A 57671-nucleotide genomic window follows, 5' to 3' on the forward strand; every position below is an offset into this window, starting at 1 on the left:
CGGACACGGCGTGGCCGAACATGACGGGATCCGAGATCTTCATCATGGTGGCCTTGAGGTGCAGGGACAGCAGCAGGCCGTCCTTCTTGGCCGCCTCGATCTGCTCGGCGTAGAAGGCCTGCAGGGCTTTCACGTTCATCACGGAGGAATCGATCACTTCGCCGTCCGTCAGGGCGGTCTTCTCCTTGAGGACCTTCACGCCGCCGTCCTCGCCCACGAACTCGATGCGGACGGTGGTGGCCTTGGCCACGGTGGTGGAGGTCTCGCTGCCGTAGAAGTCGCCGCCGCTCATGTGGGCCACGCGGGCCTTGGAGTCGGGGGCCCAGGCGCCCATCTTGTGGGGGTGCTGCTTGGCGAAGTTTTTCACGGACAGCGGCGCCCGGCGGTCGGAGTTGCCCTCGCGGAGCACGGGATTCACGGCGCTGCCCAGCACTTTGGCGTAGCGCGCCTGGATGGCCTTCTCGGCTTCGTCCTTGGGCTGCTCGGGGTAGTCCGGGAGCTTGAAGCCCTGGGACTGCAGTTCCTTGATGGCCGCGATGAGCTGGGGGATCGAGGCGCTGATGTTCGGCAGCTTGATGATGTTGGCTTCGGGCTTCTGGGCCAGCTCGCCCAGGGCGCCCAGGTTGTCGGGGATCTTCTGATCCGCCGTCAGGTTGTCGGGGAAGTTCGCCAGGATGCGGCCCGCCAGGGAGATGTCCGAGGTCTCGACCTCGATGCCGGTGCCATGGGTGAAGGCCTGGATGACCGGCAGCAGGGAATAGGTGGCCAGCGCGGGGGCTTCGTCGATCTCGGTCCAGATGATCTTCTGGGTCGTCATGGGGTCTCCTTGGGTGTCGGGCTCCCCCCCGGGTCGGCCGACCGGGGGCTCACGCGGGTTCGAAAGAACGGGTAACAAGGCAGGCTCCCACGGGGATAGCCCTGCTTCAAGCGGCTTTCCCTGTCTGGACGGCGGTTTGGGACTTAGGTCACGCTTGGGATTATCCCGCCACCGGCATGGCAGCTCCCGAGGCTGCGCGGACTGTGCCGCGGGTGACCGCGAAGTCCATGCGGCCCAGGTTCACGCCCCCGAAGCCCACCTGGAAGATGAGGGTCTCGCCCTGGGCCTGGGACACCCTGGTCGGGGCCTCAAGGAAGGTGTGGCTGTGGCCGCCGATGATGGCATCGATGCCCGCCACCTCGCCGGGCATCCGCAGGTCGTCCGGGGCGCTGCCGTTCAGGTTGTAGCCCAGGTGGGACAGCACCACCACCAAGTCCACCTTCTCCACCTCGCGCAGGCGCTTTACCACGGGTTTCAGGCTCGCATAGGGATCCTTCCACTCGATCCCCTCGTGGTTCTTGGGTGCCACCAGGCCCGCGAAGGCCACGCCCACGCCCGTGAGGCCCACCTTGATACCCGGGAACTCCCGGACCAGGTAGGGGCGGACCCGCCCGCCCAGGGCCGGGGCGCCCTTGCAGTCGAAGTTGCAGTTCAGAAAGGCGAAGGGCGGGTTCGCATGCTTGAGCTGCTCCATGGACTCCATGGCCTCCACCAGCATGCCCACGCCATTGTCGAAGTCATGGTTGCCCAGGGTGCCCGCATCGTAGCCCACCATGCGCATGAGCTGGTAGTCCAGGCGGCCCTTGTAGCGGTTGAAGTAGGGCGTGCCCTGGAAGGTATCGCCCGCGTCCAGCAGCAGCACCGGGCCCAGCTGCTGGCGCAGCTGCTTCACCAGGGTCGCGCGGCGGGCCATGCCGCCCAGGCCGCTGATGGCCCCGTTGCCGGGACCGAAAGGCTCGATGCGGGAGTGGGTGTCGTTGGTGTGCAGGAGGGTGATGCGGCCCGAGGCGGGCCCCTCATCCCCGGCCTTCAGCGAGACCCGGCTGGCGAGGGTGGCGGCGCCGAGGGAGGCGAGAAAGTCGCGGCGTTTCATCGTCACACCCCTACAGCTTCAGCTTCTTGTCGCGGATGGCTTCCTGGATCGGCACCGGGATGGTGAGTCGGCCCGGCGGGGGCGGGAGCAGCTCCTTTTTTGCTTTCGCGAGGAAGGAACATTCATCCAGCAGCATCTGGCGCAGGGTCAGGCCGGTGGTGAAGGGCTTGCGGCCCTTCTTCAGGGTGGGGATGGAATCCCCGCCGCCGTAGAGGTAGTCCGAGGTGGCCACCTTCACCGTGGCCGCGGGGTCGATGGGGGAACCATCCTCCCAGGTGATGGTGTAGGTCACGGCCTCTGGGGTGCCCCCCACCACGGCCTTCACGCCGGAGGAGGGTTCGCCGCCGCGGCGCACGATGCCCTCCTTCACGACCTGGATGATTTCGGCCCCAGTCAGCTCGATCACCACCAGCTCGTTCTCGAAGGGCATCACCTCGAAGATGTCGGCCACCTTCAGCTGGCCCGGCCGCAGGTTGCCCCGCAGGCCGCCGGCATTGGTGATGGCGAAGCGCACCGGACTGCCCACCACGCCCTGGGCGGCCTTGCGCATCACGTCCGACACCCAGTAGCCCAGCAGGTTCTCCTCACCGCGGCGGCCCCGGAAGACCCCCAGCGGCGCCGGCACCAGGGGCAGGTCGAAGGTGGCCTTGATCTCGGCCGCCAGGGGCGCGATGACCTTCTGGATGGCCTCGTCCTCGGGGATGGTGGCGGCCACCGGGATGACCTCGGCCTTGCGGACCGGCGTCTGGGCCGCCAGACCCAGTGCAAAAAAGGAGCAGAGCAGGGCGCTACAGGGCTTCGGCATCACGGAGCGATTCCTTCAGAGTCATGCGGACGTCCTGCACCAGGACGTCGTGGTTCCAGAACCGGGCCGCGGCACGGAGCAGCCAGCCCATCACCCAGCCGTTGACCGCCGTGACCAGGAGCTGGAGCAGGAGGAACAGCCACACGCGGAAGGTGGTGCCGCCGCCCATGCGCCACGCCAGCAGCAGCACCAGGAAGGGTGGGAGGGCCCGCAGCGCGGCGCCGCCGATCGAGAGCAGCCCCCACTGGATGGGATGGGACCAGAGTCGCATGAAGCTGACCCCGAGGTGTGTGCGGTAGCCATGCGCCAGCCCAGCGGAGCGGCCCAGGCGGCAGAGCCACCACTGGACGTTCAGGGCCGCGACCAGGGACATCCACACCAGCGGGCGGCCGAAGAAGGCGGTCCAGCCCAGGGCGTCCAGACCGGCATTCCCGACCTTGGCGAGACCCAGATCCACCAGCCAGGCCACGAGCCCGAGCGGCACCACGCCGATCAGCAAGGTGTCCAGGGCGCCCAGCAGCCAGGCACCCAACCGGGCCTTCTGGCCCGCGACTTCAGCCTGCATGCGCCAGCCGCACCAGAGCACGACGACCAGGCCGAGGCCGAAGAGGTGCACCGTGGGGGAGTTCGTCAGGCGGTACTGCAGGCCCCCGTTCTGCCAGAGTTCCCAGATGTCGCGGGCGCTGAGGCTCTCGCCCCAGTGGCTGGGCAGGGCGCTCCAGCCTGCGGCGCGGCGCAGGTGGCCGGCCCAGCCCAGGGCCGGGCCCAGCAGCACGAGCATCCACCCGGCCATGATTCCCCAGCCCCAGCGGGTGAAGCCTCCGGGCAGGGCCCCGCGCAGGAAGGGCCAGGGGCCCCGGGGAGCCAGCTCCTCCTCGGTGTGAATGGTGGTGGGGCGCTCAGGTTCCATGTCCGTCCACAGGCAATCCCCCATCAAACCACACTTGACAGGGCCTGGACCGATGGGGTTTCATCGCTTCCATGCTGCTGTCCTTCCCCATCCCCTGCCAGGGTCTCTCCTCTGAGGCTTGGTGGTGGCGTACGGGCTCGGACGGCTCCCTGTGCGAGGCCTAGCGGCCGACGCCATTCCGGACCCTCCGAGCCCGACCCCACGGTCGGGCTTTTTCGTTATGGAATGAACCCATGTCTGAGCAAACCAAGTCCCAGCCACCCATGAACCTCATCCGGCACCCTCTTCCCGCGGACCTGCTGACGCCCCTCGCGGCCTACCTCGCGCTGCGGTCCTCGGGGGCGAGCCTCCTGTTGGAATCCTGCGACCAGGGCGAGCGCGTCGGCCGCCACAGTTTCGTGCTCATCGAGGGGGCCAGTGAATGCCGCCTGCCCGCGCCGGCCAACGGCTGGGCCGAGGCCATCCGGACCCTGGCGGGCGCGACGCCCACCGAGACCCTCCACGATCCGGCCGCCACGCTGCCCGTGCTGCGGGAGGTGCTCCCGGTGGGCGTGGGCTGTGCGGGCTATCTCGGCTTCGAGGCCATGGGGGCCATGGAGCCCAGCCTCCAGCTCCCCGCCAAGAACAGCCTCGGTCTGCCGGGTCTATGGGTGCGCCGCTTCGACACGGCCCTGGTCTTCGACCACCTGCACCAGGTGGCGGAATTGCAGACCCTGGCCGCGGTTCCCGAAGCCGGCTTCAAGCGCCTGGCGGCCCTGAAGGCTCGCCTCCTGGAGGGGGCCCAGGATCCCGGCCCCGGTGGCGCGGAGCCCAGCGCCCAGGCCCAGATGACGCGCGAAGCCTACGAGGGCGCCGTGGCTGCGGCCCAGGAGCTGATCCTCGACGGCGACATCTACCAGCTGGTGCCCAGCCAGCGCTTCCGCATCGAGGACCCGCCCCTGCCGCTGGAGGCCTACCGCCGCCTGCGCCGCCTCAACCCGAGCCCCTACGGCTACCTGCTCGAGTGGGGGGACTTCGCCCTGGTGGGCGCCTCGCCGGAGATGCTGGTGCGGGTCCAGGATGGCGAGGCGGAGACCCTGCCCATCGCCGGCACCGTGCCCCGGGGCGCCAGTGCCGAGGAGGACGCCCGGCGCTTCGAGGCCTTGAAGCGTGATCCCAAGGAGCTGGCCGAGCACCAGATGCTGGTGGACCTGGCCCGCAACGACCTGGGTCGGGTGGCGGTGCCCGGCGGCGTGCGCGTGGAGCTGCCCCTGGCTCTCCAGCGCACCAGCCACGTGCTGCACCTGACCACCACGGTGCGGGCAAAGCTGAAGGCGGGCGTGGATGCCCTGGACGTGCTGGCGGCCGCCTTTCCGGCGGGAACCGTCAGCGGCGCACCCAAGCTCCGGGCCTGCCAGCGCATCGCCGAGCTGGAGAGGGAGCAGCGCGGTCCCTACGGCGGCGTGCTGCTGCGGCTGGGTGCCGATGGCGTGCTCGACACGGCGCTCATCCTGCGCACGGCGGTCTATGCGGGCGGCGCCGCCCACATCCAGGCCGGAGCCGGCGTGGTGCGGGCCTCAAGGCCCGAGGCGGAGTATTTTGAGACCCTGCACAAGCTCGGCGCCATCGCCCAGGCCCTGGGCGTGAAGCTGGAAGGGGGTGCCCGGTGATATTGCTCATCGATGCCCTCGATTCCTTCACCTACAACCTCGTCCAGGCCTTCGAGACCCTGGGCGCCGAGGTGCGCGTGATCCGCCACGATGTCATCTCCCTGGAGGAGGCGCAGGCGCTGCGGCCCGAGGCCGTGGTGCTGTCGCCGGGGCCCGGCCACCCCACGGAAAGCCCCGCCCACATGGCCCTGGCCGCTTCGGACTGGGGGGTGCCCCTGCTGGGCGTCTGCCTCGGGCACCAGGCCCTGGCCGCCGCCACCGGGGGCCGGGTCATCCGCGCCATCGAGCCTCTGCATGGCGAGGCCACGGCCCTGGAGCACGACGGCACGGGCCTGTTCAAGGATCTGCCTGCGGGCCTGCCCGTGGGCCGCTACCACAGCCTCATCGCCGAGCCTTCCACGCTGCCCGCCTGCTGGCGCGTCACCGGGCGCAGCCCCGGGGGCGAGATCATGGCCATGGCCCATCGGCAGCTGCCCCGCTGGGGCGTGCAGTTCCATCCCGAAAGCATCCTCACGCCGGACGGTCCGGCCATGCTCGCGAACTTCCTCCGCCTGGCCAAGGAATCCCGATGACGCTCCTCACGACCCACAATCCCATCCGTCCCCTGCCCGAGGCCACGGCCTCGGAGCTCATGCGCATCTTCATCGACCAGGACACGGACGCCCTCCTGGTGGGCGCCTGCCTGGCCCTGCTGGCCCAGCGCGTGCCCGAGGCCCACGAGCTGGCCGCCTTCGCCGATGCGCTCTCGGCGGTGGCCGTGCCCTTCCCGACCGTGCCCGATGGCGCCATCGATGTGGTCGGGACGGGTGGCGATGGCGCCTCCACCGCCAACCTCAGCACCCTGTCGGCCCTGCTGCTGCCCCGTTTCGGCGTGCCCGTGGTTAAGCACGGCAACCGCGCCGCCACCGGCGTCTGCGGCAGCGCCGACCTCATGGAGGCGCTGGGCTACGACCTCTCCCGGCCCATCTCCGACCTTGAGAAGGATTTGGCCACCCGCCACTTCGCCTTCCTCTTCGCCCCGGCCTATCATCCGCTGCTGGGTCGTCTGCGGGAGATCCGCAAGCGCCTGGGCATCCCCACCATCTTCAACCTGCTGGGTCCCCTCCTGAACCCCGGCCAGCCCCCGCTGCAGCTGCTGGGCGTGGCCCGGGAGGAGCTGCTGGCGCCCATGGCCGGCGCCCTGGAGCGCCGCACGAGCCTGCGCCGGGCCTTCGTCATCCACGGCAAGGACGCGGAAGGGAAGGGGTTGGACGAGGCCTCCATCGAGGGACCCACCTTGATCCTGGCGGTGGTCGAGGGGCGCGTGGGAGCGTCCCAGGTGCTGGTGCCACGGGAGCTTGGCCTCGCAGCACCACCACGGAATGCCCTGCGGGTGGTGGATCGGGCGGAGGCGCTCGCCGTGGCCAGGGGCCTCTTCGCGGGCGCCGCCCACGCGGACTTCCGCCCCGCCGTGGCCGATGCGGTGGCCCTCCAGGCCGCTCTGGGCCTCCACCTGCACCGGCAGGCGGGGCTGGAAGGACTGGCCGACACGCTCAGAGAGACCCGGGCCCAGATCGACCGGGGCTTCCCGCCGCCCTTCGCCGCCCCGGAGGTGCAGCCATGAGCGGGCTGCCGGATCCGGCCAGCCTCGTCCATGGGACCGGCCTGGGGTCGCGCTCCCACCTGCAGCGGGTGCTGGTCTCGGAGCTGGCCCGACTGGCCACGCTGGGTGATCCCGCCGCGCCGAGGCGCGCCCGACTGGTCGAGCCCGGCCCCTTCGAGGCAGCGCTGCGGCGCGAGGCCCGGGAGCGCGGCGGCGCGGTCATCGCCGAGTTCAAGCAGGCCTCGCCCTCGCTGGGGCCCTTCGCCATGGGCACGCCCCTGCTGGCGCAGCTCCGGGCCTACCGCGAAGGGGGCGCCGCTGCCTTCTCGATCCTGGCGGAGCCGGCCTATTTCAAGGGCTCGGTGGACCACCTCAAGGCCGCCTCGGAGCTGAAGCAGCCCCGGCTCTACAAGGGCTTCGTGATCGCCGAGGCCCAGCTGGCCGAAGCGGAAACCAGTGGCGCCGAGGCGGTGCTGCTCATCGCCCGGGTGCTGAAGGAACACACCGCGGCTTTCGCCGGGGCGGCGCGGGCGCGGGGCCTCGAACCCCTCGTGGAACTGCACGACATGACCGAGGTGGGCTTTGCCCAGGCCGCCGAGGCCCGCCTGGTGGGCATCAACGCGCGGGACCTCTCCACCTTCAACCTCGGCGTGCCCACCGCGGAGCCGCTGCGGCGGGTCTTTCCCGAGGCGGTGCTGATCCGGGAATCCGGCCTGGCCACGCCCGAGGATGCCCGGGCGGCCCTGCGGGCGGGCTTCGATGCCGTCCTCATCGGCGAAGCCCTCATGCGCAGTCCCGATCCCCGCGACTTCCTCAGCCGCATCCTGGCGGGCCTGCGATGAGCGCCCTCGCCAAGGTCTGCGGTCTGGTGCGCCCCGAGGATGCGGCCTTCGCCGCGGGGCAGGGGGCCGACCTGCTGGGCTTCGTGTTCCATGAGCCCAGCCCCCGTAACTGCGCCGATCTGACCGTGGCCGCGCCCCATCTGGACCGCGCGGTGCTGGTGATGGTGGCGCAGCATGCTGAAGCGATCCTCGCCACGGCCCGGCGTCACGGCTTTCAGAAGGTCCAGCCCTACCTTCCCGCGGTCGCCCGGGAAGCCGGCGTCCGCCTGCTGCGTGAGGCGGGCCTCCAGGTCCTGCTGCCCTGGCCCGATGAACTGGACCAGGCCCCCGTGTCGGCGGATCTCTACCTCTGGGAGTCCAGCCCCCAGGTCACCGGCGTGGCCGGCGGCTCCGGGATGGGCCATGCCATGGCCCATCCCCCGCCGGGGCCCTTCCTGCTGGCCGGTGGACTCGACGCCACGAACCTGCGGGAGCGGGTGCAGGGCCTGCCGGCGCCGGTGCGCAAACGCTTCCTCGGCGTGGACGCTGCCAGCCGCCTCGAGGCTTCGCCGGGCGAGAAGGACCCCTCGAAAGTCTCCGCCTTCATCCTTGCCGCTCACGCCCTGGAGCACCCATGACCGAAACCTTCAGCCTGGTCTCCCGCTTCGGCACCCAGGGACTCGGCGGCTGCTACGCGCCCGAGACCCTCATGCAGCCGCTCCTCGACCTGGAGTCCGCCTTCCGTTCGGCCCTGGCCGACCCGGCTTTCCAGGTGGAACTCAAAGGCGAGCTGCGCCACTTCGTGGGCCGGCCCACGCCACTGACGCCCGCGCCGCGACTGGCCGCGAAGCTGGGCCTGCGGGCCCTCTTCCTCAAGCGCGAGGACCTCACCCACACCGGCGCCCACAAGATCAACAACGCCCTGGCCCAGGCCATCCTGGCCCGGCGCATGAGCAAGACCGAAATCATCGCCGAGACCGGCGCGGGCCAGCATGGCGTGGCCACGGCAGCGGCTTGCGCGCGGCTGGGCCTGAGCTGCACGGTCTACATGGGCGTCACCGACATGGCCCGCCAGGCACCGAACGTGGCCCGCATGCGGCTCTTCGGCACGAAGGTGGTGCCCGTGGAAGCGGGACAGGGCACCCTCAAGGAGGCCGTGAACGAGGCCCTGCGCGCCTGGGCCGGCCGCTGCGACCAGGCCCACTACATTCTCGGCTCCGCTTTGGGACCCCATCCCTTCCCCACGCTGGTGCGCAGCTTCCAGACCGTCATCGGCGAGGAGGCCCGGGCCCAGGTGCTGGAGCAGTCCGGAGCGCTTCCTGAAGTGGTCCTGGCCTGCGCGGGCGGAGGCAGCAATGGCCTCGGCCTGCTGGTGCCCTTCCTCGGCGATGCCCTGCGCCGCGTGGCGGTGGAGGCTGGCGGTCACGGCCAGGCCCTCGGCGAACACGCGGCGCGGCTCGATGGCGGCCGCATGGGCGTCCTTCATGGGTGCAAAACCCTGCTGCTGCAGGACGACCACGGCCACACGGCGGAGACTGCCAGCATCAGCGCCGGCCTGGACTACCCGGCCCTGGGGCCCGAGCTGGCGGCCCTGGCCCTCGACGGGAAAGTCGAAGTACGCCGGGCCTCGGATGACGAGGCCCTCGTGGGCGCCCGGCAGCTCTGCGAAGCCGAAGGCATCCTGCCCGCCCTGGAGAGCAGCCACGCCCTGGCCCTGCTGCCCGCGCTCGCCGCGGAGGGCGTCGCCACCGTGCTGCTGGGACTCAGCGGCCGCGGCGACAAGGACCTGTCCACCTATCAGTCGCGTCTGGGGATCTGACATGAGCCTGAATCCACTGCTGCCCTTCCTCATGGCCGGCGACCCCTCGATGGAGGCCTTGCCCCACCTTCTCTCGGAAGCCAAGGCCCTCGGTCTCGAAGCCCTCGAACTGGGCCTGCCCCACTCCGATCCCATCGCCGATGGCCCCGTGCTGCAGGCGGCGGCCCAGCGTGCCATCGGCCGCGGTGCGACGCCGCTGCGGGTGCTGGAGGCCCTGGCGGGGATCACGGACAGTCCCGACGTGATCCTCTTCACCTACCTCAATCCCCTGCTGCAGATCGGTGCCGGGCGGCTGCGGGCCCTGCTGGCGCCGACGCCCGTGAAGGCGCTGCTCGTGGTGGACCTGCCCTTCGGGGAGGAACCCATCTTCGAGGCGGACCTGCGCGCCGCGGGCTATCCCATGGTGCCCCTGCTGGCCCCGACCACCACCCTGGAGCGGGCCCGGCAGATCCTGGTGGAGCGCCCTGATCCCGGGCCGGACGCCGCCTTCGCCCAGCGCTTCGCCTACGTGGTGGCCCGGCTTGGCGTCACCGGTACCGGGCAGGCCATGGACATGGGACCCGTGTCGGCGCGCGTCCAGCAGCTTCGGACTTTTTCGGACCGTCCACTGGCCGTGGGCTTCGGCCTGTCGGACCCGCAGAGCCTGGCGCGGGTGCGCTTCCTGGGTGCCACGCCGGTCATCGGCTCCGCCCTGGTGCAGGAACTGGCCGAGGGCCAAAGCCTCCGCGCCGCCCTGTCGCCGCGCATGGTTGGTGATGCCTAGATCGTGAATGAACCGCCGGATCCTGGTACCGAGAGAGGTTGCAGGACCGGGGCGATTTGGTATCGTGGTCCATCTTCATCCCTACGGAATCGGCTGGTGACAGCCACTCACCCCGGGACACCGGGTCAGGAGCTATGCCCCTATGAGTCATCGTTCGCGTCTCACCCTCACCGCCCTGACCCTGGTCGCGGCCGGGGCCTTCGCACCCCAGGCCAAGGCCAGCGGCTTCCAGCTCCGCGAGCAGAGCCCGCTTTCCCAGGGCAACGCCTTCGCTGGCGTCAGCGCGGGCGGCGGCGACATCAGCTCCCTCTTCTTCAACCCGGCGGTGATGACCCAGTACGACGGCTGGCAGTTCTCCATGGGCGGCACCTATGTGGGCCTGAGCGCCAAGTTTGAGAACGGCTCGGCCACCCGCACGCCGACTCTGCTCGGGCTCGGCTTCCAGAGCGCCCCCAACACCGGCACCAACCTGAATACCATCTCCGGCCCCGCGGACCACGGCAATGCCGCCATCTCGGCCGTGCTGCCCGAGTTCAACATCATGTACAGCGTGAACCGGGACCTCAAGATCGGCCTCTCGCTGAACGTGCCCTTCGGCCTCACCACGGAGTACGACGCCAACTGGATCGGCCGCTACCACGCCCTGAAGTCCGACCTGAAGACCATCGACATCGCCCCCAGCATCGCCTACCGCGTGAGCAATACCGTCACGATCGGCGCGGCGTTCATCGCCCGCAAGGCCGATGCGGAGCTCACCAACGCCGTGGACTACGGCACCGCGCTCGCCCTGAAGGTGGGAGCTGGCCTGGCTGGCGCAGGGTTGTCCACCGTCTCCCCGGGTCCCGGTCAGAACAGCCCCGTCGCCGCTGTTGCCATGGGCCTGCCCAACGCCACCTTCGGCACGCCCGGTTATGCCATTCCCGGCGCCTGGGACGGCAAGGCCGGCCTGAAGGGCAATGGCTGGGGCTACGGCTGGAAGGCCGGCATCATCTTCGAGCCCTCCAAGGACCTGCGGATCGGCCTGGCCTACCAGGCCGCCATGACCATGACCTTGAAGGGTGATGCAACCTTCGAATACCCCACGGCCATGCCCGCCACCGACTACGCCGCCCTGACCGGCGCCGGTCTCAGGAACGGCAGGGGCCAGGCGGACCTGGATCTTCCCTCCACGGCCTCGCTGGGCTTCGACTGGAAGGTGTCCCCAACCTTTTCGCTGCAGGGCGAAGTGGCCCGGACCACCTGGTCCTCCTTCAAGACCCTGGTCGTGAAGTTCCCGGATAACACCGCCCCCGGCCAGACCACGGAGTCCGTCACGGACGAGAACTGGAACGACACCACCTTCGTGTCCCTGGGCGGCACTTGGAAGGTGAACCAGGCCTGGACCTTCCGCGCCGGTCTCGCCTTCGACAAGAGCGCCGTGGATGATGCCCACCGCACCCCCCGCATCCCCGACAATGATCGCAAGTGGGTGTCCTTCGGGGCCAGCTACGCACTCTCGAAGCAGACGACCTTCGATTTCGGCTACAGCCGCCTCTTCATCAGCGATGGCAAGGTCATGCTCTCTGCCGGAACCACTCCTACGGACAACAACGCCACTCGGGGTAGCCTGAACGGCACCATCAAGGCCAGCATCAACATCCTGGGCGCCGCCCTGCGGTACAGCTTCTAGTCCCGGATTCACGCAGAAATGAGGCCCGGCGTGCCGGGCCTCATTTCTGTTAGGCGGCTACGCCGCCGCGCTACACGCGTTCCACGGCCATGGCGATGGCGTTGCCGCCACCGAGGCACAACGCGGCGATGCCGCGCTGCTTTCCCTGGCGCTCCAGCGCATGGAGCAACGTGGCCATCACCCGGGCGCCGGACGCCCCGATGGGATGGCCCAGGGCCACGGCGCCACCGTGGACGTTGATGCGGTCGGCGGGCAGGTTCAGCTCCTGCATGGTGGCCACCAGCTGCACGGCGAAGGCTTCGTTGATCTCCCAGAGGTCCACGTCGTCCACGCCCCAGCCCACCTTCGACAGGAGCTTGCGGATGGCCTCCACGGGAGCCATGAGCACCCACTCGGGATCCAGACCGGCGGTGGCGGTGCCCAGGATGCGCGCCTGGATGGGCAGGCCGTGGGCCTTGGCGTAGTCCTCGGTCGTGACCAGGGCAGCGGCGGCGCCGTCGTTCACGCTGGGGGCGTTGCCGGCGGTGACGGTGCCATCCTTCTTGAAGGCCGGGCGCAGCCTGGCCAGGGATTCTGTCGTGCAGTCGGCGCGGGGGCCCTCATCCTCAGTGACGATCAGGTCGCCCTTCCTGCCGGGCACGGCGATGGGCACGATCTCGGCCTGGAAGGCGCCGGCCTGCATGGCCGCCAGGGCCTTGCGGTGGCTCTCGGCGGCCCACGCATCCTGGGCCTCGCGGCCCACGCCGTACTTGTCGGCCACCAGCTCGCCCGTGTGGCCCATGTGCTGATCCGTCATCGCGCACCAGAGGCCGTCGAGAATCATCGCGTCCTTGGCCTCGGTGTGGCCCATGCGGGCGCCGGTGCGCAGCTTGGGCATGAGGTAGGGCGCGTTGGACATGGACTCCATGCCGCCCGCCAGAACCACCTCGTGGTCACCCAGGCGCACGGCGTTGGCCGCCAGCTGGATGGCCTTGAGCCCGCTGCCGCAGACCTTGTTGATGGTCAGCGCCGACACGCTGGCGGGCAGGCCGCCGCGCAGGGCCGCCTGGCGGGCCGGGGCCTGGCCCACGCCCGCGCCCACCACGTTGCCGAAGATGGCCTCCGAGGGCAGGGCGCCCGGCACCGCGGCCAGCAGCGCCTTCACCACCTGGGCCGCCAGATCCGGCGCCGCCAGGGGCGCCAGCGCCCCCTGGAACTTGCCGATGGGGCTGCGGAGGGATTTGAGGATGACGGCGTGGGACATGGGGACTCCGGTGGTGCGCGGGGCAATCAGGTCAGGTTCGACCGCTTCTGGGTGGGAAAGGTCTCGTCCAGGGCGCTGAGGTCGAGGTTCTCCAGGTTCAGGGTGGGGGGCGCGGCCACATAGACGTCCGGGGCCTCGTCCTGCAGGTGGCGGCGGGTGCGGTCCATGAGGGACTCCACTTCCCGCAGGAACTTGAGGCGCTCCATCTTCAGGTTGCGGATGTGCACTTCCAGCTCCACCACATGCTGCTGGGCCTCGCGGACCACCTCCTCGGCCTTGAACTGGGCCTCGCGGATGACCAGCTCCTTCTCGCGGTTGGCCCCGTCCAGCACATCCTCCCGGGTGCGCTGGGCCTGCAGCAGGGTCTCGCGGAAGATGCGGTCCTGGTCCTGGTACTGACGCAGCCGCTCGCGGTTGTCGAGGATCTCCTCCTTGAGCTTCTGGTTCTCGGCCAGCAGCTCCTCCCACTCCCCGGCGATCTCGTGGAGGAAGGTGCGGACCTCGGATTCCTCCAGGCCCCGGAAGACCTTCTCGAATTCCCGGCGCTGGATGTCGAGGGGGGTGTATTTCATGATGGCCTCAGGAGGTCAGGGCCCGGAGGAAGACCCGCTGGATGACGCCGAGCAGCAGCACGGCGATGAGGATGTCGAGGCTGAAGCCCCCGATGGGCGGGACGAGGGCCCGGATGGGGTGGAGGATGGGCTCGGTGACGGTGTGCAGCAGGCGGACCCAGCGGTTCCGGGGGTCGATGGGGAACCAGGACAGGATGGCCGTGGCGATCAGCAGGTAGATGACCGCATCCAGGGCGTAGTAGGCGATGGTGAAGAGAAGGGGCATGGGCAGGATCCTGGGAACGCTTCATGATAGCTGGGACGAGGATCTTCCATGCGCATCGGCATCTCCTGCTACAGCACCTTCGGCGGCTCGGGCGTCGTGGCCACGGAGGTGGGCAAGGCCCTGGCGGCCCGGGGCCACGAGGTGCACATCCTCAGCCCGAGCCTGCCGCCACGCCTGGTGGGCTTCGAGGACCGCATCACCTTCCACGAGGTGCGGGCCAGCCCCTACCCCCTGTTCGAGGATGCGCCCTATTCCATCGCCCTGGGCTCGAAGATGGCCGACGTGGCCGAGCACAACGGCCTGGACATCATCCATGCCCACTACGCCATACCCCACGCCATGGCGGCGCTGCTGGCGCGCATGGCCGTGCCCCACCTCAAGGTGGTGACCACCCTGCACGGCACGGACATCACGGTGGTGGGCAGCGATCCCAGCTACCTGCCCATGGTGAAGATGGCCATCCGCGAGAGCGACGGCGTCACGGCCGTTTCGGAGTATCTGCGGGACGAGACCGTCCGGACCTTCGGCGTGGACCGCGCCATCGACGTCATCGGCAACTTCGTGGAACCCCCGGGCCAGGAGCGGCCCGATTGCCGGGCCTGGCTGGCCCCCAAGGCCGCCTTCGTGCTGACCCACATCTCGAACTTCCGAGCCGTGAAGCGGGTCATGGACGTACTCAGGGTCTTCGAGCGGGTGCGGAAGGAAGTCCCCGTGCGCCTCATCATGGTGGGCGACGGCCCCGACCGCGTGGAGGCCGAGGCCTTCTGCCGGGACCGCGGCTTTGCCGCCGAGGTGCGGTTCACGGGCAAGCAGCTCGACATCGGCACCGTGCTGGCCTGTTCCGATCTGTTCATCCTGCCCAGCGCCACGGAGAGCTTCGGCCTGGCGGCCCTGGAGGCCATGGGCCACCGGGTGCCCGTCATCGCCAGCCGGGTGGGCGGCCTGCCGGAAGTGGTGCGGCACGGGGTGGACGGCTACCTCGAGGCCCTGGGCGACGTGGACGCCATGGCGGCCGATGCCGTCCGGCTGCTGCGGGACGAGGATCTGCGGCTGACCATGGGCACGGCCGCCCGGGAACGTGCCCTGGGCACCTTCGCCGAAGGGCCCATCGTGGACCGCTACGAGGCCCTGTACCGCCGTGTCCTGGGCCAGGACTGACGGGCCATCCCGGCATCGCTCCGGAATCAGCCAAAGGGCCGGGTCCGCCGATGAAGAGGAGATGAAGGAGTCCCGGTGACGGTTCGGCAATTCGTACGCATGGTCCTGCTCCTCGGGTTGACCGGGGTGGCCTGGGCCACCGGGGGCTGGCGACGTCCCTTCGAAGTGCTGGGACCGGCCCAGGGCCTCCCCGATGGGGGCGTCCTCTGCATCGCCCAGGATGCGGACGGGTTCATCTGGCTGGGCAGCGAGGTCGGGCTCTTCCGCTACGAGGGCGGGCAAAGCAGCCACTGGAGCCGGAAGGAGGGGATGCCCTCCGACCATGTGGACCGGCTGGCCGCAAGCCCCACCGGAGGCGTGTGGGCATCCACACCCCAGGGCCTGGTCCGGCTCCGGAATGGGCGCCTCGACCTGGCCCGTTTCCCGGATCGGACCCCCTTCACCGGCACCCTGGCGATGGCCCACGATCCTTCCGGGCGCCTCTGGATCGCCGCGACGCGGGGCCTCTTCGTGGAAGGGGAGGACCTGACCTTCAGGCCCCACCCTCAGGGCCCGCCGGGACAGGTCTTCACGGTGAGCGTGGGCCAGTCCGGAGCGATGCTCGTGGGCGGTGAGCATGGCCTGACCGCCTTCCGCCCCGGCGGCGGCATCGAATCCTGGAATTCGAGCCAGGGCCTGCCCCGGACCCGCATCGAGCTCGCCCGTGAAGACGATCAAGGCCGATTCTGGGCCTGCTCGGGCCGGACCCTGGTCATGAAGGAGGCCGGGGCGACCCGTTTCACCGATCAGTCCAGGCTCCTGAAGGCCCCGGTCACGCCCTACGGCGACTTCTTCCTGGATCGGGACGGGTCGCTCTGGCTGCCGACCCTGAAGGGCGCGCTGTGCCTCCAGGGTCCGAAGAGCGCCGCGCTGGACGATACCGCGGGCCTGCCCATGCGCTGGGTCCGGAAGGTCTTCCGGGACCGGGAAGGGGGCCTCTGGCTGCTGGGCACGGCGGTGGCCCGGCTGCAGGGAAACGATCAGCTCTGGAACCACCCACTGGCCGAGGGCCCCTCCGGCGTGATCGTCTGGGCCTTCCTGCGGGATGTCCGGGGACAGCTCCTGGTGGGCACAGATGACGGCGTCTTCCGGGTGGGCGCGGCCAGCCACGCGCGCATTCCGGGCACCGAGGGACGGCGCATCAAGGGGCTGGCGATCGACGGGACCGGCCGGCTCTGGATGGTGGGGACCACTGGACCCGCGCTGTGGCTCGGCCCTGGCGAATCGACGGCCAGGGTGGCCCCGCTGGGTGAGCTCGGCAGCGCCCTGAACACCGTCATGGCCGATGGGTCGGGCGGGATCTGGGCCGGCCATTCGCGGCTGGGCATCCTGCATTGGGACGCCGGGAAGCAGCGCCTGGTCCAGGAGGTGGGACCGGAGGTCGCGCCATCGGGGGCCCTGGGGGCATTCCAGATGCGCCAGGATGCCTCGGGCCGGCTGTGGGTGGCGACCACCCGCGGCCTCTACCTCCGGGAGCGCTCCGGGGCCTGGCACCTGTTCGACGAGAAGGACGGAATCCTGCCCTTCGGCCTGCATGGGATGGCCTTCCTGCCGGACGGCAGCGCCTGGGTCCACTACACCGAGCCCCAGGGCCTCCAGAGGATCCGCATCGACGGAACGCAGGTCACGGTGCTCGAGCGGCGCCGGGCGGGACAGGGGCTCCGCTCAGACCGGATCTACGCCCTGGAGGTCGACCCGGACGGCCACGCCTGGGCCAGCTCCAGCCAAGGTTTCGAGTGCCTCGACCAGCCCATCCGCCTGGGCCGTAGGGAAGGCATGATCAGCGAGGACTGCGATCTGCTGGCCCTGCTGGCCGAGAAGGGCCGGATCTGGGTGGGGACTTCGGCCGGCGTTGTCCGCTACGACGGTGGCGAAGGGCCGGCCGCCCTGCCACCCCCGCTGCCCCAGATCCTGTTCGCCCAGAAAGGGGAACGGCGGCTGGAAGCCCCCTTGGCGGCCCTGGAGCCGGTGGCGCCGAGGGAATCCAGCCTCGCCTTCCGCGTGGCCGTTCCCAGCTACCGCCACGAGGGCCAGCTGAAGATCCAGGTCCGCCTGGTGGGCCTGGAAGAGGACTGGCGAGACCTCGAAGCACCCCTGACGCGCTATCCGAGCCTGCCTGCCGGCAGGTACCGCTTCGAGGTCCGGGCGGCCCAGCCCGATGGGGCCTTCGGCCCCGTCGTCAGCCTCGCCTTCGAGGTCCTGCCCCGGTGGTGGCGCACCTGGTGGGCCCTGGCGCTGTGGGGCCTGGCCGCCGCCGGGCTGGTCGTCCTCATCGTCCGCCTGCGGGTGGCGAGCCTGGCGCAGAGCAAGGTGGAGCTGGAGGAGCTCGTCGCCAAGCGGACCGAAGAATTGCGGTCCCGGAACGCCGACCTCACCGAGGCGCTGGGCCGGGTGAAGCAGCTCTCGGGCCTGCTGCCCATCTGCGCGAGCTGCAAGAAGATCCGCGACGACCGGGGCTACTGGAACCAGCTGGAGCAGTACATCAGCGACCATTCGGAGGTGGGGTTCTCCCACGGCATCTGCCCAGATTGCGTGGGCACCCTGTTCCCGGACTACTCGGGCCACCATAAGACCAAGGCCAAGGGCGATCCCTGACGCGACCGGCTCGCTAGAAGCGCCGACCCAGGCCCAGCCAGACATTGGGGCCGGTGGAATCGGTGTCCGCCGTGACCGTGGGTGAGGGGGCCAGGGAACCCGAGGCCGGGACCGAGTGCCGGAGCCGGGCCCAGGAGTAGCTGAGACCGGCCTCGGCGTACCATGTCCTCCTGTCGGAGACGTAGGCGTCCACCCCGACGCCAAAGGTGGCGATGGGGAACCAGCCGCTGTTGTCCACCTGCAGGGATTCGTCCAGGACGCCGTTGCGCAAGGCGAGGCGGGTCCGGTCCTTCTCGTAGGCGAGGCCGACCCCTCCGAGCAGGAAGGGCACCCAGCGCCCGTTCGCACCCAGGGGCCGGTACTGGGCCAGGACGAAGAAGTCCGCGTAGATCGAGTATTCCTGCTTGAAGGCAAGGGTTGCGGCGCCGGCGGGCGTATCCACCGTGGTCGTCCCGTCGATCTTCCCGCGGGACCAGTCCAGCCCGAGCCCCACCTTCCACTTCGGATCCAGCTCCCGGAAGAGCTGCAGTCCCAGGTTGAGGTTCGGTACGTCATCCCAGGTCCGGAAGGCGGCGCCGAAGGTCGCGTTGATCTCCCTGATCTGGCGGTTCGTCTCGGTCTGCTTCGGCCAACTCTGCTGGAGGTAGGCCGTCATGGACCAGGGAGACCCATCCTGGGCGCGGGTCGGCAGGCTGAGGCCAAGCAGGCAGACCCCGGCTTGGACCAGACGAAGGCGGAGACGGGCAGACGACATGGCACCATCCGGGAAATCCTCCAGGGATAGGGCCCTCAGTTCGGCCTGTCAATGAGGAGCGCAAGGTCACTGATTGGGTCGAGAGGGGAAGTCGAATCATATGATTCACTGAAGGCTGAACTGTGATGGCTGCCACTCCCCTGGAATGCCCCGTTCGAGCAGACTGGTTTTTTGCCTGTAGGGGCCCCCTTGCCTAGCCGGTTGCATCCAAACGACGGATCCGTCTTTGACCTCTTCGACGGGGCGAAGGTGGTGGATGTCGAGGCCCTGACCCTCGAGGTCCACCAGCTGCGGGAGAAGGAGAACTTCCTCAACCGCCTGCTCATGGCCATGACCCTGCTCAGCCGCCACCGGTCCATCGTGTCCGGAGACCTCGGCAGCGCGCTCCGCGACATCACCCGCATGGCGGCCCTCTCGGTCCAGGTGCAGCGGGCCAGTGTCTGGTTCCTCGACGAGACGCGGACGACCCTGACCTGCGCCTGCATCTTCGACGGGCTTGAAGGGCTCCACAGTGAAGGTGCGCGGTTGTCGGCCGGCGACTACCCCACGTATTTCGCAGAGATCGAACGCGGCCGGGTGGTGGCCGCCGAGGACGCCTGCCAGGATTCCCGCACGCGCGAGTTTGCCGAGGGCTACCTGGTCCCGCTGAGCATCACCTCCATGCTGGACGTGCCCATCAAGCAGGGCGACAAGCTGGCGGGCGTGGTCTGCCTCGAGCACACAGGCCCGATGCGGGCCTGGCTGCCGGAGGAGAAGCAGTTCGCGGCCTTCGCCTCCAGCCTGGTGAGCCTGGCCATCGAGGCCACGGAGCGCCTGGAGAGCGCGGAGAAGGGCCGGTAGGGTCCCCGCCCGCCACACCCGGTTCGACCCGAAGGTCGCCATCGACGGAGCCGGGAGGGGCGGCCTCCCCGGGCGTCCACCCCGGCGCCGATCCAGGCCCAGCCTCATTCCCGTCATGGAAATCGCCTTGAGCTGACTGGGATTCTCGACCAGTGCAAGCGCCTGCAGAGGGGGCCTCCGGGGCTCCGGGCAGGGGGGGACCGCTTTACGAATTTCCCGGGAACTCAATTCGGGCTTGAATCTGCCGCGATTGAGGGCATGATCCTGTGCGGGCCCACGCCCTTACACAGGAGCCATTTCATGGCCGAGAACCTCACCAAGGCTGAACTCGTCGAAGCCGTCGCCAAGGCTGCCGACATCACCAAGTCCGCCGCCGCCGCTGCGATCGGCTGCTTCCTCGGAACCATCTCCGGCCACGTCGGCAAGGGCGGGAAGGTGACCCTGGTCGGCTTCGGCACCTTCTCCCAGAAGGTCCGCAAGGCCCGCACCGGCCGCAACCCCCAGACTGGCGCCGCGATCAAGATCGGCGCTTCCAAGTCCATGGGCTTCAAGGCCTCCAAGGCCGGCGCCGCGAAGAAGGCCGCCCCCAAGAAGGCTGCCAAGAAGAAGTAGTGGCGTTCTGAGAAAGGCAGGCGGGGAGGCTATGTGCCTCCCCGCTTGTTTTGTACGACGGGGATTTTTGTACTCGACAATGCTTGTCAAGCGGGCTTTGGACAAGCTGCTTGGGCAGACTCGAACTGGCGGCCCAGGGGTCATGGGGACCTGGATGAAATTGCCTCGCTATGAATGAGGCGCAGAGGACGCCTGCCCTGAGTGGCTCCGCCTGGCTACCAGCCGATCCGGATCCCGGGTCCGGTTGCCTAGAAGGGGCTCTCGCCGAACCAGGCCTCGGCTTCAGCGAGGGATCTGACGATCCGGATCGTGATCTGCGGATGATCGTTCAAGGTCTTGAACATCTGGGTCATTCCGTAGGTAAGGTCTCTATCCACGATGAAGGCCGATTTGACCGGATTCTTGAGGGGCATGGCCTTCCGGATCTGCGCAAAGTCGAACACGTCTTCGAAGGAAATGTCGAACACGTCCACGGAGCCGACATCGACAACCCGATTCGGCGTCACATCCGTTGATGACTCGATCTCCTCCACTCGCCGGGTGATCTCCTTGAGACCCATGCGGGAGAATGTTCCGGTCAGCTGCAAGATCACATAGTCGTCGTGGTGGATAAACAGGAACGCCATGATTTCCTCTGAGGGACGCCTCAGGTTACTCCTCAAGGAGGCAGACTCGAACTGGCGCGTGGCTGGCCCCGGCTGCGGACGCTGCGCAGGCCCCACTGGGGCCTTGCTCGCTGCAGCCACCATTCGCCAGGAGTGGCGAATAGGACGGCATCGCCGCAGGCGATGGCCGCCCGAAGGGCGAGGGCACAGGAGGTGCCCGAGTCAGCCGGGCCGCCACTGCTTCTCGGCAGTCCGAGTCTGTTGGCTTGGGTGGGGGTACAGCAAAACCGGAGCCTCTCGGCTCCGGTCTGTTGAGTGGTGGCTGGAGGCAGACTCGAACTGCCGACCTAGGGATTATGAGACCCTCGCTCTAACCACCTGAGCTACCCAGCCACGAAGGGACAGTCTAGCGCGGGTGCGGGCTTGGGTCTAGGCGAGATCCTGCACCAGCACCACGATGAGGCGCTTGGGGCCGTGGACGCCGTAGGCGAGGGTCTGCTCGATGTCGGCGGTCTTGCTGGGGCCGGAGATCAGCAAGGCATTGGGCGGCAGGCTCCGGCCCCAGCCCAGGGCCTTCACGGCGGACCAGAAGGTGTCCTGGATGGTGGAGGCCCGCAGCAGGGCGATGTGGATGGGGGGCACCAGGGACATGAGGCGCGGCTCGGCGGAACCGGGCATCAGCAGCAGGCCGCCCGTTTCGGCGATGCCGCCCACGGTGCTGGTGAAGCCGGCGTCCACGCCCGTGAACAGCTCATCCTTGAACGCCTCGACGGGGCGGTCGTAGGGCATCAGCTGGGTGCCCCCGGGGGCCCAACCCTTGGCCAAGTCCGCCCCGGCTTCGCAGGTGGGGCCGAAGAGCAGGTTCTTCAGGCCCTCGCGGTCGCAGAAGGCCCTGACCACGACGGGCCAGGTGGCCGGGGTGGCCTCGAGGAACTCCGTGTGGACCGCCTCCATGCCCTTGCGGAGGCGCTCCACACGCTCAGCGGCGGGCCACTGGCGGCGCTCCAGGACGGCGGTGTCGAGATCGGGCAGGGGGCCGGACCCGCCGGCGGCGCGGAGACGGCCGAGGATGGCAGTGCGGGCGTCAGTCATGGGAGCCTCCCTCGGCGCGCATGCGCTCGCTGAGCGAGCGGCGGGCCGGAACGGGTTTGGTGCGGGTGCGGGTCCAGTTCTTGATCAGGGGGGCCCCGGCGGGCAGGGCCTTGCCGAAGCGGGTGGCGAACCAGGAGGCCACCCGGTAGAGCGCCGGTCGCTTCAGGACGCCGGCCCAGATGCGCCAGGCCCAGTCCTCGGCGGCTGTCCGGCCGGTCCCCCGGCCCAGCACGTTCGAGCCCACGTCCTCGTGGGTGGCCTCGCGGCGCAGGCGCACCAGGATCTCGGGGATGGGGATCTCCACCGGGCACACCTCGCTGCAGGCGCCGCAGAGGCTGGACCCATGGATCAGGTCGTGCCGGACGCCCACGCCCTCCATCTGCGGCGTGAGGATCTTGCCGATGGGGCCCGGGTAGATGGCCTCGTAGGCATGGCCGCCGATGCGGGTGTAGACCGGGCAGTGGTTCATGCAGGCGCCGCAGCGGATGCAGCGCAGGGTGGCGCGGAGCTGGGGATCGGCGTACATCCGGGAACGCCCGTTGTCGAGGATGACGAGGTGGACCTCCCGGGGGCCGTCCTTCTCGTCCGTGCCCCGGGGGCCGCTGATGAGGTTGAAGTAGGTGCTCACCGCCTGGCCCGTGGCGGAGCGGGTGAGGATGGCGTAGAGCGGCGCCACGTCTTCCAGGCGCGCCACCACCTTCTCCAGCCCCATGACGGCGATGTGGAGTGGCGGCACGTGCGTGCTCATGCGGCCGTTGCCCTCGTTCTCCACCAGGCAGAGGGTTCCGGTCTCGGCCACGGCGAAGTTCACGCCGGAAAGGCCTGCGTCGGCGTGAAGGAACTTCTCGCGCAGGACCTTGCGAGCCATGGCGGTGAGCTCGTCCACGTCCTCGGTGTACTTCGCATCCTTGATCTTCTGGCTGAACTGCCGGGCGATCTGATCCTTGTTCTTGTGGATGGCGGGCATGATGATGTGGCTCGGCGTTTCGCCATCGAGCTGGATGATGTACTCGCCCAGGTCGGATTCCAGGGCCTCGATGCCCTTGGATTCCAGGAAGGCGTTGAGGTGCATCTCCTCGGAGACCATGCTCTTGCCCTTGACCAGGGTCTTGGCGCCCTTGGCCTGCATGATGCCGAGGATCAGCTCATTGGCCTGCTCGCAGGTCTCGGCCCAGTGGACCTGGATGCCGTTCTTCGTGCAGTTGGCCTCGAACTGCTCCAGCAGCTCGGGCAGGCTCAGCAGGCTCCGCGAGCGGATGGCCGTGCTGAGGTCCCGCAGGTCCTGCAGGTCCCGGGGATCCGGGAACTGGTTCCGGCGCTTGGTGATGAGGCCGTCCATGGCCCGGCGGAAGTTGGCCCGGAGCTGGGGATCCAGCAGGGCCTTCGAGGCGGAATCGCGGAAGAGGATTTCTTTCTCAGCGTGCATGGGTGCGCTCCCAGAGGAACTCGGCGATGTGCTGGACGCGGAGCGGGCTCTGCTTCGCCTCCAGGGTGCCGTTCACGTTGAGCAGGCAGCCGCCGTCCGTGGACAGCAGCACGGAAGCGCCGGTGGCCTCAGCATCCGCCGCCTTGTCGCAGGACATGACGCCGGAGATCTCCGGCTGGCGCACGGAGAAGGTGCCGCCAAAGCCGCAGCACTCATGGGTGCGCGACAGGGGCGCCAGCTCCACATTCGACAGCTGGCCGATGAGGGCCTGGGGCTCGCCCTTCAGGCCCAGGTCGCGGACCGCGTGACAGGAGCTGTGCCAGGTGACCTTCACGGGCTCACCCAGGTCCTTGAGCTTCACGTCCAGGACATCGACCAGGAACTGCGTCAACTCGTAGACCCGGGCGCTGAAGGCGCGCACCTGGGCCTCGTCGGGCTGCCCGTGGAAGAGTTCCGGATAGTGGACCTTCATCATGCCGGCGCAGCTGCCCGAGGGCAGGATCACCGGCAGATCCTTGGGGAACAGGGCCACCTGGGTGCGGGCCACGTCGCGGGCCTCCTCCCAGTAGCCGCAGTTGAAGGCCGGCTGGCCACAGCAGGTCTGCCCCTCGGGGAAGACGACTTCCACCCCGGCCTGGCGCAGGAGCTGGATGCCGGCCATGCCGGCATCGGGGAAGAACAGGTCCACGAGACAGGTCCCGTAGAAATAGACTTTCGTCGGTTTGTCGCTCACTTGGCCACCTCCGGGCGGGTCGCGGATTCGAGCAGGTACAGGAAGCTGCGGTAGATCTCGCCCGTGGAGCGGGTCATACCCACTTCGCAGGTGCGGCTGCTGGCGTAGTGACCATCGAAGGACTGGCTCTTCACTTCCTTCGCCTCATGCTTCGTGGCCGAGGCGGTCAGCTCGGCATGGGTGAAGCCGCGGTCCCCCGCGAAGCCGCAGCACCCCGCATCGCGAGGCACGACGACCTTGTCGGCGCAGGCCTGGGCCACGCCCTCCAGTTTGGGCAGCAGGTTCATCTTGGTGAGCGAGCAGACCGGGTGGAGCACCACGGAGCCCACCTTGCGGGTCACCTGCAGCTTGGGCAGCAGCACGTCGTAGGCGAAGGCAGTGCTGTCGATGATCTTCAGCTTGTCGAACTTCGCCTGGTTCTCGGGCGTGAGGTAGGCCCGGCTGGTGACCACGCCGTAGGTGCAGGGGCTGGTGTCCATGACGACCGAGAGGCGGCCCTCCTGGCTCCATTCCCAGAACTTCTCGATGGCGTGGTTCACGGTGTACTTGTGCGCCAGGTCGAAGCCCTTGGAGGAGAAGGGTACACCGCAGCAGGTGCCTTCGACGTCGAGGGGGATGTGGACCGGCACACCGGCCCGCGCCGAGACCTTGACCAGGGCCTCGACCAGGCTCAGCTCCTCGGACTCGCCGGGCAGGTGGCCCATCATGCGGGAGATGCAGGCCGGGAAGTAGATGGCCTGGGCGCCTTCCAGGGAGGTCACGGGCAGGGGCGCCTTGGCGGCCCTGGGCATCTCGGGGCTCCATTGGTGGGAGGCGCCGAAGGCCTTCATGACCCGGGTGATGAAGGGCATCACCTTGGGCCCGAAGAGGCTCTGCACCATGTGCCCGGAGCGCAGGGCGACCCGCATGACCGGCTCCACCGTGGCGAAGTTGCGGGCCACGGAGAGGGCGATCTTCTGGGCCCGGCGGCTGTGGCTCGCCCGCCGGAAGCGCTTGGTGAGCTGGCCGGTATCAATGCTCACGGGGCAGGCGGTGGCACAGAGGCCATCGGCCGCGCAGGTCTCCAGGGCCATGTAGGGGAAGGCCGCCTGCAGGGAGGAGAGCAGGGCAGGGTTCTCGTGGTTCCCCTCGAGGCGCGCCATCTCGCGGCGCACGACGATGCGCTGGCGGGGCGTGAGCGTCAGCTCGCGGCTGGGGCACTTGGGCTCGCAGTAGCCGCACTCGATGCACTTGTCGACCTCCTCCTCCACGCCGGGCATGGGCTTGAGGTCGGCCACGTGGCACTTGGGGTCGGCGTTGATGATGACGCCGGGGTTCAGCAGGTGCAGGGGATCCACCAGGGCCTTGAGCTTCTCCATGACGGCCTTGGCCTCGGGGCCCCACTCGGCCTCGACGAAGGGGGCCATGTTGCGACCCGTGCCGTGCTCGGCCTTCAGGGCGCCATCGTATTTCTTCACCACCAGTTCGACCACGTCGTCGATGAAGCGCTCGTAGCGGTCCACGGCGGCCTGGTCGTTGAAGGACTGGGTGATGACGAAGTGGAGGTTCCCGTCCTTGGCATGGCCGAAGATGATGGCCTCGTCATAGCCGTGCTTGGCGAAGAGCTTGGTGAGGTCCACGGCGGCGTCCGCCAGGCTCTCGATGGGGAAGGCCACGTCCTCGATCAGCACCGTGGTGCCGCGCTTGCGGACCGCGCCCACGGAGGGGAAGGTGCCCGAGCGGATCTTCCAGAAGAGGGCCTGCTCCACCGGGTCATGGGTGAACCGGGCGGGCTCCATCAGCTTGAGGTCGGCCGTCGTGGCCAGGGCGGTGCGCTCCAATTCGGCACGGACGGACTCGTCCCGGCCGTGGAACTCCACCAGCAGCGCCGCGGCGCCTTCGGGCAGGGACTTGATGCCGGGGGGGATGCCCGGCTGGTTCTCGACGGATTTCAGGGAGGCGCGATCCAGCAGCTCCAGGGCCGCGGCGCCCGCATCCCGCAGGGGGATGATGGCGGCACAGGCGGCATGCAGATCCGGGAAGAGCAGGAAGGCCGTCACCTTCACCGGCAGGTCGGGCACGGACTTCAGCACGGCTTCGGCGATGAAGGCCAGGGTGCCTTCGGAGCCCACCAGCACATTGCGGAAGATGTCCACGGGCCGGTCGAAGTCGATGAAGGCATTGAGGGAATAGCCCGTCGTGTTCTTCATCTTGTACTTGGCCCGGATGCGCTCGGCCAGGGTGGGGTTGGCCAGGAGGTCGGCCTTGAGGTTCAACAGGCCCTGCGCCAGCTCCGGCTCGGCCTCGCGGAAGCGCGCGTCGGCATCCGGGGCGGCCGTGTCGATCACGGTGCCCGAAGGCAGGACGAAGGTCAGGGATTCGAGCGTGTGGTAGGCGTTCTGGGTGACGCCGCAGCACATGCCACTGGAGTTGTTCGACAGGATGCCACCCACCGTACAGGTGTTGATGGAGGCCGGGTCGGGGCCCATCTTGGCCTTGAAGAACTTGAGGGCGTGGTTCACGTGGGCGCCGATGACGCCGGGCTGGACCTTCACCTTGGCCCCGCCTTCCAGCACCTGGATGCCCCGCCAGTTGCGGGCGACTTCCACGAGAATGCCATCCGACACCGACTGGCCTGACAGGCTGGTGCCCGCGGCCCGGAAGGTCATGGGGATCTTCCGCTCGTGGCTCAGCCGGAAGAGCCCCCGGATGTCCTCGACGCTTCCCGCGAAGGCCACCGCCTTGGGAATGAGCCGATAGAAGCTGGCGTCCGAAGCGAAGGCGATGAGGTCCACCGGCCGGTCCAGCACGCGGTCCGGGCCCACGATGGCGACAAGGGAATCCCTGAGGGAGGTGGCGGTGGCAGTGATCATGAGAAACATCCTCTCCCCGCGTAGGGGCGGTAAAAAGTCCCGCCGACGATCAGGATGTCGGCGGGACCCAGGTCATTCGTCTGAAGTCCGCGCGGCCTACTTGGCCGGGGCGGGGGCGGGCGCAGCTGCGGGGGCAGCCGGAACGGCAGGCGCGGCGGCCGGAGCGGTCGTCACGGCGGGGGCAGCGGGCACCTGGGGCATCCAGTTGGCGGGCAGGACCTTCGCGTAGAGGAAGATCACGACGCCGACCATCGCGGCCAGGGCCAGGCTGTGGAAGAACACGTAGCGCAGGATGGTGCCTTCTTCGCCCTGCTGGTTGGTGGCGACGGAGGCCACCACGAGGCTCTGGGCGTCGATCATCTTGCCCATGACGCCGCCGGTGGTGTTGGCCGCGGCGGTGAGGATCGGGTTCAGGCCCAGCTGCTGGGCGGTGATCTTCTGGAGGCCGCCGAAGAGCACGTTGGCGGAGGTGTCACTGCCCGTGAGGGCCACGCCCAGCCAGCCCAGCATGGCGCTGAAGAAGGGGAACAGGGCGCCGGTGCTGGCGAAGGCCAGGCCCATGGTGGCGTCCAGGCCCGCGGACTTGGACACGAAGCCCAGGCCCAGCATGGCGGCGATGGTGAGCAGGGAGATCTTCACGCGGTTGACGGTCTTGCCGAAGATCTTGACGAGCTCAAGGAAGCTGAAGCCCGCCACCAGACCGCTGAGGATGCCCGCCAGGAGGAGGCTGGTGCCCGTGAGGGAGAGCCAGTTGAAGGTCCAGACGGCGGCTTCGGCCGAGGGCTTGGCGACGACCGGGGGAGCCTTGATGACCATCTTGTGGAGCTTGGGGATCTCGAAGTTCTTGACGGTGTAGCCCATCAGGAAGTTCGGCTTCTCCTTCGTGCCGCCATTCAGGAAGGTCTTGACCTGGGGGGTGCCCCACACGAACACGAAGAGGGAGAGGAACACCCAGGGCAGCCAGGCCTTCACGATCTTGCCGGTGGGCTGCTCGACCTTCTCGGTGTGGGCCTCTTCGCGCTCGTGCTCGTAGCGCCAGGTGGTCTTGGGCTGCCAGACCTTGAGGAACAGGACCAGGGACACCATGGAGACGATGGCGCCGATGATGTCCACCAGCCAGGGGCCGTGGAAGTTGCTCACCGCGAACTGGGTGATGGCGAAGCTGCCACCGGCCACGAGGCAGGCGGGCCAGACTTCCATCATGGCCTTGCGTCCGGCCATGGTCCAAATGATCCAGAAGGGCACGATCAGCGAGAAGATGGGCAGGATGCGGCCGGCAGCGGCGCTCAGCATGTCCAGGGGCAGGCCGGTGACGCCGGCGAGGGCGATGAGGGGGCTGCCCAGGGCGCCGTAGGCCACGGGAGCCGTGTTGCCGATGAGGGCCAGACCGGCGGCCTGGAGGGGCCGGAAGCCCAGGCCGATCAGCATGGCGGCGGAGATCGCCACCGGCGTGCCGAAGCCGGCGGCGCCCTCGATGAAGGCGCCGAAGCTGAAGGCGATCAGCAGGGCCTGGATGCGGCGGTCGCCCGCCAGCCCGGCGATGCTGTGCTTCACCACCTCGAAATCACCGGATTTGACAGTGATGTCGTAGATGAAGATGGCGTTCAGCACGATCCAGCCGATGGGCAGGAGACCGAAGAGCGCGCCGTGGACGGCGGCCATGCCGGCCATGCCGGCGGGCATCTTGTAGACGAAAATGGCGACGGCCAGACAGGTGAGCAGGCCCAGGATGGCGGAATAATGCGCCTTCACATGCTTGGCCAGGAAGCCCAGCAGCACGAAGACCGGCAAGGCGGCCACCAGTGCGGAAATGAAGATATTCCCCATGACGGGGGAATAGACTTGGGTCCAGGGGGTCATGCAGCCTCCAGAGGGGGGTAGGAAGAAGATGGGGGGGTAGGGTTATGGGAAAGAGCTTGGGCGAAGGTTACAATGGGTCTAGTGGTCAGACCATACTGAAGAGTGGTATTTTTGATCACACTTTCCATGTAGTATTTTTTTCAACAGTTATATTTTTTCATAAAGCGACCCCATGGAATTCTCCCCCATCAAGACCAAGCGGCTCTACGAGGAGATCGTGGAGCAGATCAAGCAACTCATTACCGACGGGAGGCTGAAACCGGGGGACCGGCTGCTGGCGGAGCGGGAACTGGCCGATCAGTTCCAGGTCAGCCGCGCCTCCGTGCGGGAGGCCATCCGGACCCTGGAGATGCTCGGCGTCATCGACATCCGTCCCGGCGAGGGCACCTTCGTCCGGGGCACCGAGACCGATGACATCATCCGCCCCCTGGCCATGTTCCTGGCGGTCGAACGAAGCTCGCTCCTCGACATGTTCGAGATGCGCCGCATCTTCGAGACCGCCACGGCGGGCCTTGCGGCGGAACGCGCCACCGAGGAGGAACTCGACCACATCGAGGCCATGCTCGAGAAGATGCGCGAGCGGCTGAACGTGCTCGATCCGGAGAAGGGCGAGGAATTCGACGCAGCCTTCCACTACGCGGTGGCCGAATCCACCCACAACAGCCTGCTGACCAAGCTGTTCAAGACCGTGTCCGAGGAGTTCGCCAAGGCCAATTCCGTGGCCCGGCGCCAGCTGTACCACGACAACATCCAGAACGCCCAGAAGATCATCGACCAGCACTCCGAGATCCTCGAAGCCATCCGTTCCCGGTCGCCCAAGGCCGCCTCGGAAGCCATGCTCGCGCACCTCATCTTCGCGGAGGGCGAGCTGAGGAAGTGGATCGTTTAGAGCGCCCAATCACGGCCATGCAAAGCGGGCACGCGAGTGCCCGCTTTGCATGGTGGCCCGGTGGCTACCACACATGCCATCTAAAGTAATGTGAATCGACATACTTAATTTTATTGCCTCTTGATCATGCCCCCAGATCTGCCCCCAGAGTCAGGATGGCAAGCAAGCTAGCTTTCAAGGTTTTGGCCCCGATTTCATAAGATCATGGCCTAGTCAATTGCCGTGAGATTCATCCATGACGACCCACCAAATCGTTAATCAAAGCCGAGTTCTAGGGCCGAACAAATGGGAGAAGTCGTGACTCCCCAGGTGTTCACCGCTGAGTTCATCAGGGGGCTACCCCCCGATTCATGGCTTCTTCAGGTTGCGACAATTGACCAATTCAAGGAAGTTCGTGAACACATTGAAGGTTTTATTGACTTGATGGGTGAACAGAAGGCCAAGGCAATTCGGCTATTCCAGAACCCGGACATGCCCAAATTCTGGGATGCATACAAGGAACTGATGGTTGGGGCCATCCTCCTCGAATGTGGAATTTCCGCCCAAAACAGCCCAAGGGTTATGCGAGGGGACGGAACCTCACAGACACCGGATTGGGTGGTCTTTGGTGAGGACGGTCGCCCCACTCTGATTGTCGAGGTAACGTCCCTTCACGGGAATCAAGACGGGGAAACCCTCCGGTCCCAGGTTGAAGACCTTCGAAATCGATTAAAGGAAGGACTACCTCCTGGATTCGATCTCGAATTGAGCGACTACCTGGCCCCCGAAGTGGACGATTTGGCAGTAGCCCACTCAAGTTTGGTGGAGGCACTCACCATCGCTTTGGGACCAACGGCTCCACCTGACAGGTTGGAACACCGAATGAATCTGGAAGAAATTGCTCCCGATCTTGGTTTTTCTGGCGTTGTGACTTGGAAATGCCGGGAAGCCGAAGGCCCGTCATTGATTCAACCCTACATCTTCGTTGGAGATGCAGGTGGCTATGACATGGATAGATTCAAGAGCTCTGTAGCAAAAAAGGCACGGAAGTACGAGGTCATATGCTCTGAATTGAACTGCCCACTTGTGGTAGCAATCTGCCCTGAGTTCTGGGCGAATATCTTCCCTTCAACCGTCGACTACTTCTTAGCTCGGTGCGGATTCTTCGAGAGAGTCAGCAATTCACTGAGCAGCATCTGGATTTGTGATTGTGGAGCTAGCTGGTCCTGGCGGTCACACTTAGTCCATAACCCTAAGGCCATAAGACCAACCCCAAACACAGTGCACGACAAATGGTGAACATCGTCCCCAAAGCCTGTCAGACCCGCTTTTTGCGGTAAGCCGACTAGACCAGAATCCAGAGCCCTCATCAGTCAATATCAGGGAAAGAAAGGCATGGCCATCCAGGAAGCAACGGCCAGCGCGCTTCGACTGGAGTGCCCCCAAGTTCCCACGGCATGGGCGAGGTTAAAATTTCGGTATCCCAGCTCGGTCCAATCTCTGCCCTGATCCCAAACGTTGAGCAGGAATTCGATGATCAACTTCTCCCCATTCGAGGCGCCAGAGTATGCGTTTGCCACGATTGGGTTCGACACCACGTCGTAAGGCCAATAGCTGAGCTTGTAATCGATCTTGAATGTCTTCAGAAGTGCGGTCATCTGGGGATGTGAATGAGTAGGTCGGGCCAGGGCTCGGCTTTCAATCGGGCGATGATCCTTGTTGTGCATGTTGTTCTCCAAATTGTTAGGGATGGATATTTCCACTCGATGGTTAGGGACTCCCCCGATGTGGCAGCGCCCAGTGAAAGAGCCTGCAGGTGAGTTACCCAGGGCACGAGATCACCCTTTGGTGAGATGGCTCAGGCCGCCTCAGGCCACGTCTTCGCGAGCAACTTTCGCGGACTCCGGGATGGAAACCGGAGAAACCGAACAAACCGACGGGGCCACTTCCACACGCCATCGTTCGGAGGAGGTGTTTCCGGCCGCACGCACAATGCGCCTGCCATCTACGATCCGTCCGACGTGACGGCGCATCCACCAGCCAACTTTGCGGGAGTTAATCGCCCCTCGTTCTCCAGCGATTTCCTCCATGACATCCCGAAGGTCCGCATCCTTGTCCCCGTTGGCCGCAACCCTGCGGAGTGCATCACGGACCATGGCACTGGTCTTCCCAAAGGTGTGCATCCATGCATCCAGGAAGCGTAGGAGGACATCCCTTTCCGGGTCCTCCGTCATGGCTTCAAAAATAGAATCAGTTGGATCATTAATTCCAAGCCATAGAAGCGGTTGACGACAGAAGTTAGACCAGTCTTCATAGCCGGCAAACGGCCTGCATTCCTCCTTGGGGCATCCAGCGGCCACCCATGCACAGATGAGGGTCAAGACGGCGGATACATACCGGCCGCGCTCCTGGAGCACCTCTCTAATCAGGTGGGGTCGACAGAAGGATCTGGCCGCGGGGACCTCACATTGGGGGGCCAAGTGAATGGAGAGGCAGCGGCGTGTCATGTCCCGCACCGGATCGACGTTGTTGCCACTGGAGAGCACCAGCACACGGGTGGAGACGCTGACGGTCTTAGACAGGCCCAAGATCCGCCCCGAAATGAATTCGGAGGTCAAGGCCGTGCAAAGGCTCTTGTGGGGCACAAGATCTCCAGTCAAGTTGTCGAACTCAACCACAGCCGGGGCCCGCAGCAGTTCCGCCAGGAGTAATTTGCGACATTCCTCATCGTCGGCAGGAAATGTAGTGGGGGTGCCACGCTGAGGCGTCGCGAAGGCAGTGATCAACTGGCAGAGGTAGGATTTCCCCGAACCTGGCATATGGGCCCGAGCGTGGAACATCGGAGCCAGTGGCAGGCTCGCACGAACGGTGGCGGTCAGGATTGCAGCCAGGGCCGCAGCTCTGTCTACCTCACGGGCGAAACTGAATTCAGTCAACAGGTCGTGAAGCACCTCCAGAGCTGCTTCTGCATCCTTTCGAGTGGGGGCCTCCGAGATGGAAAAGGCCTTGGAGTTGAATACTCCGAACATGCCCGTGTCAGGGTCGTACCCTGCCGTCCGCACCAGGCTGCCATCAGGCCGGAGGTATGGCTGGCGGGCCAGCCCGTTCAACACGGGAAGGTGAGGGTAGACCGAAGAATCGAAGAGCACGCCAGCATGGCGGGCAGGGGGGTCAGTCCTCACCCAATCCTCTGAGCGCCCATCGAACCGCTCCCAACTCGCCACGCCTGCGAGGGCACGCACGAGGGCGGGCTGGGAGACCTCCTGGACACGGGTCTCCCGAGTCCCGGGATCCGTGTTCACCGTCACGATCAATCCTCCGCGCTGGTAGAACCTGCGTGCCTGGGCCAGCTCCCGCTCTGCCGCGTCCACCACTCGATGGATCTCTCCCGCGACCGTGCGGATGGTCGGCTTCATCCGAGCTTCACTGGGCTGGATCCCGAGGAAGGCTAGCAAATCCCGGATATGCCGCCCAGAACAATGGCCATGCTGGCACTTGAAGCCACCAATGGGCCAATTGTCATCTGGCTCGAAGTAGGCCGTGCCATGGTCAACGCCGCCAGAATGCTCCTCGACCCAGGGGCAGGTCAGATCATGCTTCCCCTCACCCAGCGGGGTCTTGTAAAGGCCCCGATCCCTTAGGGCCACGAGGACCGGATTCTCGTCGGGACGAGGCAGCAGGACCGCGTCTCCATCCTCTGGATGGGATGCAGGATGTCGCGTCTCACGCCGTGTTGAACCACCAGCAGCCGCAAGATCCAACTGGAGCCCTGCGACCAGTTCATCCATGGAGTAACGCCGCCCTGGTTCCCAGGACTTCATGCGGCAGCGGAAGGCTGGTTGATGCTTGCCATTACTGCCCACAGGGAGCCGAGCCAGTCGAGCGCGAGGACCATTCGCCCCCGGATCGCACAATCCAGCCGTCACGATGGCCTTCATTAGGCGATCCGCCAGAAGGCCATCCAACAGCGGTTCCTTGAAGGCGTAGCCTGCCTGGAAGTTCCCCGGGGAAGTTTCAAGAAGCCAGGTTGGCGGGAGCGTAAGCCGATCCAAGGGCACCTTCCCACCCAAGTCGTCCAGCATGACCGCAGGAAGTGCCATGAATTGTGCCTTCCGACGACGGTATCGACCCGACTCGTCGGGCCTGAACGCGGCCAGGGAGAAGTAGGTGTTGGCCTCCGCCGCGCCTGCCGGGTTGCCATCGGACCAGTGAGAGCCGAACCAGGCCGAAGCACTGACTTGCCCAGGATGCCCCTCAAAGCAGACCACGACGGGCCGCGCATTGCCGGATGGGCCAATGAAGAGGGTCCGCAGGAATTCCTCGTTGGTGCAGAGGTCGGTTTCCTCGGTTCCTCGGGTTTCCCCTTCGCCATTCGGAAAATCATTCGCTGACGATTCGCTCACTTCTGCTCCCTTAGACCAGGGGCCTTCCGGCTGGCTTCGAGGGTGCGGACAAGGGAACGAATCTCGGCGTCCCCTTTTCCAGCAATGCGCGCTTCGTTGAGGGCCGCCACCTCGTGTTCAGGCCATCCTACGGACCGGGCGCCGAGCGAGACAGGGCGGGTGAAGAGCCCCTGCCGAATATCCAGGTAGTGAGTGCTCCTCGATCGGCCACGGGCCTGGAGCACAGCAGGGAGGCGGAGAATGGCGTACTTCACCACTATTCCCCTCCCTGGATGGACCGCTGGCCATCCTGTCCAAGGACAGGGAGGCTAGATTTCCATCGTTCGGCCTCCTCCCTTTCCACCAGAGTCCGAGTCCCCACCTTCTTGGGAAACAGCCGCTTGTTCCGCACTTCCTTGTAGAACTGGGATTTGCTGATATCTGCCCAACGAAGAAACGCCCGAACGCTCATCAGGCCGCTGAGATGGGCCCCATCATCCCGACAGGGAAGGGGGGAAGGTGAGTAGATGGCCATGAGCCCTCCTAATTGGCTCCTAGGGGGGTCAGAGCGGTCTGTTGTCTTGCCTCAAGGCCAGTCCGGTTCGAGAATGGGCTGCCCTGAGGAGTCATCCCCCGGGGTGCCCCCCTCCTTGTCCGGCCACCTGGTAAGTACTGGATGGGGAGGGGGGGCAGTTGAGGTAGCGTAGGTGCGATGCACCAAACAACCACCACGGAGCAAGTCTGAGTCAACCCATGTAAGTGCGGAAGTCCAAACAACTTGCGATTCAGTCGAAAAATTGATTGTAAAAAATATTTGACTTTTTCTAAGTGATCTGCTAAGCTCCAGGCTGCGCAAAGCGATTAAGCCTTGAGAGCATAAAGACCGACTTAGGTCCAATGTCCCAAGGTTTTAAGAACGACCAGGTTGTGGTCAATTGTGACAAATGTCACACCAGAGTCGTTACTTGCGCCCAGCTCTCCCTGGCGACCCGGAGTTGAAAGTGCAACCGCAATGCCACATGGAAGGTGGCCATTCACGAGCGTGAATCGCTTCTTCCGAAACTCCTCTCAATGGCAAGAGTCCCACCCCTCCGCCGCGCGGAAGCTGTGCCAGCGATCACTGCCCAGAACCACATGATCCGCCAAGGGAACGCCCAGGCTCTCACCGGCAGACCGCAGGCGAGCGGTGATTGCCATGTCCTCGCGGGAGGGCGTGGGATCCCCGGAGGGGTGGTTATGCCAGGCCAGGGCCGTGGTGGCACCGTAGCGCAGGGCCTCGCGAAAGAATTCTCGGGGGCTGATGAGGGTGGCGGTGGCCGTCCCCTGACTCAGAATGCGGTCGGCCAGTAGCTCGCCCTTGGCATTGAGGGCCAGCAATCCGAAGCGCTCTTCGGTCCAGCCCTGAACCTTGGGCAAGAGGTACGTGCCAGCCGACCGGGGCGAAGTGATACGCGGACGGTCGAAACCCACTCTGGTGCTGCGGCGGTGAACCTCCTGAAGGATGGCGAAACGGGCCATCTCGGCTTTGCTGAGGCCTAAAGCCTGGAGTTCAGAGGGCCCCATGGCCACCAGACGACTCATGCTCCCGGCCTGCTGGAGGATCTGATCGGCCCGCCCGGGGCGCACGCGGTTCAGCATGGCTTCGATGATCTGGGCATCCGAGAGGGATTCGGGCCCGTAGAGGGCCACGGTCTCGGCGACAGGAAAGACCTTCGCGGTCGCTTGGGTGGAAACAATTGGGAAGAGAGGAAGACTGGAAGGGGTCATGGCGTTCTCCGCGCCCACCGGATCGGGGCACGAAAACGCCGGGGTCCCCCGCTCCCCAGGCCTGGACCGGGAACGAACCGGGTAACGAAGAGAACCGGGCAGAGAGCGGGTAGGGCCGCCGTGGCGCGGGATCAGGACAACCGGCAGTGCCTGATCTGGAATGGGTAAGGAATCCGTGAATCCCACTCCCTCGCCCCCCTCGCAACCAATGGGTCACCAGCACCCTGACCCCGACCAGGCACACCATGGGCACAGTCCAATTCCGGTCTCGTGGCGGAGTAGACGGCGCGGTGACAATAGCCCTCCCGGCAATCCCAATGCCAGGCATCTCACGGCGACCCCCTTTCCCGGACCTTTGAGATGCGCATCAGGGCACCTTGGTTGATCACCGTGACTTAAAGCGGGGAGTCTCGCTTATGCCGAAATGGGGGGCTTGAATCCCTTGGGAAATGCCACTCGGAAGGCTACCGTCAAGGGATAGCAAGGACTGACCCATGGGCACCCAAGATGGGGCATCGAGGATATCGATGGCCAACCCAAATTCTAAGCGTGACTGGAATCGCGCCAAGGCAATTGCCCAGCGATGGGTCGAGACCCTCCGTATCGCGATCGCCGCTTCTCTTGTGGTGCTCATTGTTCTTTGGGCCATCGCTCCTTGGATCAGCGAAGGTGAGAAGGCGCCACAATGGTTTCAGCGTATCGGAAAGCTCGTGGCCACCTACCCCTGGTGGGCGCTGCTCCTAGTGCTTGGCATCGGCTTGTTCGTGAAATACGCGAATGCCAATTTCTGGAAGACTGGCCTCGCACCATGGTCCCTCCTGCGGACGATCTTGATGTATCCGCGCTTGTGGATGGGGGCTTTGCTCAGCACCACTATGCTTGTCTGGATGCTGGGGAGCTGGAAGGGCCTTACAGGGTGGTTGGGGTTGCCCGAATCCACAGTTCTGCTGATCAGCCCCCATGCACCCATCGGAATCAAGGCGGGGCTCATTCTGTTGGTGGCAGGGGCCACGACGTGTCTGTCATTTGTTCCCTGGCGTTCGCCCGAACCCAAGGAATCCCTTCCTAGGGATGGACAATCAGAGGACCCCGCGGGTGTGCCGGATTTTCGGGATTTTGAAGAACTTCGAAATTGGCTCAAGGACGACAAGCCGGTGGAGAAGTTGGACCAGGACCGCTTCGGCCATCGGAACATCGCTCAACGGATGGCCCAGCGCCTATGTTCTTCCAAACACCCCTATTCCCAGGCGGTGCTCGGCCCCTTAGGCTCAGGCAAGAGCACCTTGGGGCTGTTGGTGCAGGATGCCCTCGATCAAGCGTCCGTGAAGGGCCGGGTCCGGCTGGTCCAGATCGAGCTTTGGCCCTTCACCACGCCCGCAGCTGCAGTTGAGGGCATTCTCCAACGCTTGGTCGACGAATTTCGGAAGGATGTGAGCGTCACCAGCCTGTGGGGGCTTCCGGAAATGTATTGGGAAGCAGTGAGTGCGGCGGGCGGTTTCTGGTCCGTGCTGGGGCGTCTTCTAAGGGGCCGGTGGGATAGCCCCCCGAAACTCCTCTCTCATCTCGATCAGGCCGCCACCGCCGTCGGAATTCGATACGTCTTGTGGGTGGAGGATTTGGAACGTTTCGCAGGAGCTTCGATCTCCGACGATTCGGAAACCACTGAACAAGCTCTGATCCTGGCCCCCATCCGGGCCTTGCTTCATGGTCTCGACCGTTGCGATTCGCTGGCTGTTGTCACCGCGACAACTAACCTTCATGCCCGTTTTGACCTGGAAAAGATCGCCCGTTTCGTGGAGCCGATCCCCCGCCTGCCGAAAGAGAACGCAAAGCGTATCCTGGACCAGTTTCGACGAGGTTGCACCACGGATCGGCCCGATTTAATCGACCCGGCGAGAGATGCAAGGCCCCGCCGGGAATTCGATGGCACCCTGGCTCAGGAAGATGGGTTGTCATCACGATTAGAGGATTATTTGTATTCCTCCCCAGGATTTACCGGCGCTTCTTCGACGGGCATTGAGTCCCTTCAAGACGCGCTCCTCACCCTATGCGAGACGCCCAGAACCTTAAAGCAGGCCCTTCGAAGGTGCCTAGATTTCTGGACGGCTTTGCCAGGAGAGATCGACTTCGATCATCTGTTGGCGCTGAACATCCTGCGAACTTGTAAACCGGATGTGTTCTCGCTCATCCAAAAACGGAGCAAGGAACTGGTCTGGTCCACTACAAAACCCTTTCAAGAAAGCGAGATCGGTCAGGTCATCTTGTCCGATCCTGCGATGAAATTCCGTATGCAACAACCCACTGTTGATGAGGAACGTGGCCGAGATGCTGTGATCTACATCATCAAGTCCTTGTTTGGTACAGAAGCCAGGGATCTTCTACCCCAAGGCATTTCCGCCAAAGACTGCGAGGAACATTGGCGGAGATTCCTCGCGGAACCATACTTGCATCCATATGAACGCCATCAGACTTTGTTCCAGAAAATCAGAGATGCGGACCTAGTTGAGTTGCTTGCCTTTCTAGAGTCTCCGGAGCAATCCGGAGATGCAGCCTACTACTTGTCCTGGTTGCGAAAGGCTGATTTGGAGTCCCTGTTCGGGTTGCTCATAGACCGGAGAAATGGAGAAAAGCCGGATCGTTGGCCATTAGATGCCAACGGCACCAGGAGAGAACCCCCGGGGTTATCTTCGCTGCTAGAAGCCGTCCAGCTTGCACGAGGACGTGGCCACTTGGCGGGCGATTTCCCTTGGGCAGTTTTCTCTGACAAGGTGGACTCGCTCATCGCAGCAAACCTCTCATTTGCTTTCCGCTTAAAGCAAACATTGATTGAGAATTTTGATCTCGGGCCAAACGCATACTTCCAGCAGCAGGCCCTGTCGCGACTACATGCCAGCTTACGTCTGCATTACTCTGGCAAGCCGGATCGATTGGCTGATGCCCTTCAAAACGCTCTGCCAGCAACTCTGAATGTGCTTTGCGGGAAGGCCGCATCTGGTGGAGTGGGAAACCAAGGTCCCTTCACGCCCTGGAAGGGGTTTGCTGCAACCATTCTTCGAGCGGCTCGCCACAATCCCATCCCGATGCTTCCGCAAGTCGCTGCAATGGTTTTGGAAATGGATCATTCTGATTCGGACCGTTTCGACCGCTACCGATTCCTGCCCGACCGGGCTGGCGCGCTTTTCGGGAGCCCGGAGGCTGTACTGGACCTGGTGAGAGGGCGGCGCTTAGAGGAGTGGTCTGGGGGTGCCGCCCAAATGGTGGAAGCTCTCTTCAAGACGCCCCCAGAAGGTGTCACGCCCTAGGGTTAATACAATTGTTCACGAGTCCCAAACCCAGAAACATCGATGGTGGGCATCCAGCCAATCGCGACTGTACCTACCCTCCGCAAAGTGCTTGGTAAATGTCTCTCTCTGGCCTCGAATACAGATGATATTCGCCAAGAATTATTGCCTCGACTTCAGTTTGTGGAACTGCAACTCCCATCTGGAGATTAGGAGTTACATTTTAGGCCATCGAATTCATAAATAATTTTATCATATTTTAATGAAATCATTATTTCGTCAGTATCGGACATGTTTGAAATAATATTTTCTAGATAATTTAGTTCATCAACTGGAAAAGCATTGACCATACTTATACCTACGTGACCAAGATCTATAGGCTTCCCAAAAAGCATAAAAGGTACCACGCGGTTCCCATTGATAGTCAGCGGCTGACCTGTTTTCCAATCATCTAATAATCCGGTAGCTAAGACCTTGTCGGCGGATAATACGAGACTTCCTTCTAGTAACGAAGGAACACTCACTGCTCCATGCTCAATGGCCATCGCAATGATTTCGATCGTATTGATATCCTCCTTTTCAGGCGCATCCTTCGGATATCGAAAGTCTGTTTTAAGTTTATTATTAATTGTAACTAGCCATTTCAAAATAGTTTCAGAGCCATCATAAGTTGCAGCATCGAAATTCAGTTTGACTCCTTCACCTCTGAACAGGCGGAACCCATGTTCTGGAGATGTAACTTCAAATATTTTTGGAACTGCCATATGTTTTAAAAAACGGATAGTATTATATGCGTTTAATGCACGTGTAATCGATAAATCCAAATTTAAATCAATTCTTGTCTTTGATTGGTCTTCCGTTGAAAGGGTAAATATCATGTTCCCAGATAATTGACCGCCTCCAATTGATAATTCTATTTCCTTTGTCCCACGCCGAACCAAGGAAAGATAGGTTAGATCGATTTTATCGATCTCATTCTCGATTTCATCAAGTAGATGTATGGAAATTGGCACCTTGCTACTTGGGATATTGGGTTTCATTCTAAATACATCAGGCTTATTTACCCATCCGCCATGGGAACTTTTAATAGGTGGAACCCAATCAAATTCTCCTTCTCTTAACTCGATTTCGCGCCCCTCTTCTATCAATTGTCGGAATTTTTCTCTTCCGACTCTACCTTGATCTGTGTCTGGGAATGTCGGAGGATCCACGAGTATCGCCTCGTCGGGATTAGACGGTCTAATTATGTAAATGGTATTTGAACAACTGCTTTCTGTTGTTACTGATAATCCAGGATTCTCTTGCTCAATTTGATGCACAAGCTGCTGCATCATTTGGGGAACTTGATCTACGCTAGGCCTAACATACGCCAATATTTCCTTAAGATGCTGATTTAGAGGGTCCAACAATTCCGGGGTCACAACCTTTCTTATTGCGAAAAATTCTTCTACTAAATCACCATATTGTTTTATCCGGTTGGTCAGCTTGATCCCACCTTCTGGCACGAATTGAGGCCACCACTCGTGACAAAAGACTAACAATTCGTCGCCAGGAGCTTCACCAAGGAATTCCTCTAGAGCTTGATCAATATTTTTTATCCATAATGTTTGATTAGTAAGTAGATCAATGCCGGGAGAACTAAAATCCTTCGACGCATAAAAATATATCTTATCGGGGGCTGGGTAAATTAATTTTTTAAATACATTTACATATAATTTTGCAATTTCTTTCCTGATTACACCAATACCAATATTTTCATTATAATGTTTGCATTGAATTAACTCGACGATACCATCTTTAATTACAAAAATATCTCTACCAAGATCTTTGGTTTTTCCAAAATAGAATATATTGTCGCAATTTTTTGGATCTTCTTTTAAAAGCAATAAAAAAGCTAATATCTCAAATTCGTCGGATGAAAGGACAGAAAATGGAAGAGAATTATCGCGTTCAAGCCAGGGTGGAGTCAGTCGATTAAATGGTAAATCGTTTCTAGCTTGAGATTCCGTTGTAATTTTCGATCGACCATTCTCAATATGAATTTCATTTACTTTTTCATGATCGATCATAAATTTCTCCACTGTTGTATATAATTCAATTTTTACAAAAATTAATTACATCAATAAAATCGATAATCCTTTTCCTCGTCTTACCATCAAACTACCGCCGCTGTGGGCCGACTCCACCGAAGGCCTTCGGGGGTGTCGAGTCGATCCACGAGGCCTAGGTCCTCCAGAACTCCCAAGTGAGCCTGAATGGAGTCGCGGTACCGGCCCCGGGACTTGAAGACCTTGGCAAGATCTTCGAGGGACCAAAGTCGGGCACAGCTGAGCAGGAGGTCGCGCAATACCTGGAGCTGTGCACGCCGCTCTGTGGGCCAGGGCACGGGTTTGATTTCGGGTGTGGGGGCCCCTGTCAGAACTCCCGGCTCGGGCTCCGGTACCAGGCGAGGCGTCTCGAGTTCGAGGGCGGCGCCTGCGGCCCGGGCCTGGTATTCGGGCCGCAGCCAGCGCACAAGGCCCCGGGCCTCCTCGGCGGCGCGTTCCCGATTCAGGGTCACGAGGCGCTCCAAGATCTCCGCCTCGGGCAGATCTATTGGCCACCCGTAGGCCCCAGCTACCTCTGCGTCCAGCTCATCATGAATTTGGCGGAGTATTTCGGTCTGCGCGGCTTCGTGCTGCTCGCGGTCCTTAGGCGTGAAAGACTCCCCCGCCCGCAGCTTGGCCAGGAGGTTATACATTCCTGTGATGGTCACGCCCCGCGCCTGGGCGGCCTTTCGGTGCGCATCCAATCGCTCTGCCAGGTCGCGGATGCGAACCCTCTGGGATTCGGTAGCGTCCGGGAAGGGGAAAGGGTCGAAGCAGCGAGAGTTGTTGTAGCGCGGGCGGTCCTCCAGTGTGCTGCCAGCAGCCGTGGCCCACGCGAGATGCACACGGGAACTCAGCACTCCCAAGTGAAAGGCATCTTCTGAAGCAATGAGAATCACTTCGCTATCGGCCAAGGTCCCCGCAGGAATGAAGGAGAATGCTCGGTGTTTCGCTGTTCTTGGTGAAAAAATCAATCGGGCGAGACCTCTCGCAGCCGGACGGAATAGCCCCCGAGGTTCTGCAAACACCCACCATTTCTCTCGGTAGGAGGGGCGGTTGTTCTGCATCCGTTCCGGCCGGACTGTCTCGAACAAATGCTGGTAAGCCGTTGGGTGAGACATCCTCAATTCGTTTTCGGTGAGGCCAAAGGCATCCAACACCCTTAATCCCCTTGGTTCATCCGTGAGATCTCGGCCGGAGAGAATGGGAACCCCGATGGCAGGTTTCCCAAGTCGCTGGTATGCGACAGCATCCAAGAGAAACCCTTTTCCAACCAATGTCATTCCTCGGTTGACCAGAGAACCGTTGGCCTTGAGGGCCACAGCACTAGCCACGTTCGCTCCTGCACTCAAATCATCGTGGATGGTCTCCACGCTTCTACTTTCGACCTTCACTGCCTCGGCCTCGGCTTCTGGTGTGTCGGCACTTCGCTCCTCGATCACGCGCCCTAGCCAGGGTTGGCCTTCGAGTCCGCCCACACTCATGGCGATGCGGACGGCAGCACCATCATCGGTCCAGGGATGGTCGGGGATGGCCCAAAGCAGCTTCAGGGGCGGCTTCCCGCTCATGTGGTGGGAGATGACGCGGCGGTTGAAGGTCTGGGTGAGGCTGTTGGTCGTGATGAGGCCGAAGCGCCGGGTATGGCCAGCCTTTACGGCCTCAGCGGCCTTGTGCCACCAGTAGAGGACGAAGTCCACGCTGTCGGGCACGGCGGGGTAGGCGGCGCGGAGGGCCTCGGCGTAGCCATCCCCCAAGGCGTCGCGCATGCGCTTGTTTCCGATGAAGGGTGGGTTGCCCACGATGAAATCTGCCTCGGGCCAGGTGGCGGGGCGTGAGTTCAGGTATTCCAGGATGGGTAACTGGGCTGACTCATCCGGGACCTCCCGACCCGTCACGCTGTGTGGCTTGGTGGTCACGCCATCCCAGTGTGTGCGCCCCGTCTCGCGGGTGTCGGTCCAGGTGAGCACGGCATCCCGGCAGGCAATGTTGCCGTAGGCCTGGAGCACCGGCTCAGGCGGAGTGTGGCCTGGGTGCAGGCGGCGGTGCCACTGGAGGTGGCCGATCCACAGCACCATGTCGGCGATGGCGGCGGCCCAGGGTTTCACCTCGATGCCCATGAACTGCTTGGGGGTGACGACCTGCCCCTCCAGGGCCAGGGCCTGCTCCGTCTCGCCCATATCCTGAAGGCGGCGCTGCACTTCGCCTTCAAGCCGCTTCAAGGTATCGTAGGCCGCCGCGAGGAAGTTGCCTGAACCGCAGGCTGGATCGAGAATGCGGAGGTGGGCCAAGTCATGCTGGAAGCGGTGTAGTACCGTCCGGGCTTCGGCCTTCTCGGCCTCGGTAGGAAACTCCGACAGATGGCTCAGGGCCTCAGCCTGGGCCAGATCCCAGTCCTGCCGCAGGGGCTCCTCCAGAGCCGGACGCAGCAGGCGCTCCACATATGCGCGGGGTGTGTAGTGGGCGCCTAACCGATGCCGTTCCCGACTGTCCAGAGCGCTCTCCAGTAGGGTCCCGAAGATGGAGGGATCCACCTCGGCCCAATCGAACCGGGCGGCCTGGAACAGCAGGTCGATGTCCTGGGTGCCCAGATCCAGGGCCACATACTCAGAAAAGAGGCCGCCGTTGAAGTGGAGGATGGGCAATGGCCCCCAGAGACCACCGGTGTTCATGGCATCCCAGAGGCTCTCCAGGCCGCGCACGAAGAGACGCGGATCCTTCCGCCAGCGGTCGAGCGCATCCTGGAAGGCGTTGGCAGGCAGAAGGCCCGCATCCTCGGCAAAGAAGGTAAAGACGCAACGCATGAGGAAGCGGGCCACGGCCTCGCCGGGGAAGCGTCCCTCCAGCCGCTGGGCCAGCTGGCCTAGCGTCTGAGCGACTTCGCGAGTGACGCGGGCGCGGCGGCGGGCGGGATCGAGGCTCTGCGGATCATCCCAGATGGCCCGGAAATAAGCCTGCACATCGTCCTTGAGGAGATCGTCCATGCGGAAGGTCTGGCGGCGGGCATAGCCGCCGAAATCGCCAGAGAATCCTTCCCAAACTTCGAAGACATGGCCGATGTCGCAGGTAATGACGAACGGGGGCCGCTTGGGCAGGGCTTGGACATACCGAACCACCTGCCCGAAGGCCCGCTCCATATAGCGATCATGGCTCCGGGTGCCCCGGGCATTGGGCGAGCCGGGACGGCCGCCCTGCTTGGCCTCCAGCACAAAGCTTCCGGTCCGGTAGAGATCCATGAAGCCGGTGGTGGTGGTGCCGTCCCCGTGAGTTAGCCGGATCTCCTTCTCGAAGCAGTAATCGGGTGAGGTGTCTTTGGGCCCAGGGCTATCAAGTCCCAGGGCCTCACAGAAATCCCGGAGAAAGGAATCCTTGTTGGCCCGCTCATCACCGGCAGAGCCTTTCCATTTCGATACGAAAGCAGAAGGATTCGGAGACATGCGGGTAGATTACCGCGAGAACGATATCCAGATCAGCACCAGGAGGCCGCTGAGCGGCCCCCTGGTGTCCAGACCAGTGCTACAGGGAGGGGTGGCTGGTGGCCGATTCCCCAATCTCGTCCTCGGCCATGCCGGGAAAGTAGTAATCAATCACCTCCCTGGCCTCTTCCTCGCCCGAGCCGTCGGGAAACTCCAGCAGAGCCATCCTCACGGCGGGGAGGGGATCGTCTTCCCCCAGAAGTGGAAGCACAACCCTCAAGGTGTCAGCCGGGGCCAATCCAATTTCCAATAGGGCATGCGCCACATCCTCCCAATCGGCCGCGACCTCATCCCGGAGGTGCCTGACAATCTCGTCGTAGGGATAGCCGTGCTGCTTCCACTCCTGGGCCTCCTCAACCCAGGCCTGATGCTCGCGGAGCACCGTGGTGATCACGTCCTCGTCCAGCCCTTCGCCTCGAAGATCCACGACGATGTCAGCCCATCCTTCCTGGCTGGCAAGGCTGTCCTCCACCAGGCCCCGCGCGTAAGAAACCCATCCCTGATCGCTCACAGCCAGTCCTCCCCCACAGGGAGCACGAGCACCTCCGGAGCGACCGAAGGAGCCGCGAGGCCAGCCGGGATCTGGATCGATTCCGGCTTCCAGTCCGGCGGCGTGACGGCCTGAATGGCAGCCTTCGCCAGGGCCTCGGCCTCCTCCCAGGGATCCACGGCCACCACCGGCACCCCCAGAGGCGGGCGGGTCACGGTCAGGCTCAGGGGCAGCCAGTAGGTGAACCCGTGGGACCGGGCCAGCGCCGCCCGCTCCTCGGACCAGCGCCCCCATGCATCCACAGGCATCAGGTCGGCCTCCTTCTCCGTCGGCTGGGCGTTCTTGTTGACCGGGGGGATGCGGCGGGTCCACCTGCCCAGGACCCGGCTCAGCTTCTCCCGGAGATCGTCCTCCATGTTCCGGGCCAGCCAGATCTTGGTGCCGAACCCCTGGAGCACCGCCTGCCAGTTCCTGGGGTAGACATCCTGGAGCAGCCCCATGTTCTGGATGCCCGCCACGATGGACACGCCCTTGGAGCGCAGGAGCACCAGGGCCCGCTCGATGTTCGGGAGCCGCCCGCAGTCCCCGAACTCGTCCAGCAGGAGGATGATCGGCGAGGCGCCCTCGGCCCGGTTCCGGAGGCGGCCGAAGATCATGCCCCAGAAGCAGTGGACCGGCACCCGCAGCGCATCGGACATCTCGCAGTTCATCACGTACCCGCCCCGGCGGATGAAGTCGTCGATGGTGACGGTGCTGGGCCCCTCGGTGATGGCGCTGATGCGCTCGGTCTCCCAACGGCTCAGGGAGACCACCAGATCCTGGAGCACCGGCACCTGGCTCTTGGGCTCGGACATCGCATCCCGGTAGATGGGATCCAGACCATCAAGGAAAGGCTCCAGGCGGCTCTCCCTCAGCGTCCGGGCGATCTCCTGGATGCTGGACCAGCGGCGGGAAGCCAGAATCGCCCCAAAGACCGCCCGGGCCATGTCCCGGACCCACGGGTTCGCATCGTGGGGGTTGCTGGGGAAGAGGTGGTCCACCAGCAGATCCCTGTCCTCCTTCGAGCGGATCTCCTCCATGGGATTCCAGACACTCGAACGAGTCTCATGGCCCCGAACATCCAATCCCCAGAGGCAGGTGTTGGGGAAGGTATCCCGGAAGGGCAGCTCGGCTTTCGAGTCCTGGTAGATCCAGGGGCACAGGGCCGAATGCTGGATATGCCCGAAGACGGTCGTGGTCTTCCCAGAGCCCTGGACCCCGAAGACGAAGAGATGGCGGCTGAGGGTTTCCCAGGTGAGTGAGACCAGGGTCAGGAAGCCCTTGAACCGCTGCCGCAGCACCAGGGTCCAGCGCGATGCCAGGGTGGGAGCACGGAATCCGAGCAGTTCGGCCATGGGCCTGCCGTCACCCTTCCGGCGCCCATCCTGGATCTCGTAGGGACCAAAGTCCTCAGGGACATCCTTGAACTGGGCCTCGGCCCTGCCTTCGCCTGAGCGAATGTACTTGGGCCTCCGGTCCCAGGTGAGCCAGACCAGAAAGGCCAGGAGCACGAGGCCCGCCTGAAGGCCAAGGAACAGCGCCGCATTCCGGAAGGACCACAGGAGAAAGTCCTTCTGCTCGAGGGCCAGGAGCATCCCACCTCCGAGGCCGACGGCCGCCAGGCTCACGGGCAGGGTCTTCTTCGAGCGACGATGCTGGAGCAGCCAGCGGTTCAACCCGTCGAAGCGGTTGTGCAGGAGCACCAAGGGATCCTCATGCTCCACGAGGTACCAGCGGGTGAAGGACCAAAGGGCCCCAAGGAGCCCGAGGGCCAGGAGCAGGTACGCCCCCCAGGCCTTCCAGGCGGAAAGGAAGTGGAAAACAAGGTCCGTCATCGGTCTACCTCCACGCCGCGAGATGCGGCATTAGCGACGGTTTTCGTGGTTTCGGCCGCCACCTCGGCGACCTTCGAGACGCTCCCCACGACGGGAAGCCATCCGATCACTTGCAGGGCCCGGCGCACGGGCTCGGGGAGTTTGGCTGTCAGGCCAGCACTCCGAGCCGCCGTGGCGCCCAGGTCCGTGGCCCCTCCCGCCAGGGTTCGACCCAGCGAAAGGGGAGAGAGGGTGAGGAGATCCTTGGTGGCGCCAGCTGCTGTCCGAGCCGTCGTTGCGGCCATCTGGGCTCCGGCCTGGACCTCCTGGGGCAGAAGCTCACGGCCGCCTGCGGCCAGTGCACGGCCAGCCCCCTTGCCCAGTTCGGCCCCGGCGCGGGTGGCCCCTTGGCCCAGTTCCTTACCTGCCTGGGCCAGATCCTGACCCGCCTCCTTCCCGGCCACCTTCAACGAGGCTCCAGCGGACGGCAGGGCCGCCGCCAGACCCGTGGCCAGCTTCACGGATGCCTGGCCCACATGGATCCCGCTCCGGGCCGCGGCCTTGGCCGCCTCCATGGAGGCCCGGAGCGTGGCCTGTGTCGCCTCCTGGGCCAGCACCAGGCCCGCCCGACTCACCTTCCGAAGTGGCGCGGGAACACCGAGTTCCTTCATGGCCTTGTCCAATGCCATGCGTCCCACGCGTCCCGCCGCCCGGGTCCCGCGCTGAACCACGCGACTACCCTGGTCCAAGGCCCGTCCGAGACGGGCCTTGGCCACGCCAAGCTCCCGTGAAGTCTCCCGCTTCTCCAGCCGACGCAGCGCCCCGGTCCGCCGATGCTCCACCTGCTCCAGCTCCGCCTTGTGTCGCGGGCTGCCCAGCATCCCTCGGGACTCGTAGCGGGCCCGGAGCGCGGCAGTTTCGGTCAGGCTGCGCCGCTCTATGAGAAGCCGAGCCTTCCGCTCGAAGGGGCGGGCAGCCTCGGCCTTGCGCCCGGGTTCGACCCGCGTGACGGCCTCTCGGCGGTGGCGTTCGTTTTCCTTCTGCTCCCGGATGACCTCCTGGAGCCGGACCTTCTCCGCCTTGAACCTCTGATGAGCTTCCCAGTCCTGGATCCTCGGCTCATCCCCGAACAGCTCCCGATCCCAGTGCTTCTGGATGGACCCGTGGCGCCCCAGGGCCTGCTCGGACAGGCTCCCGCGCACGGCGATGTGGAAGTGGAAGCGCCCGTCCTGCTCATGGATTGCGAGGAGGTAGGGACGCCCGTTGGCATAGGCCCTGGCCAGGCGATGCCCCGATTCCTCCGCGGTCCGGGAAGGATCCGACGGGTTGCGGCTCAGGATCGCCCTGCATTCGGACTCGGAGGGAGACAGGATGACTTCGTGGTACGAGACCGATTTCCCGCCCATGGCCTCGATGGCCTGGGTTGGAGTGAGATCCTTCCCCTCCACCCCGAGGAGTCGCGCCGAATCGCGGTCAGTCTGGGCCGCCAGATAATACGCCCGTCGGCCCAGACTCGGAGGCGTGGTGCGCCCACGGAATCCCGGCCGGAATCCGGGCTTGATGATGGCCATGTCAGGCCTCCCCTCGCAGGGCCTGGACCTTCGCCTTCCCCGAGGCAGCGATGTCCGCCGCCCGTGGGCTGGTTTCCACCACGCCCATCAAGTAGGCATAGGTGTGCTGTGTGAGGCTGGTCACCACCGCCAGCGTCTGGAGGATCTGCGCCTCCCGTTCGGCCTGGCCTTCCTCCACCTTGCGGAGAATGGCTACCAGTGCCTCGATACGGGTGGCGTGGCGGGCTTGCTGCTCAGCCACTCCGACGAGAGTGCGTGCCAGAGCATCCAAGCGTGGTCCGAAATTCTCCTCGGCCATGCGCTCCCGTGCGTCGACCAGCAGATTCCTCAGTGCCTGGGTGTGGCTCACTCCTTGGCGGTTGGCCAGTTCCTCCAACACCGCCCAGCATTCCGCCCCAACGCGGGCATGCACCACGTTCTTGCCATGGGTAGAACCCAGTATTGATCGGCCTTTTCGTTCGTTCATGTTGCAGCTCCTGTTGTGCTCACCGCATCGCGACACGCGAATGCACCACTCCCAACCTGTCGAAAGACAGGGCCTTGCCCATCGGGCGCCACAGTCACGCGCCACGCCGAACTTGCCACCCAGAGGGTTCGATCTATCGATCGCCCGCCCGAACCAGCGTTCCCCAAGGATTGAGGTGTTCTCCCGAAGGCGCTAGGGGTGAAATTGACACCCAAACACCTGTGAACTCAGGAGGCTGCGTGCGCACAGCGGTTGTGACATGCATCACTGCAGCGGGCCCATGGCAAGTTGGCATGTTGAGCGCTTTTCCAGGCCCAGGCTTTCCCGTCATGGCGGAGCGATAGAGCTCTCGGGGTGAGGGTGCAAAGCGAAGCGGCCCTTGTGGCTTGCGCCCTCAACCTGAGGGCGGACAGTCACACGGATGACGGGAAAGCCGTCGAGGGAGGTGCGACTCGCGAGACTTTGACTTGGGGCAGGGGGGTCAGGCGTTCTTCATCAGCGGGATTACAGCAGTGCCTGTCTTGAGCTTGTCCAGATAATCGGCCCACTGCTGCATCATCTTCCGCCGCTCAGCCAAGTGTGCGGTGCGGTTGTAGGCGCGTCCATTCGGGTCACGAACGGCATGGGCGAGCTGGTGCTCAATGAAGTCGGGCCGCACTCCAAGAACTTCGTCCAGGATGGTGCGAGCCACAGCCCGGAAGCCGTGACCGGTCATTTCCTCCTTGCCGATGCCCATGCGTCGCATGGCGGCAAGGACAGCGTTTTCACTCATGGGTCGAGTGATGCTCCGAGCGCTGGGGAAAACATAGCGCCCTCTCTCAGTAAGGGGTTTCAGGTCTCGTAGAATTTCCACCGCTTGGGTGGAGAGCGGAACAATGTGGTGGGTCTTGGTCTTGGTAACGAAGTACCGCCATTCAGAAGCTTCGAGATCCATATCCACCCATTCCGCCTTCCGAAGTTCGCCGGGGCGCACGAAGACCAAGGGGGCAAGCCGAAGGGCGCATTTCACGATGAAGGTCCCCTCATACCCATCCATCGCTCGCAGGATTTCCGCCACTCGGTTTGGGTCAGTGGTGGCAGCAAAATGGTTAGTCTCCGCTGGGGGCAGGGCACCTCGCAGATCCCCAGATGGGTCGTGTTCTGCCCTTGCGGTAGCTACCGCGTAGCGAAACACCTGCCCGCAGGTGCTTCGGACGCGGTGGGCAGTATCCAGTGCCCCACGGCCTTCCACGCGACGGATGACGGAAAGCAGCTCGATGGCTGTGATCTCTGCGATCGGGCGCGGGCCAATCCAAGGAAACACATCCCGTTCAAGACGGCGCAGCACTCTATCCCTGTGAAGCTCCGCCCAAGTGTTAGAGAACTTGGCGTACCACTCCCTGGCCAAAACTTCGAAGCTGTTCGCCGCTCGATCCGCTTTTGCGGCCTTCTGTGCTTTGCGATTCGCGCTGGGATCAACGCCATCCGCCAGTATTTTGCGGGCCGCATCCCGGCGATCCCGGGCCTCCTTCAGACCCACATCCGGATAGACGCCCAGGGACAGGCGCTTCTCTTTCCCCTCGAAGCGGTACTTCAGGCGCCACCACTTGCCTCCGCTCGGGGAGACCTCCAGATAAAGCCCCCGCTCGTCGTAGAGCTTGGTTGGTTTCTCGCCAGCTTTGGCCTTGCGAATGGTGACGTCGGTCAGCGACATGGGGGCAACTCTTAAGGGCAACATCCCTATTGCCCCTAATCATGCCCCCAGTTGCCCCCGGATTCCAATGAAACCCATCGGACCCTAATGGACTAAGATTTCGCATGAATCTTAGATTTTTCAGGTCTTTTCGGATGGTATTGGATGTTGTTGGATGTTGTATTGGTGGCCCCGGTGGGGTTCGAACCCACGACCAAGCGGTTATGAGCCGCCAGCTCTGACCGCTGAGCTACAGGGCCAGGGGCAGTGTAGCAAACGGATTCCGGAGTGCAGGGTCACAGCCCGCGGATGGCGCGGCCACCCACGGCGAAATCCAGCAGCTGCAGCATGCGATCCGCGAGGGTCGGCAGGTCCTCGGATTCGAGGAGGAACTGCCGTTCCGTCGGTTCGAAGTCCAGGGCCATGGCCAGGGTGTTGAGACGGCCCGTGTCTTCCAGGGGCAGATCCAGGAGTTCCTTGAGCTGGGTCTCGATGCCCTCAGCCGCCGCGTAGGCGTGGAGGGACTCCATGAGATGACGGCGATGGGGACCGGGCCAGAGCACCGAGGCGTTGAATGGGATCGCTTCGAAACGACACTGGCGGAATGGCTTCCCGGGGAGTTCCTCCAGGATCCGGACCGTCTCCTTCCCCTGGAGCAGTAGGTTCCAGCGTCCCGAGGTGAGGGGCTCGGCCCGTACCACTTCGGCCAGGCAGCCCGTCTCGAAGATGGGCGCGGTCTCCCCCAGGGAGCCCGGGTCCGGTGTCTCCCGCATCAGGGTGAGGATCAGGTGGTGGTGGGCGTTCAGCACCTCCACCGTCATCTCCTGGTACCGGGGCTCGAAGATCCGGACCGGCAGGAAGGTCTGCGGGAACAGCACGACCTGGGGCAGGGGGAAGAGGGGGAGAATGGCTGGTAGCATGAACACCTTGCTCGCCAACGCATCGGAGTCGAAACAGTGAAGGATGAGAACGAGGCCGCTGGATCGCTCGAGGTCGGAAATGCCGTGCTGGACGCGGCCCAGGGGGCCCTTCGGGAATTGAGGGAAACCTGGGATCCGCAGGTCGTGGATGGCTGGGTCCGCATGGTGATGGGCAGAAGCGGTCGGGTGGTATTGACCGGGATGGGCAAGTCGGGACTCGTGGCCCAGAAGATCGCGGCCACCCTCGCCTCGACAGGCTGTCCCGGCTTCTTCCTCCATCCCGCGGAGGCCCTCCACGGCGACCTGGGCATGGTGACACCCGAGGATTCCATCCTCGCCCTGTCGAACAGCGGCGAGAGCGAAGAGGTGGTGCGCCTCCTCCCGAGCCTCCTCCGGCTGGGCATCCCCATCGCGGCCATCACCGCGAAGCCGGACAGCAGCCTGGGGCAGGCGGCCGACTGGACCTTCAGCTACCGGCTCCCCGAAGGCGAGGGCTGTCCCCTGGACCTGGCGCCGATGGCCAGCACGACCCTCCAGCTGGTCTGGGGCGATGTGCTGGCGAGCAGCCTGATGGCCCGGAAGGGCTTCACCCGGGACCTCTTCGCCCTCAATCACCCTGGTGGAAGTCTGGGTGCCAAACTGGTGAAGGTGGAGTCCTTGATGCACGAATCCTGGCCGATCGTCGGACCTGAGGCTTCGCTCACCAAGGTCCTGAAGGCCATGACCGAGGGTCGACTCGGCATGGCGGGCGTCCTCGAAGGGGGCACACTCTCCGGCGTCATCACGGACGGGGACCTCCGCCGCGCCCTCGAGAAGGCCGAGCAGGATGGGCGGAATCCACTGGAGCTCTCAGCCAGCCAGGTCATGACCCGGAATCCCGCCACCATCGGAGATCAGGCCCTGGCCCTGGAGGCCGCGGGCCTCATGGAGACCCGGAAGATCACCTTCCTTGTGGTGACTCGGAAGGGTATTCCATGTGGGGTCCTCCACATCCATGATCTGTTGGCATCCAAGGTCTTATGAATCGCCCAGGCGGGCATCGTCGAACATCCAAGGTTACATAATATACATTATCGAAACTAAATCAGGACCCCAAGGTGCACTCCGTTCTGTCCCGATATGTCCTCCGACGCTGGGCGACCCCCTTCCTGGGCGCCCTTCTGTTCTACGGCTTCCTCCTCCTCTCGTGGGAGATGGTGACCATCTCGAAGGAGATCTTCTCCCAGGGCGCCCCCCTGCGGTGGTTGCTGCCGATGCTGCTGACCTCCATGCCCGAGAACCTCGGACTGGTCCTGCCCATGGCCGCCGTCCTGGGTGGGCTGCTGGGAACCCAGCAGCTCATGGAGGGCTCTGAACTGGTGGCCGCCCAGGGACTTGGCGCGGGCCGGCGGACCTGGACCGCTCCCTGGCTCAAGATGGCCTTCTGGCTGGTCCTCCTGGCCACCCTCAACGCCCACGTTCTGGTACCCGCCGCAGCCCGGCTGCAGCAGACGGTGCGGGTCCGGATGACCGAGGACGCCAAGGCGAGGTTCCTCCGGCCCGGGGCTCCGCCCTGGTTCCCGCCGGGAGCCCCCAACTCGGCTTTCTGGGTGTCTCCGGAAGGTCAGGTCCACATCATGGAGTCCACCCCCCAGGGGGTTCAGCATCTGACGGCCTCCACCATGACCTACGCCTTGGAGGCCAAGCCAGATGGGTCCTCTGAGTTGCAGCTCCACCTCACGGGCCTTCAGGGGGCGCTCTACCAGACCTCCGGCCAGGGAAGCGTCATCCATCTGAGCCAGGAGAAACAGGTCCTCCGGTTCGGCATTCCGGCCGGGACCCGCCTGCTGCCGCCCACGCCCCTGCGCTACGAGAGTTCGGCGGCCCTGCTGGGCATCCTCCGGGCCGGCCCACTGCCAGCGGAGGCTGATCGCGAGGCCCGGGATCTCCGGCTCAAGGCGGCCATGGAGTTCTGCCGTCGCACCACCCTGCCCTTGGCGGCCGCGGCCCTCCTGCTGCTGGGCATCGCGGTGGGTTTCGGCCATCCGCGGTTCCATCGCGGGGGCGCCATCCTCAAGAGCCTGGGCATCATCATGCTCTATTACCTTGTCATGAAGTACTTTGAAACCATGTGGATGAACGAGAAAATCAAATCGGTCGTCCCGCTCCTCCTTGTGCCATTTCCATTCCTGGCGGGAGGCTGGCTCCTGCTCCGGGAGCGTCTGAAACCCCACCGGTCCAACCCCATGGAGGGCGGATTCAGCGCCATCTTCCGGCCGATCCGGATGGGGATGGCCCCCCTGCTGGATCAAGTGAAGCATCGTCGGGATGCCCTTGCAGCCTGGCTCCATGGCAAGGGGACCCGGCACGGGATCCTGCGGCACTGGTCGAGCCTCGCTTGGTGGCGTAACTGGGGCTCGGCCCTGGGCAGCCTGCTCGTCCTGAACCTGCTCGTGGAATATGCCAGTCTGGCTGGCGACCTGTCGAAAAATGGCGTCCATTTCGTTGTTTTCATTCAATATTGGTTCTGGAATCTACCTCCATTCCTGGTCGTCGCACTGCCCATCTCGTTCCTTCTCGGCACCCTCCTGACACTCTCGGAGGCGGCGCTCAGCCGGGAGTGGCTGGCACTTCGCGCAGGCGGGGTCAGTCTGTTGCGCTGGCTATGGAGCAGCCGCTGGGCCTGGGGCTTGGTCGCAGCCCTCACCCTGGTCCTCCAGGTCGGTCTGGCGCCACGAGCTATGACCAAAGCCAACCAGCTTTACCGTCAAATCCTCAATCGGCCCCAGGGACAATTCTCCACGCGGCCATGGCTCTACCTCGGCTCCACGGGCGTGCTCTGGCACCTCCAGGCTGAACAGCGCTGGGGATTTCCGCTGAAGGCGCCCGGGGAGGCCCCCCTCCTCCTCCGATGGCAGATGGGAGAGACGCATTCCGAAGCCCTGGCTTGGGGTGGGTTGCGCCTTGTCCAGGGGCCCCCGGTCGAACGGCTCTTCCCGGCCAGGGCGCTCCGGAACACGGTCAGTGCGGAGGAAGCCCAGACCATCGACCTGGTGCATTGGCAGTTGTGGGCCCCGGATCCAGAGCGGGCCTACATGCTGTGGGGTCGCCTGCTGGGCTGGCTGGCCGGCCCCTGCCTGGTGCTGGCGATGCTCTCCTTCGCCTTCCCCGGCCCCAGGCAGGGACGGGGGCAGGCCATGGGCGCCGGACTGGTGGCGGGCCTGGTGTTCCTCGGCCTGCAGACCCTCTTCGGAGGGGCGGCGCGGGCCTCGGAGATCCCGGCCTACTGGGGGGTGCTCGCTCCCCTGTTCCTCCTGCTTTCCGTGTGCCTCCTCCGCCTCCGCCGGCTCAGGACCTGAGGTGAGCAGGCTCCTCGACCAGGCGCTCGCCCCCCTGGACCAGCATCCCACCCTCCGTCCGGGCGACCGGGTCCTGGCAGCCATGTCCGGCGGCGTCGACAGCTCCGTCATGGCGGCACTCCTGCATCGGGCCGGGTACCAGGTCATCGGCATCTCCATGCAGCTGTTCGAGAAGGACAGCGCTCAAAGTTCCGAGGGGAAGTGCTGCACTTTGGATGATTTCCATGATGCAAGAAGGGTCGCGCATCAGGTGGGTTTCCCCCACTATGTGATGGACTTCGAAGCCTGGTTCCGGGAGACGGTCATTGATGGGTTCATCCAGGGGTACTTGGACGGTGAAACTCCAAGTCCATGCATTCGTTGCAATCAACACCTCAAATTCTCCGCGCTGATGGAGCGGGCTGAATCGCTGGACGCGCCCTTCGTCGCCACAGGCCACTATTCGACCATCACCCGTGAGGCTGGACGTTGGCATCTCCGGAAGGCCTCTGATCCCGGCAAGGACCAGAGCTACTTCCTCTTCCACCACACCCAGGCCACCCTGGCGCGCACCCTGTTCCCCCTGGCCCATCTCACGAAGCCCGAAGTCCGCCGACTGGGGGCTGAGCTGGGGTTGCACCTCGCCGAGAAACCCGAAAGCCAGGAGATCTGCTTCGTCACCCAGGACCGCTACGACGCCTTCATCGAAGCCGAAGGTCGCGACCCCGGCGTCGGCGAAGGGGATATCCGCCACCTGGACGGGCGCGTCCTGGGGCGCCACCAGGGGTACTGGCGGCACACCGTGGGCCAGAGGCGCGGCCTGGGCGTGGCCTTCTCGGAACCCCTCTATGTGATCAGGACTGAACCGGCCACCAACACCGTGTGGGTCGGGCCCGAGTCGGGTCTGATGGCGCGGGAGCTCGTGGCGCGGGAGCTCAACTGGATCCACGCCGCCCCGGCCGGTCCACTGGCGTGCGAGGCGCGCATCCGCAGCCGCGCTCCCGAGGCGGAGGCGCTGGTCATCCCCCTCCCCGATGGGCGCGTGAAGGTCGCCTTCGCCGAAGCCCAGAGGGCCATCGCCCCGGGCCAGGCGGTGGTCTTCTACCGCGAGGGCGAGGTGCTGGGCGGCGGCTGGATCGACGGATGACCGGGCCCTCAGTTCCTGTGACCCCTGCCCTGCCCGACCCTGGGTAGCCTTCCTGCATGAACAGCTACCGGCTCTGGGTCCTGGCCCACCCCTACCTTTCCGCCGCGATCCAGTTCGGCCTGCTCGGCACGCTGGGCGAGTTGGGGGCCGCCTCCATGAAGGCCCGCCGCCTGACGCTTCCCTGCACGCCAGTGCAGGTGCTCCTGAAGGTGATGGCCTGGGCCTTGCTCGGGCTGGTCATCAAGGCCGGATTCGTGGGCATGAAGGGCTTCACCCGGGCTCTGCTCGATCACCACATCCTCCCGGTCTTCCTGTCCACCGGCATCGGCTGGGCCTTCTCCCTCTCGACGCTGACCAACCTCTTCTTCGGGCCCCAGATGATGCTGTTCCACCGGCTGGAGGACAACCTCATCCTGCGCCGCCGGGGCTTCGATGGGATGATGCCCGCGATCCGGACCCTCGCCTGGTTCTGGATCCCGGCGCACACCCTCACCTTCAGCCTGCCTCCCGAGTTCCAGGTCGGCCTCGCCGCCCTCTGGTCCCTGGTTCTCGGGGTCATTCTGGGCCTGGCCGCATCCCGCAGGTAGCCAGCCGATCCCGGACACAGGAAAGCCCCCTTGCGGGGGCTGTGCTGGAGGCGCCGATCGGATTCGAACCGATGTATACGGGATTTGCAGTCCCGGGCCTTACCACTTGGCGACGGCGCCTTGCGTTGCTGCAGTCTGACATTGAATGACACGGGCCGCTTGCGCGGCCCGGGCAGTGGAGCGGGTGATGGGATTTGAACCCACGACTTCAACCTTGGCAAGGTTGCACTCTACCACTGAGTTACACCCGCGTGAGACATCAAGCCTAGCAATGGCGCGCGGTCCGGTCAACGGTCTTTTTCGGATCGGCAGGTCCCGCAGAGTCCGAACAACTGGAGCTGATGACGGGTGATCCGGAATCCTGAGAGCGTTTCCAGGTGCCTCAGGGATTCGTCGAGACCGCAGGCGTCCACCTCCACCGTCCGGCCGCAGCGCTCGCACTGGAGGTGGTGGTGGTGGTCGCGCGACTCGCAGCGGACGAACCGCATCACCTGGTCGGTGCCGAGGATGCTCTCGGCCCAGCCTTCGCGGACGAAGCGTTCGAGGTTCCGGTAGACCGTGGGAAGGCCGGAGCGGCGCTCGGGCATGCGCTCCCAGATCTCCTCCACCGTGAGCGGCCGGTCGGAATCCCGCAGCACCTGGAGGATGCCTTCCCGCTGCGGCGTCTGCCGCATGCCTGCGGCACGGAGGGAGGGGGTTGGTGAGGCGGAGTCGGCCATGGCCCTAGGATGGCAGATTCGGGCACCATGGTTGACATGCTCCAGCGCACCTGGGGCAGGTTGGGCGTGTCCGATGCCAGCGCCCCCTTCCTGCCCCTTTCCTTCCGTCTCTTCGCCAGCTTCGGTCTGCTGGTGGTGCACGCCGCCCTTCCTGCGGATGGCAGGGCTTCGGGCCCCGGCGAACAGACCTACCTGGCCGCGCTCCTGCTGATGTTCATCGAGGCACTCTGGGAATCCGGGCGCGGGCTCACCGCCATGGACCACCTCTTCCCGACTCCCCGTGCCCCCTGGATCCGCTGGAATCTGGCCCTCGACCTGGCCCTGGTGACACTCGTCATCGCCTTCCAGGGCGTGGTGCAGGAACGCTTCGCCACCCTCTACATCTTCCCCGTGCTGGCCTCGGCCTTCTACCTGAGGACCGTGGAGATCGTCTGGGTGGGGGTCGTTTCCTCGCTCACCCACGTCGTCCTGGTGCTCGGCTTCACCTTCGGCGTGAT

At 64.7% G+C, this 57671-nt stretch carries 47 protein-coding genes and 4 tRNA genes (2 of these 51 cut by a window edge); 20 read left to right on the forward strand and 31 right to left on the reverse strand.

The window, feature by feature from the left end; translation table 11 throughout:
- The 4 genes from QOZ81_RS08390 to QOZ81_RS08405 all read right to left on the reverse strand — a co-directional run.
- Positions 1-817, reverse strand: partial view of an NADP-dependent isocitrate dehydrogenase gene (locus QOZ81_RS08390; protein ID WP_291198967.1) — the 5' end (the start) only. 1409 nt of this gene lie to the left of the window's left edge; 817 of the gene's 2226 nt are visible here — the first part of the coding sequence; the start codon lies at positions 815-817; its stop codon lies beyond the left edge, outside the window.
- 160 nt (positions 818-977) lie between these two features.
- Positions 978-1910: a bifunctional metallophosphatase/5'-nucleotidase gene (locus QOZ81_RS08395; RefSeq protein WP_291198965.1), complete on the reverse strand. Its 933-nt coding sequence runs from the start codon at positions 1908-1910 to the stop codon at positions 978-980.
- A gap of 10 nt (positions 1911-1920) precedes the next feature.
- Positions 1921-2715 carry a 5'-nucleotidase C-terminal domain-containing protein gene (locus tag QOZ81_RS08400; protein WP_291198963.1) on the reverse strand — a complete coding sequence of 265 codons (795 nt, stop codon included), beginning with the start codon at positions 2713-2715 and terminating at the stop codon, positions 1921-1923.
- A complete protein-coding gene (locus tag QOZ81_RS08405) occupies positions 2699-3625 on the reverse strand; it encodes a hypothetical protein (RefSeq protein WP_291198960.1) in 927 nt (308 codons plus the stop codon). Before QOZ81_RS08405 ends, QOZ81_RS08400 begins: the two co-directional genes overlap by 17 nt.
- Before the next feature lie 233 nt (positions 3626-3858).
- Here QOZ81_RS08405 and QOZ81_RS08410 point away from each other — a divergent pair, with 233 nt between their 5' ends.
- From QOZ81_RS08410 to QOZ81_RS08445, 8 genes are all read left to right on the forward strand, one after another.
- On the forward strand, positions 3859-5274 hold the full coding sequence (locus QOZ81_RS08410; protein ID WP_291198958.1) for an anthranilate synthase component I family protein: 1416 nt from the start codon (positions 3859-3861) through the stop codon (positions 5272-5274).
- Positions 5271-5846: an anthranilate synthase component II gene (locus tag QOZ81_RS08415; RefSeq protein WP_291198956.1), complete on the forward strand. Its 576-nt coding sequence runs from the start codon at positions 5271-5273 to the stop codon at positions 5844-5846. Before QOZ81_RS08410 ends, QOZ81_RS08415 begins: the two co-directional genes overlap by 4 nt.
- Positions 5843-6877 (forward strand): anthranilate phosphoribosyltransferase, encoded by a 1035-nt coding sequence (gene trpD, locus QOZ81_RS08420; RefSeq protein ID WP_291198954.1) that lies wholly within the window; start codon positions 5843-5845, stop codon positions 6875-6877. Before QOZ81_RS08415 ends, trpD begins: the two co-directional genes overlap by 4 nt.
- Positions 6874-7698, forward strand: a complete 825-nt coding sequence (locus tag QOZ81_RS08425; RefSeq protein ID WP_291198952.1) for an indole-3-glycerol-phosphate synthase — start codon at positions 6874-6876, stop codon at positions 7696-7698. The genes trpD and QOZ81_RS08425 overlap by 4 nt, the downstream gene beginning before the upstream one ends.
- Complete coding sequence (locus QOZ81_RS08430) at positions 7695-8315, forward strand: phosphoribosylanthranilate isomerase (protein WP_291198950.1); 621 nt, start codon at positions 7695-7697, stop codon at positions 8313-8315. The genes QOZ81_RS08425 and QOZ81_RS08430 overlap by 4 nt, the downstream gene beginning before the upstream one ends.
- Entirely contained in the window at positions 8312-9496 is a 1185-nt protein-coding gene (gene trpB, locus QOZ81_RS08435) for a tryptophan synthase subunit beta (protein WP_291198948.1), read from the forward strand. Before QOZ81_RS08430 ends, trpB begins: the two co-directional genes overlap by 4 nt.
- Position 9497: 1 nt before the next feature.
- Positions 9498-10259 carry a tryptophan synthase subunit alpha gene (gene trpA, locus QOZ81_RS08440; RefSeq protein WP_291198946.1) on the forward strand — a complete coding sequence of 254 codons (762 nt, stop codon included), beginning with the start codon at positions 9498-9500 and terminating at the stop codon, positions 10257-10259.
- 142 nt (positions 10260-10401) lie between these two features.
- On the forward strand, positions 10402-11928 hold the full coding sequence (locus tag QOZ81_RS08445) for an OmpP1/FadL family transporter (protein ID WP_291198944.1): 1527 nt from the start codon (positions 10402-10404) through the stop codon (positions 11926-11928).
- Between the two features lie 70 nt (positions 11929-11998).
- Here the strand turns inward: QOZ81_RS08445 and QOZ81_RS08450 are convergent, their stop codons facing one another.
- From QOZ81_RS08450 to QOZ81_RS08460, 3 genes are read right to left on the reverse strand one after another with little or no spacing between them, the layout of a single operon-like run.
- The gene (locus QOZ81_RS08450) at positions 11999-13171 is read right to left on the reverse strand and encodes a thiolase family protein (protein ID WP_291198942.1); all 1173 of its coding nucleotides are present in this window, start codon (positions 13169-13171) and stop codon (positions 11999-12001) included.
- A gap of 26 nt (positions 13172-13197) precedes the next feature.
- A complete protein-coding gene (locus tag QOZ81_RS08455) occupies positions 13198-13743 on the reverse strand; it encodes a DivIVA domain-containing protein (protein WP_291198939.1) in 546 nt (181 codons plus the stop codon).
- Positions 13744-13750: 7 nt separating this feature from the next.
- Positions 13751-14008, reverse strand: coding sequence for a YggT family protein (locus QOZ81_RS08460; protein WP_291198937.1), 258 nt, complete (start codon positions 14006-14008; stop codon positions 13751-13753).
- A gap of 48 nt (positions 14009-14056) precedes the next feature.
- Here QOZ81_RS08460 and bshA point away from each other — a divergent pair, with 48 nt between their 5' ends.
- Together bshA and QOZ81_RS08470 are read left to right on the forward strand one after the other, a co-directional pair.
- Complete coding sequence (gene bshA / locus QOZ81_RS08465) at positions 14057-15166, forward strand: N-acetyl-alpha-D-glucosaminyl L-malate synthase BshA (RefSeq protein WP_291198935.1); 1110 nt, start codon at positions 14057-14059, stop codon at positions 15164-15166.
- A gap of 75 nt (positions 15167-15241) precedes the next feature.
- On the forward strand, positions 15242-17800 hold the full coding sequence (locus QOZ81_RS08470) for a ligand-binding sensor domain-containing protein (RefSeq protein ID WP_291198933.1): 2559 nt from the start codon (positions 15242-15244) through the stop codon (positions 17798-17800).
- 13 nt (positions 17801-17813) lie between these two features.
- Here the strand turns inward: QOZ81_RS08470 and QOZ81_RS08475 are convergent, their stop codons facing one another.
- Entirely contained in the window at positions 17814-18554 is a 741-nt protein-coding gene (locus QOZ81_RS08475) for a hypothetical protein (RefSeq protein ID WP_291198932.1), read from the reverse strand.
- Positions 18555-18743: 189 nt separating this feature from the next.
- On the opposite strand from QOZ81_RS08475, the gene QOZ81_RS08480 reads away from it, so the two are divergent.
- Together QOZ81_RS08480 and QOZ81_RS08485 are read left to right on the forward strand one after the other, a co-directional pair.
- Positions 18744-19394: a GAF domain-containing protein gene (locus QOZ81_RS08480; protein ID WP_291198930.1), complete on the forward strand. Its 651-nt coding sequence runs from the start codon at positions 18744-18746 to the stop codon at positions 19392-19394.
- A 300-nt stretch (positions 19395-19694) separates the two neighbouring features.
- The gene (locus tag QOZ81_RS08485) at positions 19695-20006 is read left to right on the forward strand and encodes an HU family DNA-binding protein (protein ID WP_291198929.1); all 312 of its coding nucleotides are present in this window, start codon (positions 19695-19697) and stop codon (positions 20004-20006) included.
- A gap of 248 nt (positions 20007-20254) precedes the next feature.
- Here the strand turns inward: QOZ81_RS08485 and QOZ81_RS08490 are convergent, their stop codons facing one another.
- The 7 genes from QOZ81_RS08490 to QOZ81_RS08520 form a co-directional block, all read right to left on the reverse strand.
- Positions 20255-20632 (reverse strand): hypothetical protein, encoded by a 378-nt coding sequence (locus QOZ81_RS08490; protein ID WP_291198928.1) that lies wholly within the window; start codon positions 20630-20632, stop codon positions 20255-20257.
- A 295-nt stretch (positions 20633-20927) separates the two neighbouring features.
- Positions 20928-21004 (reverse strand) — tRNA-Met (locus tag QOZ81_RS08495).
- A gap of 36 nt (positions 21005-21040) precedes the next feature.
- Positions 21041-21703 (reverse strand): LutC/YkgG family protein, encoded by a 663-nt coding sequence (locus QOZ81_RS08500; RefSeq protein ID WP_291198926.1) that lies wholly within the window; start codon positions 21701-21703, stop codon positions 21041-21043.
- Positions 21696-23129, reverse strand: a complete 1434-nt coding sequence (locus tag QOZ81_RS08505) for a LutB/LldF family L-lactate oxidation iron-sulfur protein (RefSeq protein ID WP_291198924.1) — start codon at positions 23127-23129, stop codon at positions 21696-21698. Before QOZ81_RS08505 ends, QOZ81_RS08500 begins: the two co-directional genes overlap by 8 nt.
- Positions 23119-23862, reverse strand: coding sequence for a (Fe-S)-binding protein (locus QOZ81_RS08510; protein ID WP_291198922.1), 744 nt, complete (start codon positions 23860-23862; stop codon positions 23119-23121). Before QOZ81_RS08510 ends, QOZ81_RS08505 begins: the two co-directional genes overlap by 11 nt.
- Positions 23859-26714, reverse strand: coding sequence for an FAD-binding and (Fe-S)-binding domain-containing protein (locus QOZ81_RS08515; protein ID WP_291198920.1), 2856 nt, complete (start codon positions 26712-26714; stop codon positions 23859-23861). Before QOZ81_RS08515 ends, QOZ81_RS08510 begins: the two co-directional genes overlap by 4 nt.
- A gap of 96 nt (positions 26715-26810) precedes the next feature.
- Positions 26811-28574: an L-lactate permease gene (locus QOZ81_RS08520; RefSeq protein ID WP_300714395.1), complete on the reverse strand. Its 1764-nt coding sequence runs from the start codon at positions 28572-28574 to the stop codon at positions 26811-26813.
- Positions 28575-28746: 172 nt separating this feature from the next.
- On the opposite strand from QOZ81_RS08520, the gene QOZ81_RS08525 reads away from it, so the two are divergent.
- The gene (locus tag QOZ81_RS08525; protein ID WP_291198916.1) at positions 28747-29463 is read left to right on the forward strand and encodes a FadR/GntR family transcriptional regulator; all 717 of its coding nucleotides are present in this window, start codon (positions 28747-28749) and stop codon (positions 29461-29463) included.
- A gap of 297 nt (positions 29464-29760) precedes the next feature.
- On the forward strand, positions 29761-30741 hold the full coding sequence (locus tag QOZ81_RS08530) for a hypothetical protein (protein ID WP_291198914.1): 981 nt from the start codon (positions 29761-29763) through the stop codon (positions 30739-30741).
- An 80-nt stretch (positions 30742-30821) separates the two neighbouring features.
- On the opposite strand, the gene QOZ81_RS08535 is transcribed toward QOZ81_RS08530, so the two are convergent.
- The 4 genes from QOZ81_RS08535 to QOZ81_RS08545 all read right to left on the reverse strand — a co-directional run bounded on the left by QOZ81_RS08535 (position 30822) and on the right by QOZ81_RS08545 (position 35462).
- Positions 30822-31169 (reverse strand): hypothetical protein, encoded by a 348-nt coding sequence (locus QOZ81_RS08535; protein WP_291198912.1) that lies wholly within the window; start codon positions 31167-31169, stop codon positions 30822-30824.
- Positions 31170-31310: 141 nt separating this feature from the next.
- Complete coding sequence (locus tag QOZ81_RS08540) at positions 31311-33845, reverse strand: hypothetical protein (RefSeq protein WP_291198910.1); 2535 nt, start codon at positions 33843-33845, stop codon at positions 31311-31313.
- Positions 33842-34102 (reverse strand): helix-turn-helix transcriptional regulator, encoded by a 261-nt coding sequence (locus QOZ81_RS16770; RefSeq protein ID WP_441316712.1) that lies wholly within the window; start codon positions 34100-34102, stop codon positions 33842-33844. The genes QOZ81_RS08540 and QOZ81_RS16770 overlap by 4 nt, the downstream gene beginning before the upstream one ends.
- 790 nt (positions 34103-34892) lie before the next feature.
- Positions 34893-35462 carry a JAB domain-containing protein gene (locus tag QOZ81_RS08545; protein ID WP_291198908.1) on the reverse strand — a complete coding sequence of 190 codons (570 nt, stop codon included), beginning with the start codon at positions 35460-35462 and terminating at the stop codon, positions 34893-34895.
- A gap of 623 nt (positions 35463-36085) precedes the next feature.
- Here QOZ81_RS08545 and QOZ81_RS08550 point away from each other — a divergent pair.
- Complete coding sequence (locus QOZ81_RS08550) at positions 36086-38893, forward strand: hypothetical protein (RefSeq protein ID WP_291198906.1); 2808 nt, start codon at positions 36086-36088, stop codon at positions 38891-38893.
- 188 nt (positions 38894-39081) lie between these two features.
- On the opposite strand, the gene QOZ81_RS08555 is transcribed toward QOZ81_RS08550, so the two are convergent.
- The 9 genes from QOZ81_RS08555 to QOZ81_RS08595 form a co-directional block, all read right to left on the reverse strand.
- Positions 39082-40941, reverse strand: a complete 1860-nt coding sequence (locus QOZ81_RS08555; protein ID WP_291198904.1) for a hypothetical protein — start codon at positions 40939-40941, stop codon at positions 39082-39084.
- A gap of 86 nt (positions 40942-41027) precedes the next feature.
- Positions 41028-44393: a class I SAM-dependent DNA methyltransferase gene (locus QOZ81_RS08560; RefSeq protein ID WP_300714399.1), complete on the reverse strand. Its 3366-nt coding sequence runs from the start codon at positions 44391-44393 to the stop codon at positions 41028-41030.
- A 79-nt stretch (positions 44394-44472) separates the two neighbouring features.
- Positions 44473-44904 (reverse strand): hypothetical protein, encoded by a 432-nt coding sequence (locus tag QOZ81_RS08565; protein ID WP_291198900.1) that lies wholly within the window; start codon positions 44902-44904, stop codon positions 44473-44475.
- Positions 44905-44939: 35 nt separating this feature from the next.
- Positions 44940-46796 carry a type IV secretory system conjugative DNA transfer family protein gene (locus QOZ81_RS08570; protein ID WP_291198898.1) on the reverse strand — a complete coding sequence of 619 codons (1857 nt, stop codon included), beginning with the start codon at positions 46794-46796 and terminating at the stop codon, positions 44940-44942.
- Complete coding sequence (locus QOZ81_RS08575) at positions 46793-48346, reverse strand: hypothetical protein (protein WP_291198896.1); 1554 nt, start codon at positions 48344-48346, stop codon at positions 46793-46795. The genes QOZ81_RS08570 and QOZ81_RS08575 overlap by 4 nt, the downstream gene beginning before the upstream one ends.
- Before the next feature lies 1 nt (position 48347).
- Positions 48348-48812: a hypothetical protein gene (locus QOZ81_RS08580; protein ID WP_291198894.1), complete on the reverse strand. Its 465-nt coding sequence runs from the start codon at positions 48810-48812 to the stop codon at positions 48348-48350.
- Positions 48813-49293: 481 nt separating this feature from the next.
- A complete protein-coding gene (locus QOZ81_RS08585) occupies positions 49294-50505 on the reverse strand; it encodes a tyrosine-type recombinase/integrase (protein ID WP_291198892.1) in 1212 nt (403 codons plus the stop codon).
- A gap of 163 nt (positions 50506-50668) precedes the next feature.
- A tRNA-Ile gene (locus tag QOZ81_RS08590) sits at positions 50669-50744 on the reverse strand.
- 36 nt (positions 50745-50780) lie between these two features.
- Positions 50781-51404: an LON peptidase substrate-binding domain-containing protein gene (locus QOZ81_RS08595; RefSeq protein ID WP_291198891.1), complete on the reverse strand. Its 624-nt coding sequence runs from the start codon at positions 51402-51404 to the stop codon at positions 50781-50783.
- A 36-nt stretch (positions 51405-51440) separates the two neighbouring features.
- Here QOZ81_RS08595 and QOZ81_RS08600 point away from each other — a divergent pair, with 36 nt between their 5' ends.
- The 4 genes from QOZ81_RS08600 to QOZ81_RS08615 all read left to right on the forward strand — a co-directional run bounded on the left by QOZ81_RS08600 (position 51441) and on the right by QOZ81_RS08615 (position 56455).
- The gene (locus QOZ81_RS08600; protein ID WP_291198889.1) at positions 51441-52427 is read left to right on the forward strand and encodes a KpsF/GutQ family sugar-phosphate isomerase; all 987 of its coding nucleotides are present in this window, start codon (positions 51441-51443) and stop codon (positions 52425-52427) included.
- Between the two features lie 74 nt (positions 52428-52501).
- Positions 52502-54742, forward strand: coding sequence for an LptF/LptG family permease (locus tag QOZ81_RS08605; RefSeq protein WP_291198887.1), 2241 nt, complete (start codon positions 52502-52504; stop codon positions 54740-54742).
- Positions 54743-54824: 82 nt separating this feature from the next.
- A complete protein-coding gene (mnmA, locus tag QOZ81_RS08610; protein ID WP_441316727.1) occupies positions 54825-55868 on the forward strand; it encodes a tRNA 2-thiouridine(34) synthase MnmA in 1044 nt (347 codons plus the stop codon).
- Between the two features lie 56 nt (positions 55869-55924).
- A complete protein-coding gene (locus tag QOZ81_RS08615) occupies positions 55925-56455 on the forward strand; it encodes a hypothetical protein (protein ID WP_291198883.1) in 531 nt (176 codons plus the stop codon).
- Positions 56456-56500: 45 nt separating this feature from the next.
- On the opposite strand, the gene QOZ81_RS08620 is transcribed toward QOZ81_RS08615, so the two are convergent.
- From QOZ81_RS08620 to QOZ81_RS08630, 3 genes are all read right to left on the reverse strand, one after another.
- A tRNA-Cys gene (locus QOZ81_RS08620) sits at positions 56501-56575 on the reverse strand.
- A gap of 56 nt (positions 56576-56631) precedes the next feature.
- Positions 56632-56706 (reverse strand) — tRNA-Gly (locus QOZ81_RS08625).
- Between the two features lie 36 nt (positions 56707-56742).
- Entirely contained in the window at positions 56743-57129 is a 387-nt protein-coding gene (locus QOZ81_RS08630) for a Fur family transcriptional regulator (protein ID WP_291198881.1), read from the reverse strand.
- A gap of 72 nt (positions 57130-57201) precedes the next feature.
- Here QOZ81_RS08630 and QOZ81_RS08635 point away from each other — a divergent pair, with 72 nt between their 5' ends.
- Positions 57202-57671: the start of a two-component system sensor histidine kinase NtrB gene (locus QOZ81_RS08635; protein WP_291198879.1), read on the forward strand. The gene runs 1225 nt beyond the window's last position; only the first 470 of its 1695 coding nucleotides appear in the window; its start codon is at positions 57202-57204; the stop codon falls past the right edge of the window.

Source organism: Geothrix sp., assembly GCF_030219325.1.
In the GTDB taxonomy this organism is placed as follows: domain Bacteria; phylum Acidobacteriota; class Holophagae; order Holophagales; family Holophagaceae; genus Geothrix.

Coding starts and splice junctions, on each gene's coding strand:
- QOZ81_RS08395 (WP_291198965.1), bottom strand. CDS start 1,910: ATGAAACGCCGCGACTTTCTCGCCTCCCTCGGCGCCGCCACCCTCGCC.
- QOZ81_RS08400 (WP_291198963.1), bottom strand. CDS start 2,715: ATGCCGAAGCCCTGTAGCGCCCTGCTCTGCTCCTTTTTTGCACTGGGT.
- QOZ81_RS08405 (WP_291198960.1), bottom strand. CDS start 3,625: ATGGAACCTGAGCGCCCCACCACCATTCACACCGAGGAGGAGCTGGCT.
- QOZ81_RS08410 (WP_291198958.1), top strand. CDS start 3,859: ATGTCTGAGCAAACCAAGTCCCAGCCACCCATGAACCTCATCCGGCAC.
- trpD (WP_291198954.1), top strand. CDS start 5,843: ATGACGCTCCTCACGACCCACAATCCCATCCGTCCCCTGCCCGAGGCC.
- QOZ81_RS08425 (WP_291198952.1), top strand. CDS start 6,874: ATGAGCGGGCTGCCGGATCCGGCCAGCCTCGTCCATGGGACCGGCCTG.
- QOZ81_RS08430 (WP_291198950.1), top strand. CDS start 7,695: ATGAGCGCCCTCGCCAAGGTCTGCGGTCTGGTGCGCCCCGAGGATGCG.
- trpB (WP_291198948.1), top strand. CDS start 8,312: ATGACCGAAACCTTCAGCCTGGTCTCCCGCTTCGGCACCCAGGGACTC.
- trpA (WP_291198946.1), top strand. CDS start 9,498: ATGAGCCTGAATCCACTGCTGCCCTTCCTCATGGCCGGCGACCCCTCG.
- QOZ81_RS08445 (WP_291198944.1), top strand. CDS start 10,402: ATGAGTCATCGTTCGCGTCTCACCCTCACCGCCCTGACCCTGGTCGCG.
- QOZ81_RS08450 (WP_291198942.1), bottom strand. CDS start 13,171: ATGTCCCACGCCGTCATCCTCAAATCCCTCCGCAGCCCCATCGGCAAG.
- QOZ81_RS08455 (WP_291198939.1), bottom strand. CDS start 13,743: ATGAAATACACCCCCCTCGACATCCAGCGCCGGGAATTCGAGAAGGTC.
- QOZ81_RS08460 (WP_291198937.1), bottom strand. CDS start 14,008: ATGCCCCTTCTCTTCACCATCGCCTACTACGCCCTGGATGCGGTCATC.
- bshA (WP_291198935.1), top strand. CDS start 14,057: ATGCGCATCGGCATCTCCTGCTACAGCACCTTCGGCGGCTCGGGCGTC.
- QOZ81_RS08475 (WP_291198932.1), bottom strand. CDS start 18,554: ATGTCGTCTGCCCGTCTCCGCCTTCGTCTGGTCCAAGCCGGGGTCTGC.
- QOZ81_RS08485 (WP_291198929.1), top strand. CDS start 19,695: ATGGCCGAGAACCTCACCAAGGCTGAACTCGTCGAAGCCGTCGCCAAG.
- QOZ81_RS08490 (WP_291198928.1), bottom strand. CDS start 20,632: ATGGCGTTCCTGTTTATCCACCACGACGACTATGTGATCTTGCAGCTG.
- QOZ81_RS08500 (WP_291198926.1), bottom strand. CDS start 21,703: ATGACTGACGCCCGCACTGCCATCCTCGGCCGTCTCCGCGCCGCCGGC.
- QOZ81_RS08505 (WP_291198924.1), bottom strand. CDS start 23,129: ATGCACGCTGAGAAAGAAATCCTCTTCCGCGATTCCGCCTCGAAGGCC.
- QOZ81_RS08515 (WP_291198920.1), bottom strand. CDS start 26,714: ATGATCACTGCCACCGCCACCTCCCTCAGGGATTCCCTTGTCGCCATC.
- QOZ81_RS08520 (WP_300714395.1), bottom strand. CDS start 28,574: ATGACCCCCTGGACCCAAGTCTATTCCCCCGTCATGGGGAATATCTTC.
- QOZ81_RS08525 (WP_291198916.1), top strand. CDS start 28,747: ATGGAATTCTCCCCCATCAAGACCAAGCGGCTCTACGAGGAGATCGTG.
- QOZ81_RS08535 (WP_291198912.1), bottom strand. CDS start 31,169: ATGCACAACAAGGATCATCGCCCGATTGAAAGCCGAGCCCTGGCCCGA.
- QOZ81_RS08545 (WP_291198908.1), bottom strand. CDS start 35,462: ATGCTGAACCGCGTGCGCCCCGGGCGGGCCGATCAGATCCTCCAGCAG.
- QOZ81_RS08550 (WP_291198906.1), top strand. CDS start 36,086: ATGGGCACCCAAGATGGGGCATCGAGGATATCGATGGCCAACCCAAAT.
- QOZ81_RS08555 (WP_291198904.1), bottom strand. CDS start 40,941: ATGATCGATCATGAAAAAGTAAATGAAATTCATATTGAGAATGGTCGA.
- QOZ81_RS08560 (WP_300714399.1), bottom strand. CDS start 44,393: ATGTCTCCGAATCCTTCTGCTTTCGTATCGAAATGGAAAGGCTCTGCC.
- QOZ81_RS08570 (WP_291198898.1), bottom strand. CDS start 46,796: ATGACGGACCTTGTTTTCCACTTCCTTTCCGCCTGGAAGGCCTGGGGG.
- QOZ81_RS08575 (WP_291198896.1), bottom strand. CDS start 48,346: ATGGCCATCATCAAGCCCGGATTCCGGCCGGGATTCCGTGGGCGCACC.
- QOZ81_RS08580 (WP_291198894.1), bottom strand. CDS start 48,812: ATGAACGAACGAAAAGGCCGATCAATACTGGGTTCTACCCATGGCAAG.
- QOZ81_RS08585 (WP_291198892.1), bottom strand. CDS start 50,505: ATGTCGCTGACCGACGTCACCATTCGCAAGGCCAAAGCTGGCGAGAAA.
- QOZ81_RS08595 (WP_291198891.1), bottom strand. CDS start 51,404: ATGCTACCAGCCATTCTCCCCCTCTTCCCCCTGCCCCAGGTCGTGCTG.
- mnmA (WP_441316727.1), top strand. CDS start 54,825: ATGTCCGGCGGCGTCGACAGCTCCGTCATGGCGGCACTCCTGCATCGG.
- QOZ81_RS08615 (WP_291198883.1), top strand. CDS start 55,925: ATGAACAGCTACCGGCTCTGGGTCCTGGCCCACCCCTACCTTTCCGCC.
- QOZ81_RS08630 (WP_291198881.1), bottom strand. CDS start 57,129: ATGCGGCAGACGCCGCAGCGGGAAGGCATCCTCCAGGTGCTGCGGGAT.